38 protein-coding genes and 2 pseudogenes (1 of these 40 running past the window's edge) are annotated in these 57,671 nt (G+C 75.0%); 13 read left to right on the forward strand and 27 right to left on the reverse strand.

Annotation, left to right across the window (positions count from 1 at the left end; all coding sequences use genetic code 11):
* Both ACZ6Y7_RS35090 and ACZ6Y7_RS35095 read left to right on the forward strand, forming a co-directional pair.
* Positions 1–8,940, forward strand: an 8,940-nt coding sequence (locus tag ACZ6Y7_RS35090) for an SDR family NAD(P)-dependent oxidoreductase (protein ID WP_465762007.1), incomplete at its 5' end; no start/stop codon positions are given.
* Positions 8,941–9,006: 66 nt separating this feature from the next.
* Positions 9,007–12,279: a non-ribosomal peptide synthetase gene (locus ACZ6Y7_RS35095; RefSeq protein ID WP_465762008.1), complete on the forward strand. Its 3,273-nt coding sequence runs from the start codon at positions 9,007–9,009 to the stop codon at positions 12,277–12,279.
* Positions 12,280–12,352: 73 nt separating this feature from the next.
* Here the strand turns inward: ACZ6Y7_RS35095 and ACZ6Y7_RS35100 are convergent, their stop codons facing one another.
* The 3 genes from ACZ6Y7_RS35100 to ACZ6Y7_RS35110 form a co-directional block, all read right to left on the reverse strand.
* A complete protein-coding gene (locus tag ACZ6Y7_RS35100) occupies positions 12,353–13,015 on the reverse strand; it encodes a response regulator transcription factor (protein ID WP_380328884.1) in 663 nt (220 codons plus the stop codon).
* Positions 13,000–14,325: a sensor histidine kinase gene (locus ACZ6Y7_RS35105; RefSeq protein ID WP_465762009.1), complete on the reverse strand. Its 1,326-nt coding sequence runs from the start codon at positions 14,323–14,325 to the stop codon at positions 13,000–13,002. The genes ACZ6Y7_RS35100 and ACZ6Y7_RS35105 overlap by 16 nt, the downstream gene beginning before the upstream one ends.
* Positions 14,326–14,499: 174 nt before the next feature.
* Positions 14,500–14,946 (reverse strand): hypothetical protein, encoded by a 447-nt coding sequence (locus tag ACZ6Y7_RS35110; protein WP_465762010.1) that lies wholly within the window; start codon positions 14,944–14,946, stop codon positions 14,500–14,502.
* A 345-nt stretch (positions 14,947–15,291) separates the two neighbouring features.
* Between ACZ6Y7_RS35110 and ACZ6Y7_RS35115 the strand changes: the two genes are divergently transcribed.
* Positions 15,292–15,510, forward strand: coding sequence for a DUF5988 family protein (locus ACZ6Y7_RS35115; protein WP_465762011.1), 219 nt, complete (start codon positions 15,292–15,294; stop codon positions 15,508–15,510).
* Between the two features lie 418 nt (positions 15,511–15,928).
* Here ACZ6Y7_RS35115 and ACZ6Y7_RS35120 read toward each other — a convergent pair.
* The 14 genes and pseudogenes from ACZ6Y7_RS35120 to ACZ6Y7_RS35185 all read right to left on the reverse strand — a co-directional run.
* Positions 15,929–16,339: pseudogene (locus ACZ6Y7_RS35120) on the reverse strand (GPW/gp25 family protein); the annotation flags it as partial.
* Positions 16,336–16,647: a PAAR domain-containing protein gene (locus tag ACZ6Y7_RS35125; RefSeq protein ID WP_402225541.1), complete on the reverse strand. Its 312-nt coding sequence runs from the start codon at positions 16,645–16,647 to the stop codon at positions 16,336–16,338. The pseudogene ACZ6Y7_RS35120 and the gene ACZ6Y7_RS35125, both read right to left, overlap by 4 nt.
* Positions 16,648–16,815: 168 nt before the next feature.
* Positions 16,816–18,594: a VgrG-related protein gene (locus ACZ6Y7_RS35130; protein ID WP_465762012.1), complete on the reverse strand. Its 1,779-nt coding sequence runs from the start codon at positions 18,592–18,594 to the stop codon at positions 16,816–16,818.
* Positions 18,591–19,313 carry a CIS tube protein gene (locus ACZ6Y7_RS35135; RefSeq protein ID WP_465762013.1) on the reverse strand — a complete coding sequence of 241 codons (723 nt, stop codon included), beginning with the start codon at positions 19,311–19,313 and terminating at the stop codon, positions 18,591–18,593. Before ACZ6Y7_RS35135 ends, ACZ6Y7_RS35130 begins: the two co-directional genes overlap by 4 nt.
* Before the next feature lie 116 nt (positions 19,314–19,429).
* Entirely contained in the window at positions 19,430–19,855 is a 426-nt protein-coding gene (locus ACZ6Y7_RS35140; protein WP_465762014.1) for a phage tail protein, read from the reverse strand.
* A 125-nt stretch (positions 19,856–19,980) separates the two neighbouring features.
* Positions 19,981–20,373, reverse strand: coding sequence for a hypothetical protein (locus tag ACZ6Y7_RS35145; protein WP_465762015.1), 393 nt, complete (start codon positions 20,371–20,373; stop codon positions 19,981–19,983).
* 3,350 nt (positions 20,374–23,723) lie between these two features.
* Positions 23,724–23,882, reverse strand: a complete 159-nt coding sequence (locus tag ACZ6Y7_RS35150; protein ID WP_360509020.1) for a DUF6760 family protein — start codon at positions 23,880–23,882, stop codon at positions 23,724–23,726.
* Positions 23,879–24,376, reverse strand: coding sequence for a hypothetical protein (locus ACZ6Y7_RS35155; RefSeq protein WP_465762016.1), 498 nt, complete (start codon positions 24,374–24,376; stop codon positions 23,879–23,881). The genes ACZ6Y7_RS35150 and ACZ6Y7_RS35155 overlap by 4 nt, the downstream gene beginning before the upstream one ends.
* Positions 24,373–24,813: a phage tail protein gene (locus ACZ6Y7_RS35160; RefSeq protein ID WP_350524442.1), complete on the reverse strand. Its 441-nt coding sequence runs from the start codon at positions 24,811–24,813 to the stop codon at positions 24,373–24,375. Before ACZ6Y7_RS35160 ends, ACZ6Y7_RS35155 begins: the two co-directional genes overlap by 4 nt.
* A 55-nt stretch (positions 24,814–24,868) precedes the next feature.
* On the reverse strand, positions 24,869–26,416 hold the full coding sequence (locus ACZ6Y7_RS35165) for a phage tail sheath family protein (RefSeq protein ID WP_465762017.1): 1,548 nt from the start codon (positions 26,414–26,416) through the stop codon (positions 24,869–24,871).
* Positions 26,417–26,642: 226 nt separating this feature from the next.
* On the reverse strand, positions 26,643–28,973 hold the full coding sequence (locus ACZ6Y7_RS35170) for an ATP-binding protein (protein ID WP_465762018.1): 2,331 nt from the start codon (positions 28,971–28,973) through the stop codon (positions 26,643–26,645).
* Positions 28,970–29,764: a Pvc16 family protein gene (locus tag ACZ6Y7_RS35175; protein ID WP_465762019.1), complete on the reverse strand. Its 795-nt coding sequence runs from the start codon at positions 29,762–29,764 to the stop codon at positions 28,970–28,972. Before ACZ6Y7_RS35175 ends, ACZ6Y7_RS35170 begins: the two co-directional genes overlap by 4 nt.
* Entirely contained in the window at positions 29,761–33,027 is a 3,267-nt protein-coding gene (locus tag ACZ6Y7_RS35180; RefSeq protein WP_465762042.1) for a hypothetical protein, read from the reverse strand. Before ACZ6Y7_RS35180 ends, ACZ6Y7_RS35175 begins: the two co-directional genes overlap by 4 nt.
* Before the next feature lie 237 nt (positions 33,028–33,264).
* On the reverse strand, positions 33,265–34,005 hold the full coding sequence (locus ACZ6Y7_RS35185) for a helix-turn-helix transcriptional regulator (protein ID WP_465762020.1): 741 nt from the start codon (positions 34,003–34,005) through the stop codon (positions 33,265–33,267).
* 216 nt (positions 34,006–34,221) lie between these two features.
* On the opposite strand from ACZ6Y7_RS35185, the gene ACZ6Y7_RS35190 reads away from it, so the two are divergent.
* The 4 genes from ACZ6Y7_RS35190 to ACZ6Y7_RS35205 all read left to right on the forward strand — a co-directional run bounded on the left by ACZ6Y7_RS35190 (position 34,222) and on the right by ACZ6Y7_RS35205 (position 39,658).
* Entirely contained in the window at positions 34,222–35,670 is a 1,449-nt protein-coding gene (locus ACZ6Y7_RS35190) for a COG1470 family protein (RefSeq protein ID WP_465762021.1), read from the forward strand.
* Between the two features lie 717 nt (positions 35,671–36,387).
* Positions 36,388–36,942: a TetR/AcrR family transcriptional regulator gene (locus ACZ6Y7_RS35195; protein WP_465762022.1), complete on the forward strand. Its 555-nt coding sequence runs from the start codon at positions 36,388–36,390 to the stop codon at positions 36,940–36,942.
* Between the two features lie 326 nt (positions 36,943–37,268).
* Complete coding sequence (locus ACZ6Y7_RS35200) at positions 37,269–38,306, forward strand: agmatine deiminase family protein (RefSeq protein ID WP_465762023.1); 1,038 nt, start codon at positions 37,269–37,271, stop codon at positions 38,304–38,306.
* A 188-nt stretch (positions 38,307–38,494) separates the two neighbouring features.
* Positions 38,495–39,658 carry an agmatine deiminase family protein gene (locus ACZ6Y7_RS35205; protein WP_465762024.1) on the forward strand — a complete coding sequence of 388 codons (1,164 nt, stop codon included), beginning with the start codon at positions 38,495–38,497 and terminating at the stop codon, positions 39,656–39,658.
* A gap of 60 nt (positions 39,659–39,718) precedes the next feature.
* Here the strand turns inward: ACZ6Y7_RS35205 and ACZ6Y7_RS35210 are convergent, their stop codons facing one another.
* A complete protein-coding gene (locus ACZ6Y7_RS35210) occupies positions 39,719–40,894 on the reverse strand; it encodes an agmatine deiminase family protein (protein WP_465762025.1) in 1,176 nt (391 codons plus the stop codon).
* 154 nt (positions 40,895–41,048) lie between these two features.
* Here ACZ6Y7_RS35210 and ACZ6Y7_RS35215 point away from each other — a divergent pair, with 154 nt between their 5' ends.
* A complete protein-coding gene (locus tag ACZ6Y7_RS35215) occupies positions 41,049–41,687 on the forward strand; it encodes a TetR/AcrR family transcriptional regulator (RefSeq protein WP_465762026.1) in 639 nt (212 codons plus the stop codon).
* Between the two features lie 69 nt (positions 41,688–41,756).
* Here the strand turns inward: ACZ6Y7_RS35215 and ACZ6Y7_RS35220 are convergent, their stop codons facing one another.
* The 8 genes from ACZ6Y7_RS35220 to ACZ6Y7_RS35255 all read right to left on the reverse strand — a co-directional run bounded on the left by ACZ6Y7_RS35220 (position 41,757) and on the right by ACZ6Y7_RS35255 (position 51,014).
* Complete coding sequence (locus ACZ6Y7_RS35220) at positions 41,757–42,944, reverse strand: agmatine deiminase family protein (protein WP_465762027.1); 1,188 nt, start codon at positions 42,942–42,944, stop codon at positions 41,757–41,759.
* Between the two features lie 261 nt (positions 42,945–43,205).
* Complete coding sequence (locus tag ACZ6Y7_RS35225) at positions 43,206–44,048, reverse strand: ABC transporter ATP-binding protein (RefSeq protein ID WP_465762028.1); 843 nt, start codon at positions 44,046–44,048, stop codon at positions 43,206–43,208.
* A complete protein-coding gene (locus tag ACZ6Y7_RS35230; protein ID WP_465762029.1) occupies positions 44,041–45,021 on the reverse strand; it encodes an ABC transporter ATP-binding protein in 981 nt (326 codons plus the stop codon). Before ACZ6Y7_RS35230 ends, ACZ6Y7_RS35225 begins: the two co-directional genes overlap by 8 nt.
* 29 nt (positions 45,022–45,050) lie before the next feature.
* The gene (locus ACZ6Y7_RS35235; protein WP_465762030.1) at positions 45,051–45,905 is read right to left on the reverse strand and encodes an ABC transporter permease; all 855 of its coding nucleotides are present in this window, start codon (positions 45,903–45,905) and stop codon (positions 45,051–45,053) included.
* The gene (locus ACZ6Y7_RS35240) at positions 45,902–46,861 is read right to left on the reverse strand and encodes an ABC transporter permease (RefSeq protein WP_465762031.1); all 960 of its coding nucleotides are present in this window, start codon (positions 46,859–46,861) and stop codon (positions 45,902–45,904) included. The genes ACZ6Y7_RS35235 and ACZ6Y7_RS35240 overlap by 4 nt, the downstream gene beginning before the upstream one ends.
* Positions 46,858–48,504, reverse strand: a complete 1,647-nt coding sequence (locus ACZ6Y7_RS35245; RefSeq protein WP_465762032.1) for an ABC transporter substrate-binding protein — start codon at positions 48,502–48,504, stop codon at positions 46,858–46,860. The genes ACZ6Y7_RS35240 and ACZ6Y7_RS35245 overlap by 4 nt, the downstream gene beginning before the upstream one ends.
* A 31-nt stretch (positions 48,505–48,535) precedes the next feature.
* Positions 48,536–49,540 carry an agmatine deiminase family protein gene (locus tag ACZ6Y7_RS35250; RefSeq protein WP_465762033.1) on the reverse strand — a complete coding sequence of 335 codons (1,005 nt, stop codon included), beginning with the start codon at positions 49,538–49,540 and terminating at the stop codon, positions 48,536–48,538.
* 253 nt (positions 49,541–49,793) lie between these two features.
* Positions 49,794–51,014, reverse strand: a complete 1,221-nt coding sequence (locus ACZ6Y7_RS35255; protein WP_465762034.1) for an agmatine deiminase family protein — start codon at positions 51,012–51,014, stop codon at positions 49,794–49,796.
* A gap of 156 nt (positions 51,015–51,170) precedes the next feature.
* Here ACZ6Y7_RS35255 and ACZ6Y7_RS35260 point away from each other — a divergent pair.
* Positions 51,171–51,737: pseudogene (locus tag ACZ6Y7_RS35260) on the forward strand (TetR/AcrR family transcriptional regulator); the annotation flags it as partial.
* 198 nt (positions 51,738–51,935) lie between these two features.
* Positions 51,936–53,714 carry a serine/threonine-protein kinase gene (locus tag ACZ6Y7_RS35265; RefSeq protein ID WP_465762035.1) on the forward strand — a complete coding sequence of 593 codons (1,779 nt, stop codon included), beginning with the start codon at positions 51,936–51,938 and terminating at the stop codon, positions 53,712–53,714.
* 124 nt (positions 53,715–53,838) lie between these two features.
* Here ACZ6Y7_RS35265 and tatA read toward each other — a convergent pair whose 3' ends face one another.
* The gene (tatA, locus tag ACZ6Y7_RS35270; protein WP_465762036.1) at positions 53,839–54,117 is read right to left on the reverse strand and encodes a Sec-independent protein translocase subunit TatA; all 279 of its coding nucleotides are present in this window, start codon (positions 54,115–54,117) and stop codon (positions 53,839–53,841) included.
* 240 nt (positions 54,118–54,357) lie between these two features.
* On the opposite strand from tatA, the gene ACZ6Y7_RS35275 reads away from it, so the two are divergent.
* The 3 genes from ACZ6Y7_RS35275 to ACZ6Y7_RS35285 all read left to right on the forward strand — a co-directional run.
* On the forward strand, positions 54,358–55,545 hold the full coding sequence (locus tag ACZ6Y7_RS35275; RefSeq protein ID WP_465762037.1) for an agmatine deiminase family protein: 1,188 nt from the start codon (positions 54,358–54,360) through the stop codon (positions 55,543–55,545).
* Positions 55,546–55,669: 124 nt separating this feature from the next.
* Entirely contained in the window at positions 55,670–56,410 is a 741-nt protein-coding gene (gene ureA, locus ACZ6Y7_RS35280) for an urease subunit gamma (RefSeq protein ID WP_465762038.1), read from the forward strand.
* Positions 56,407–57,671: the 5' portion of an urease subunit alpha gene (locus ACZ6Y7_RS35285; protein ID WP_465762039.1), read on the forward strand. It continues 460 nt past the right edge of the window; only the first 1,265 of its 1,725 coding nucleotides appear in the window; the start codon lies at positions 56,407–56,409; its stop codon lies beyond the right edge, outside the window. Before ureA ends, ACZ6Y7_RS35285 begins: the two co-directional genes overlap by 4 nt.

Raw genomic sequence — 57,671 nt, forward strand, 5'->3', positions numbered from 1 at the left:
ATCGGTGAGCTGGCGGCCGCGCATGTGGCCGGTGTGTGGTCGCTGGACGACGCGTGTGCGGTGGTGGCCGCGCGGGGCCGTTTGATGCAGCGACTTCCCTCCGGTGGTGCGATGGTGGCGGTCGAGGCCGCGGAGGAGCGGGTCCTGGAGGCGATCGCGGGCCGCACGGGTGTCGGGATCGCCGCGGTGAACGGTGTGAACGCGGTCGTGGTGTCCGGGGTCGAGGACGACGTGCTCGCCGTGGCGGAGGAGTTGGCGAGGGCGGGGGCGCGGACCAAGCGTCTGCAGGTCTCGCACGCCTTCCACTCGCCGTTGATGGAGCCGATGCTGGCGGAGTTCGCCCGCGTCGTCGGCGCGGTCGACTACCAGCAGCCCCGCCTCCCCCTCGTGTCGGCGCTGACCGGCCGGGTGGTGACGGACGAGGTCACCGACCCGGCCTACTGGGTGAAGCACGTCCGCGAGGCCGTCCGGTTCAGCGACGCGGCGAACGCCCTGCGCGCCGCCGGTGTCAGGACGTTCATCGAGATCGGCCCGGACGGCGTCCTGTCCGGCATGGGCCCGCAGACCCGCACCGACACCCACGGCGACGCCGCCGACGAGGTCTGGATCCCCCTCCTGCGCCGGGGGCGTGACGAGCCCCGCGCCCTGCTCACCGCTCTCGCCAAGGCCTACGTCCGCGGCGTGCCGGTCGAGTGGGGCGAGCTCTACGCGGGCACCGGTGCCCAGCGCGTCGACCTGCCCACGTACGCCTTCCAGCGGCAGCGCTACTGGCTGCCGGCCGGATCCGTCGCGGTGGACGCGGCGGGGCTGGGCCAGTCCCCGGCGCGGCACCCGCTGCTGGGCGCGGCGGTGACGCTTCCGGCCAGCGGCGGCCTCGTCCTGACCGGGCGGCTGTCGCTGGCCCGGCAGCCGTGGCTGGCCGATCATGTGGTGGCCGGTCGGGTGGTGGTGCCTGGAGCCGCGCTGGTCGACATGGTGGTGCGCGCGGCCGACGAGGCCGGCTGCGGCCGGATCGAGGAACTGCTGATCGAGTCACCGCTGGTGCTCCCCTCCCAGGGCGGCGTCCGGGTGCAGGTGACGGTGGACGAGGCCGACGAGGCCGGTCACCGCGCGGTGGCGGTCTACGCGCAGACCGAGGACGCGACGCTCGCGGAGGAGTGGACCCGTCACGCGGCGGGCTCGTTGGCCCCGGCCGAGGTGACGGCCGACGGCGCGCTGACCGAGTGGCCGCCGGCCGGCGCCGAGGCCGTCGATCTGGACGGGTTCTACCCGGGCCTGGCCGCCGGCGGTCTCGCCTACGGTCCGGTGTTCCAGGGGCTCCGCGCGGCCTGGCGGCGTGGCGGGGAGCTGTTCGCCGAGGTGGCGCTGCCGGACGGCGTGAGCGCGTCCGGGTTCGGGTTGCACCCGGCCCTGCTGGACAGCGCGCTGCACGTGGCGGGCCTGAGGGCCGACGGCGGCGACGTCTTGACGCTGCCGTTCGCGTGGAGCGACGTGACGGTGCACGCGTCGGGCGCAGTGGCGGCGCGGGTGCGGGTGGCGCCGGCGGCCTCGGGCGAGGGCGTGTCGGTGACGCTGGCCGACGCCGCGGGCGAGTCGGTGGCGTCCGTGGGGTCGTTGGTGCTGCGGGCCGCGTCGGCCGAGGACCTCGCGGGCGGCGCGGGCTCCGCGGCCGGGTCGATGTTCGGGGTGGAGTGGGTCCCCGCCGCCGCGGTGGCGGCCCCCGGAGGGTCGAACGGCCGGTGGGCCGTCCTCGGGGAGGAGCTGCCCGGCGCGGAGTCGTACGCCGATCTGGCCGCGCTACTGGCGGCCCTCGGCGCGGGTGAGGCCGTTCCCGAGGTCGTGGTGGCGCGGGCTGTGCCCACGCCGGACCCCGACGATGTCCCGGGTGCGGCGCGTGGCGCCGCCGTCGGCGCGCTGGAGCTGGTGCAGGAGTGGCTGGCCGCGGACGCGCTGTCGGCGTCGCGGCTGGTGGTCATGACCGAGCGCGCGGTGGACGCGGGCCCGGAGGCGCTGGTGGAGATCGCGGCCGCTCCGGTCTGGGGTCTCGTCCGAGCGGTCCAGGCGGAGAATCCCGGCCGGGTGCTGCTGGCGGACCTGCCGGACCTCTCCGCCGACATCGTGGAGTGGCTGCGGGCAGGCGTGGCGTCCGGCGAGCCGCAGTTCGCGGTGCGGGCGGGCCGGCTGCGCGTGCCGCGACTCGTGCGGGTGCCGTCCGCGCCCGTCCCGGCCGGCACCGTGGAAGGCCGTGCGGGCACGGTGCTGGTGACCGGCGCGTCGGGTGCGCTGGGCGGACTGGTCGCCCGGCATCTCGCGGCGACCGGACGGGCCGGGCGGCTGCTGCTGGTCTCGCGTCGCGGCATCGACACCGTCGGGATGCCGGAACTCGTGGCCGAGCTGAAGGAGTTGGGCGCCGACGTCAGTGTGGCCGCCTGTGACGTGGCCGACCGTGACGAGCTGGCCGGGGTCCTGGACGGCGTGTCGCTGACGGGCGTCGTCCACGTGGCGGGAGTCCTGGACGACGGGGTCGTCGCCGCGCTGACCCCGGAGCGGCTGGCGGCGGTCATGCGTCCGAAGGTCGACGCGGCGTGGCACCTGCACGAGCTGACACGCGGTCATGACCTGGACACCTTCGTGCTCTTCTCGTCGATCGCCGGTGTGGTCGGCAACGCGGGCCAGGCCAACTACGCGGCGGGCAACACCTTCCTGGACGCGCTGGCCGTCCACCGGCGCTACCTCGGACTGCCCGCCGTGTCGCTGGCGTGGGGGCCGTGGGAGCACGGCATGGCCGGCGAACTCACGGACGCCGACCGTCGGCGGATGGCCCGCCTGGGCGTGCGTCCGCTGTCGGACGCGCGCGGGCTCGCAGTCCTGGACGCGGCCGCCGGCCGGCCCGAGGCGCTGCTCGTGGCGGCCGAGCTGGACCTGCCCGCGCTCCGCCGCTCCGGCGACGTCCCGCCGCTGCTGTCGGGCCTGGCCCGGGCGGCGCGGGACGGCTCGCACATCCGCCGCACGGTCGGTCAGCCCACCGCCGGAGACCAGAACGCGCTGGCCGCGCGGCTGGCCGCCCTGAGCCCGGACGAACAACGGGAGACTGTGCGGGAGTTGGTCCTGTCGCAGGCGGCCCTGGTGCTGGGCATGTCCGGACCGGGCAGCCTCGACGCGGACCGGTCCTTCCGCGACGTCGGCTTCGACTCGCTCACCGCCGTCGAACTGCGCAACCGCCTCGGCGACGCCACGGGCCTGCGCCTGCCGGCCACGGCGGTCTTCGACTACCCGACCCCGGCGGCGTTGGCCGGGTTCGTCCTGGCCGAGCTGGTCGGTGAGGGCGGTCCCGCCTCGGCGGGTTCCGCGCTCCGGACGCGCGGTCGCGCACCGGTGGATGACGACCCCCTGGTGATCGTCGGGATGGCGTGCCGGTTCCCGGGTGGCGTGTCGTCGCCCACCGAGTTCTGGGAGCTGCTCGCGTCGGGTGCGGACGCCATCGGAGAGTTCCCCGCCGACCGCGGCTGGGCGACGGACGTCTACGACCCGGACCCGGAGGCCGCCGGCAAGAGCGTGTCGCGGGAAGGTGGATTCCTTTACGACGCCGCGGACTTCGACGCGGAGTTCTTCGGGATCAGTCCGCGGGAGGCCGTGGCGATGGATCCGCAGCAGCGGCTGCTGCTGGAGGCGTCGTGGGAGGCGTTGGAGGACGCGGGAATCGATCCGACGGGGTTGCGGGGCAGCGCGACCGGTGTGTTCGCGGGGCTCTTCTACCACGACTACCTGCCGTCGCACTTCGTGCCGGAGGAGGTCGAGGGGTACCTCGGCACGGGTGGGACGGGGTCGGTCGCCTCGGGGCGGGTGGCGTACGCGCTGGGTCTGGAGGGGCCGGCGGTGACGGTGGACACGGCGTGTTCGTCGTCGCTGGTGGCGCTGCACCTGGCGTGCCAGTCGCTGCGCTCGGGCGAGAGCTCGCTCGCGCTGGCCGGCGGCGTGACGGTGATGTCGACGCCGGGTACCTTCATCGACTTCTCGCGGCAGCGCGGCCTGGCCCCGGACGGTCGCTGCAAGGCGTATGCGGAGTCGGCGGACGGCACCGGCTGGGGCGAGGGCGTCGGCGTCCTGGTGCTGGAGCGCCTGTCCGACGCACGGCGCAACGGCCACAAGGTGCTCGCGGTGGTGGCCGGTTCGGCGGTCAACCAGGACGGTGCGTCGAACGGTCTGACGGCGCCGAACGGTCCGTCGCAGCAGCGGGTGATCCGGGCGGCGCTGGCCAGCGCGGGCCTGTCGGCGAGCGACGTGGACGTGGTGGAGGGGCACGGGACGGGGACCCGGCTGGGGGACCCGATCGAGGCCCAGGCGCTGCTGGCAACCTACGGGCAGGACCGGCCGGCTGACCGGCCGCTGCTGCTCGGGTCGGTGAAGTCCAACATCGGCCACGCCCAGGCCGCCGCCGGTGCCGCGGGCGTCATCAAGATGGTCGCCGCGATGCGGCACGGGATCGTGCCCGCGACGCTCCACGCGGACCAGCCGTCCTCGCACATCGACTGGGAATCGGGTGCGGTCCGGCTGGTGACCGAGGCGCAGCCCTGGCCCGACGCCGAACACCCGCGGCGCGCGGGGGTGTCGTCCTTCGGGTTCTCCGGGACCAACGCGCACGTCATCATCGAGCAGGCGCCCGATCAGGGCGCCGTCGACTCGCCCGCCGGCGGTGTTGTGCTCCCGGTCGTGCCGTGGGTGGTGTCGGGACGCACGGCCGAAGGTCTCGCCGCGCAGGCGGGACAGCTGACGGCCTTCGTCCAGCAGCAAGACGTCGACCTGGCGAGCGTGGGTTGGTCGCTGGCGACGTCGCGGGCGGCGCTGGAGCACCGGGCAGTGGTATTGGGTGCGGACCGCAACGAACTGGTCTCCGGACTAAAGGAGTTGGCCGGGGGGCGCGAGGCTCTGGGTGTGATCTCCGGCGCCGTGGGTGGGGTCGGCAAGGTCGGTTTCGTGTTCACCGGGCAGGGTGCGCAGCGGATCGGGATGGGTCAGGGGCTGTACGCGGCGTTCCCGGTGTTCGCCGAGGCCTTCGACGCGGTGTGTGCCGGTCTGGCCGAGCATCTGGACGGCTCGTTGGCCGCGGTGATTCGTGGTGAGGGCGAGGGTCGGATCGACGAGACGGGGTGGGCGCAGCCGGCATTGTTCGCGATCGAGGTCGCGTTGTTCCGGCTTCTGGAATCGTGGGGTGTGTCGCCGCAGGTGGTGGCGGGGCACTCGATCGGTGAGCTCGCGGCCGCGCACGTGGCCGGTGTGTGGTCGCTGGACGACGCGTGCGCGGTGGTGGCCGCGCGGGGCCGTTTGATGCAGCAACTCCCCTCCGGCGGTGCGATGGTGGCGGTCGAGGCCGCGGAGGAGCGCGTCCTGGAGGCGATCGCGGGCCGCGCGGGTGTCGGGATCGCCGCGGTGAACGGCGTGAACGCGGTCGTGGTGTCCGGGGTCGAGGACGACGTGCTCGCGGTGGCGGAGGAGTTGGCGCGGGCGGGGGCGCGGACCAAGCGTCTGCAGGTCTCGCACGCCTTCCACTCGCCGTTGATGGAACCGATGCTGGCGGAGTTCGCCCGCGTCGTCGCCTCCGTCGACTACCAGCAGCCCAGGCTGGCGATGGTCTCCGCCCTGACCGGCGAGCCGGTCACCGACGAGGTCACCGACCCGGCCTACTGGGTGAAGCACGTCCGCGAGGCCGTCCGCTTCTGCGACGCGGCGAACGCCCTGCGCGCCGCCGGTGTCAGGACGTTCATCGAGATCGGCCCGGACGGCGTCCTGTCCGGCATGGGCCCGCAGACCCGCACCGACACCCACGGCGACGCCGCCGACGAGGTCTGGCTCCCCCTCCTGCGCCGGGGGCGTGACGAGCCCCGTGCCCTGCTCACCGCTCTCGCCAAGGCCTATGTCCGCGGCGTGCCGGTCGAGTGGGGCGAGCTCTACGCGGGCACCGGCGCCCAGCGGGTCGACCTGCCCACGTACGCCTTCCAGCGGCAGCGGTACTGGCTGACCGCGGTCGGCGGAAGCCGCGCCGAGGACCTCGGCCTCGGCACCCCCGCCCACCCTCTCCTGGGGGCGGCCGTCGAACTGCCGGCGACCGGCGGCATCGTCCTGACGGGGCACCTGGCGCTGTCCGCGCAGCCGTGGCTGGCCCAGTCCCTCGTGACCGGTCGCGTGGTGGTGCCCACGGCGGCGCTGGTCGACATCGCGGTGCGGGCCGGTGACGAGGCCGGCTGCGGCCGGATCGGGGAACTGACCGTCGAGATGCCGTTGGTGCTTCCGGAGCGCGGCGGCGTGCGCATCCAGGTGACCGTCGGGGAGGCCGATCCCGCCGGGCTGCGGGAGGTCACGGTGTTCGCGCGGGCGGCCGAGGGGGAGTGGGTGCGGCATGCGTCCGGCACCCTGGCCCCGGACGCCGAGGAGACTGCCGGTGGCGACGCCCTCGCGGACACGGCGGCGTGGAGCGTGCAGTGGCCGCCCACCGGAGCCGAGGCGGTCGACGTGGACGCGCTGTACGAGCGGCTGGCGGCCGCCGGGCACGGGTACGGGCCGGTGTTCAGGGCGGTCCGGACGGCGTGGCGGCGTGGCGACGAGGTGTTCGCGGAGGTGGCGCTGGCCGAGGGGACCGACGTGTCCGGGTTCGGGGTGCACCCCGTCCTGCTGGACGCCGCGGTGCAGCTCGTCGGCCTGGAACAGCTGGAGCCGACGGCCGGGCAGGGCCTCTTCCTGCCCTTCGCGTGGAGCGACGTGGTCGTTCACGCCTCGGGCGCGATGGTGGCGCGCGTGCGGGTGGCCCCGGCGGTCTCCGGCGAGGGCGTGTCGGTGACCCTGGCCGACCAGGCCGGACAGCCGGTCGCCTCGGCCGGTTCCGTGGTGCTCGGGCCGCTGGCCGTCGGCACCCTGGACCAGGCCGCCGGGGTGGCCCGTGACGGGCTCTTCCGGGTGGACTGGGTGCCGGTCGGCGCCGCGACGGAGGCGTCCGGGGAGCCGGGCCGTCCGTGGGCGGTGCTCGGCGGCGACGGTGGTCTGGCCGTGCCCGGTGCCGTGGCGTACGCGGACGTGCCGGACCTGGTGGCCGCGGTGGAGGCGGGTGCACCGGTGCCGGGTGCCGTGCTCGTCTGCTGCACCCCCGACCCCACCCCCCTCCCCGCGAACGTGCCGGCGGCGGCGCGGGCCGCCGTGCTGCGCGTGCTGGAGGCGGTCCGGGACTGCCTGTCGGCCGGCGCCCTCGACGGGTCGAAGCTGGTGGTGGTGACCGAGTGCGGTGTGGACGCGGGTGGGGGCGCGGGCGTGCGCCTGGAGAGCGCGGGCGTGGTCGGACTGGTGCGTGCGGCCGCCGGTGAGCATCCGGAGCGGATCGTGCTGGCGGACGTCGCGGTGCTCGCGGACTCCGGGGCTCTGGTCGCGGCCGGAGCGGCGCTGGGGGAGCGCGAGTTCGCGGTGCGCGACGGGGAGGTGCGGGTGCCGCGACTGGCGCGTGCGGCCGACGCGAACGACCCCGGCCCGAACGAGCGCGACGCAACCGACCGCGACGTAACCGACCGCGATGCAACCGACCGCGACGCAACGGATCCCGACGCAACCGACCCCGGCCTGAACGACCCCGACGCGCCGCCCGCCGCCCGCCGTCCCGCCACCGTCCTGGTGACCGGCGCCTCCGGTGCGCTCGGCGGGCTGGTCGCCCGGCACCTGGCGGTGACCGGGCAGGCGGAACGGCTCCTGCTCGCCTCCCGCCGCGGGGTGGCCGCCGCCGGCATGCCCGCGCTGGCCGCCGAGTTGGCGGGCGCCGGGACGGACGTGCGGGTCGTGGCGTGCGACGCCGCCGACCGCGCGCAGCTGGCGAGCGTCCTGGACGGCGTGCCGCTCACCGGGGTCGTCCACACGGCGGGCGTCCTGGACGACGGTGTCCTCGGCTCGCTCACCGCCGACCGGGTCGAGCAGGTCATGCGGCCGAAGACCGACGCCGCCTGGCACCTGCACGAGCTGACCCGCGACCTGGACCTGGACACCTTCACCCTCTTCTCGTCGGTGGCCGGCGTCTGGGGCACCCCGGGCCAGGCCAACTACGCGGCGGGCAACACCTTCCTGGACGCCCTGGCCGCCCACCGGCGCCACCTCGGTCTGCCGGCCGTGTCGCTGGCGTGGGGGCCCTGGGAGCAGGGCATGGCCGGCGAGCTCACCGAGGCCGACCGCCGGCGGATGGCCCGTCAGGGGCTGAAGCCGCTGTCCGCGTCCGAGGGGCTCGCCCTGCTCGACTCGGCGGCCCGGGCCACCGACCCGCTGCTGGTGACGGCGCGCCTGGACCTGCCCGCGCTGCGCCGTCCCGGGAGCGTCGTTCCCGCCCTGATGACCGGGCTCGTCCGCCCCGGCCGGCGCACGGTGGGACGCTCCGCCCCGGAGGCCGGGAAGAACCTGCTGAACCAGCTGGTCGCGCTCCCGCCCGAGCAGCTGGAGGAGGCCGTCCTGAACCTGGTCCTGACCCAGGCGGCCCTGGTGCTCAACCGGCCCGGCTCCGAGTCCATCGAGGCCGCGCGGTACTTCCGCCAGCTCGGGTTCGACTCGCTGACCGCGCTGGAGTTCCGCAACCGGATCACCGGTGCCCTCGGGCTGCGACTCCCGGCCGCGGTGGTCTTCGACTACCCCACGCCCGTGGAGCTCGCCCGCTACCTCCGGGACCGGATCGCCGAGCAGGAGATCGACTACGAGCCGGTGCTGAACGAACTCGACCGGCTCAAGTCCCTGCTGACCGCGATCGCCCGGCGGGGCGGTCAGAAGGCGAAGATCACGAGCCGTCTCGAACACCTCCTGGAGGAGTTCCGCGGCGCGGACCCGGACGGCGCCTCCTCCGACGAGGACGGCCCCTCCGACGAGGACATCATCGGGGCGACGGACGACGAGATCTTCGACCTGATCGACAAAGAGCTGGGGATCTGAGCGGTCGGGCACCGGCGGGAAGACCGGCGGGCCCCAACGGACCTGGAATGGCAGAGGAGTGACGTGATGATTTCCGCGGAGGGGCGCAAGCCTGCGGATCCGGGGGACGACGCGGGAGTCTCCCCCCGGGAAGAAGCGCTGTGGCTGTTCGAGTCGCTGGTGCCGGGCACTCCCGTGAACAACCTGTCCGCGGCGTTCACCGTCGCCGGGCGGGTGGACCCGCTGCGGCTCAACGCGGCGCTGGCCGTGGTGCTGCGCCGCCACGAGGCGCTGCGCACCGTCTACACCAGCGACGGCACCCGGCTGGCCAGGCGGGTGGTCGGCCCGGACGAGTTCCGGGTGGACCTGGTGCAGGTCGCGCTGGCGGGCGAACCGAGCGAGGCCGACCTCGCGTCGGTGACCGCCGCGCCGTTCGCCCTGGACGGCGGGCCGATGCTGCGAGCGGTGCTCTTCCGCGCCCCGGACACGGACGTCCTCTGCGTGACGGCCCACCAGTTGGTCTTCGACGAGGCGTCCGTCCCGCTGTTGCTGACGGACCTGGCGGCCGCGTACGAGAGCACGGCCGGCGCTCCCACGGCCGACGCTCCCACGGCCGACAGGGACACGGCCGGCTGGGCCGGGCCCGTCCCGAGCCGGGAGAGCCTCGCCTTCTGGCGCGAGGAGCTGGCCGGCGCGACCACCGACACCATGGAGCTGTCCTGCACCGAGCCCGAGCCGGACCGGCCGACGCTGGCGGCGGCGGAGGTCGTGCGCACCCTGCCGGCCCGTACGGTGGCCGGGGTGCGCGGCCTCGCCGCGGAGCTCGGCGTCCCGGAGTCGGCGGTCCTGCTGGCCGCCTACTACGTGCTGCTGGAGGCGTGCGGCGCGGGGCCCGACCTGCTGGTGGGCCTCCCGGTCGACGTCCGGCCGGAGCACGCCGCCCGCGCGATCGGGTACCACGTCACCCATGTGCCGCTGCGGCTTCGGCTGGACCGGGCGGAGAGCGTCCGCGACCTGGTGCGCCGCAGCGGGGAGCGGCTGCGTGCGGGCGTGGCGCACGCCGACGTGGCCGTGGACGCGCAGGCGGACCTGCTCCCGGCGGCGCCGTCCGGCCGGCGCTCGCTGCCCTTCCGCCACGTGTTCGAGCACCGGACCGGGAGCGGTCCCGCCGCGTTCGCCCTCGACGGCCTGGCGGCCAGGCCGTTCGCCGCGGGGAACGGCTTCGGCAAGTTCGACTTCGACCTGCGCGCCACGTCGACCGAGGACGCGATCGCGCTGCGGGCCGTCTACCGGACCGAGCTCTTCGAACCGGCCCACGCCGAGCTGTTGTTGGAGCGCTTCGCGGCGGTGCTGTCCTCGTTCACGGACGACGCGGACCGGGCGGTGGCCGAGGTCGAGTGGTGGTGCGAGCGGGACCACGAGATCGTCGGGGCGGCGAACGACACCACCCGGCCGGTCGAGCCCGCCTCGGTGCTCGAAGCCGTCCACGCGCAGGTGCTGCGCTCGCCCGGGGCCGTGGCCGTCGTCGAGGGCGACCGCTCGGTCGGGTACCGGCGGTTGTGGAGCGCGGCGCACGTCGTGAGCACCCGTCTCCGGGAGGCCGGCGTCCGGACCGGGGACGTGGTGGCGGTGGCCCTTCCGCGCGGGCCGGAGCTGGTCGCGGCGGTCCTCGGAACATGGCTGGCGGGCGCGGCGTACCTGCCCGTCGACACGGCCCACCCCGAGGAGCGGATCCGCTACCAGCTGTCCGACTCGGCCGCGCGGGTCCTCGTCACGACCGCGGACGCGGCCGGCGGCCTGGCACAGGCCGCCGAGGACGGCCTGGTCCTGCTGACCGCGCCGGCCGTCGAGGACGCGCCGGAGCCCGGGCCGGGCACGGAACCGGGCACGGAAGCGGGTGCGGAAGCGGGTGCGGAACGGGCAGCGGCCGACGCCGGGCCCGTCGCCGTGGACCCGAAGGCCTGCGCGTACCTGATGTACACCTCGGGCTCGACCGGCCGGCCCAAGGGGACGCTGATCGACCACGCGGCCCTGGCCAACGTCGTCGCGCACTTCGCCGAGCAGTTCGGTGCCTCGGCCGGCGACACCACGCTGTGGACCACGACGTTCGCGTTCGACATCTCCGGCCTCGAACTGTTCGTGCCGCTGGTCTCCGGCGGCCGCCTGGTGGCCGCCCCCGACGCGGCCAGGAGCGACGGCCGGGTGCTGCGGGAGCTGATCGAGCGGCACGGGGCGCGGTTCGTCCAGGCGACGCCCACGACCTGGCGGCTCGTCATCGACCGGGTGGCGGACTGCCTGCGCGGTCGCGGCGTCATCGTGGGCGGTGAGCCGGTGCCGTTGTCGCTGGCCCGGCGGCTGGTGGCGGCCGGCTGCGTGCTGCACCACGCCTACGGGCCGACCGAGACGACCATCTGGTCGACGTCACGCGCCCTGGTGGACGAGCCGCAGGGCCGCTTCGACGTCGGCAGGCCGATCCGCAACACCAAGGTCCACGTCGTCGACCGGCACGGCCGCGACCTGCCGGTGGGTGTCCGCGGGGAGCTCTGCATCTCGGGCGTCGGCGTGGCGATCGGGTACCACGGCCGGCCGGACCTCAACGCGCAGCGCTTCGGCGAGCACCCCGTGTACGGGCGGTTCTACCGGACGGGCGACGTGGCGTGCTGGCGTGCGGACGGTCTGATCGACCTGTTCGGCCGGAGCGACCGCCAGGTCAAGCTCCGCGGCAACCGGATCGAACTCGGCGAGATCGAGGCGACGCTGCTGGCCCACCCCGAGGTCGGCGGCGCTGCGGTGATCATGGTCGGCGACCCGAGCGCGGACGCCGTGCTGATCGGCTGCCTGGAGCCGGCCGCCGGCCCGATCGACACCGCGAGCGTCTGGGCGCACGCCCGCGCGCGGCTGTCCCGATCGATGCTGCCCGGGGACCTCGTGACGGTCGACTCGATGCCGCTCAACGGCAGCGGGAAGGTCGACTACCCCGCGTTGCAGCGGATGGTGGAGGCCCGGCGCGCGGCCGCGGCCCGGCCGGGCCGCGGTCCCGTCCCGGGTGCTCCGGACCGCGCGGACCGCGCGGACGACCCGGACGGCCCGGACCTGGACGACCTGACGGCCCAGCTGACGGGGCTGTGGCGGAGCATCCTGCAGGACGAAGGGCTCGACGCCGACACCGACTTCTTCGCGTCCGGCGGGAACTCCATGCTCGCCGCCCTGGCGATGCAGGAGTTCCAGAACCTCAGCGGGGTGTCGATCAGCCTCGCCGAGGTGTTCGAGCGGCGCACCCCGCGGGAGCTGGCCGCCGCCGTCCGGAACGCGGCGCGGCGCGAGGAGACGCGACGGGAGGCGGCGGCAGCGGTCGGCTGACGGAGGCCGGGGCGGGCGCGCGAAACGGCCCTGCGGGGTGTCCCGCAGGGCCTGCGCCCCGGCCCGACCGCCGTTACTGCTCGCCCTGCCCGTCGGCGCCGAGGTAGGCGAGGACGGCCCGGACCCTGCGGTTGGTGTCGTCGTCGTTGGCGAGCCCGAGCTTGGCGAAGATCGTGGTCGTGTACTTGCTGATGGAGCCCTCGCTGAGGAAGAGCTGGTTCGCGATCGCCGTGTTGGAGAGCCCCTCGGCCATCAGCGCGAGGACGGAGCGCTCCCGTTCGGTGAGGGTGGCGAGGGGGTTGGCCCGCATGGGCCGGCCCAGCAGCTTGGCGACGACCGTGGGGTCGAGCGCGGTGCCGCCGTCGGCGACGCGGTGGACGGCGTCCATGAACTGGCCGGCGTCCAGGACACGGTCCTTCAGCTGGTAGCCGATGCCACCGTGCCCGTCCGCGAGGAGCTCGCGCGCGTACAGCTGTTCCACGTGCTGGGAGAGGATCAGCACCGGCAGCCCGGGGATCTCCCGGCGCGCGGAGAGCGCGGCCTGGAGTCCTTCGTCGGAGAACGTCGGCGGCAGCCGGACGTCGACGATCGCCGCGTCCGGCCGGAGGCCGACCAGTGCCTCCAGCGCGGCGGGCCCCGAGTCGACGGCCGCGACGACGGTGTGGCCGTACGCCTCGACGAGGCGCACCAGCCCGTCGCGGAGCAGGAAGAGGTCTTCGGCTACGACAATTCGCACGGCACCGCCACGGTGATACGAGTGGGTCCTCCGGCCGGGCTGTCGATCTCCAGGCGTCCGCCGAAGGCTGCCATGCGGCGCTCGATGCCGGTCAGTCCGGACCCTGTGGATGCGGCGGCTCCGCCGATTCCGTCGTCGCTCACGGTAGCAGTGAGCATCCGCGCCGCGTAGCTGAGTTCGACCTTGACCCGTTCGGCCCGGGAGTGCTTGGCCACGTTGGCCAGCAGTTCCGCGACGGAGAAGTAGACGGCCGACTCGACGGGGCGTTCGGGGCGCGCGGGCACCTGGCTGAAGACGTCGACCTCCACGGAGGAGTCGAGGGCGAGGGCCCGCAGGGCGTCGACCAGGCCGCGCTCGGCGAGGACGGGCGGGTTGATGCCGCGGACGAGCGAGCGCAGCTCGGCGAGCGCGGTGGCCGACGTGGCGCGGGCCTCGGCGAGGATCGCCTTCGCGGCCTCGGGGTTGCTGTCGACGAGCTGCTCGGCGGCGCCCATCGACATGCCCATCGCCACCAGCCGGGCCTGGGCCCCGTCGTGCAGGCCCCGCTCGATGCGTTCCAGTTCGGCGGCCTGGGTCTGGGTCAGGTCGGCGCGGATCGCCTCCAGTTCCTCCACCCGGCGCCCGAGCCGGGTGCTCGGGACCGGCCCGAGGAACCGGCGCGCCATGGGGCGGAGGATGCGCCAGGCGAAGGGGGCACCGGCCAGGCCGGCCACGATCACGGCGATGCCGTAGCCGGTGAGACCGGGCGTCAGGGCCATGTAGCCGCCGTAGCCGAGCGCGAGCAGCGGCAGGGCGGCGACCGGCAGCACGGTGACCGAGGCGACCAGGGCCCACATGCCGTCCCAGTGCAGCTGCGGGTCGTGGAACCGGGCGTGCATCTTGGCGCGCCGGCGGGCCTCCCGCTCGGACTTGTGGTACTCGTGGCCGTCCCACCAGAAGCCCGTGGCCATCCGGGTGACCGGCGGGACCGGGCGGTAGGTCACCTGGATGTCCAGGTCGAGCCAGTTCGCCGCGCACCGGCGCGCGGCCTTGGCGAGCGCCCGGCTGGTCAGCGGGTGCACGACCCACAGCGAGACGGCGACCCAGAGCACCACCACCAGGGTCTCCCCGAGGGTGGCCAGCGCGCGGACGGCCAGGGGGGCGGACAGTCCGTCGGACCAGGAGTAGGCCAGCGCGGAGCCCCCCACCGCGACGGGCACGGCGACCACGGGCATCACACAGGTGAGCCCGGTCAGCACCACGGACCGGTAGAGCCCGAGCCCGATCTCGGTGCCCCACCGCAGGGGATCGCCCCCTCGACGTCTCCTCATCGGCCAGTTCCTTTCGCAGCGGTGATCATTGTGTCAGCGGGGGGCCGGGTCCGGGACCCGGTTCGGGAACGGGCCGGGGGCTGGGCCCGGTTCGGGACCGGCCCGTTCTACGCCGGATGGCCGGATACCGCGGGCGGTCCGGCCATCTGAGGGGCGGAGCAGGTCCTCAGCACGTCACTTCTTGGCGGGGGCGGGGAAGGCGGCGCTCAGCGCGGAGCCGCGGGTGATGACGGCGACGCCGATCAGGGCGAGGGCGGACAGGCCCTGGATCACGGCGTACCACGCCGGGCAGAGGCCGGGGATCAGGTCCACGCCGATGATCGCGATCGGCATGATCGTGGAGAGGGTGCGCAGCCGGTCGAAGGCCTTGTAGGAGCCCTGGGCGGCGCGGACGGTGAACCGGTGGAGCAGGAAGGTGACCAGGAACAGGATGGCCCCCCGGATCCACATGAACGGGCTCGCCTCGTGGCCGGTGAACGCCATGACCGCGACGGTGCCGAGGACGATGGCGCCGACGGCCCCGAAGAGCGTGATGCACTTCTTCACCGTGTCGAATGCGTCCTGGGTGCGGGAGTCGCCGAGCTGCGCGGTCGCGGTGGTGATGTCGCCGGTGTTGGCCATGGTGGTCCTTCTCCTTCGTGTCGTTGTGCTACCGACAGTACGGATCGCCGGGCCGGCCCGACATGGGTCTGTCCGTACGGGTGGGTGGGGCTGGACCCACTCCTCGGCCGGCGCCCGGAAGTCGGTGTTCAGGGCGTTCAACTGCCGCACGCGGCAAGGCTGTTGGGAACGTTACGATCCTGTGCGAGACCAGGGCCGGGTGCGCTCCCCCGTAGCACCCGGCCCTTCCCTCTTTCGGCCGGGGCCGACCGCCCCCGGCGGGAGGGGAATCGCCGCGCGCGCCTCGTCGAGGAACAGAGACCAGAGAAGAACTGGAACCCCGACCCCAGAGAAGTGAGGGTGATCATGAACGACAACGGTGGACCCAACGTGTTCCTCACCGGCTCCGCGGCGCTCACCGGTGCGGCGCAGCTGCGCCACGTGGCGGACGTCGACGTGCCCAAGGTGAAGGTCCCGCTCGGCAACCGCCACGAACACTTCGAGGCCACCTCCGAGACCACTCTCGTCGACGACCGCGAGCTGCGGGTCTTCGTCTGGACCCACAGCACGTACGTGGCGGAGTGACGCGTCGGGGACCTTGAGCGACCCGCACGCCGAAGCCGTGCACCGTCCGCCCGGACGGTGCACGGCTTCGCGCGTGTCACCGGCGGCCGTCCGTACCGCGGCCGATGTGTCACAGGGCGATGGAGCGCGTGCCCGCCGTGCTCGCGCCGTCGCCCGACTCGACCCGGACGATCCCGTGAGCACCGGGACGCCGGAGTTCCCGGCCGAAGCGCGGCAGCTCCCGCAGTCGACGGCTGTGCGACCGGCCGTGACCGGCTGACGCGCAGCACCGGAGCGGGGACACGCGAAACCGCCCCCCAGGGCCCCCCCCCCTCTGGGAAACCAAACAAAAAAACCAGGAACACACACAAACGCCCGCGGGGGGGGGGGGGCCGGTGGGGGGGGGAACGAGGGGGGGGGGGTCGTCTGCTCCGCCCCCCCCCTCCCCCGCGTCCGGGAACTCCGGGATGGTGTAGAAGGGGAAGACCAGGTTGCGGCGGTCGTTGGTGGCGCGCACCGTGTAGTGGACGTCGATGTAGAGCGTGCCCTCGTCGACGCTGTCGAAGGCGATCACCACGTCGTCGACCTCGATCCGGGGCTCCCAGCGTTCCAGCGCGATGCGCACCTCGCGCGCGATCCGCCCGGCGGTGGTGCTGTCGCCCGGGGCGAAGACGTACTCGTGGATGCCGCAGCCGAACTCCGGTCGCATCGGCCGTTCGCCGGGGGCGGTGCCGAGGATGAGCCGGATGGCCTCCGCGATCTCGCGCTCCCGGTCGACCATGCCGATGCCGCCGGTGGCGTTCACCCGTAGCGGGAACGCCCAGCCCCGTCCGATGAAGCCGCTGGTCATACCGCCCCTCCGATCAGCACGTCGAACGCGCCGGCGATGATGGTGGCGCCGCAGGTCGTCTTGTCGCCCATGCGGGCCGCGGGCAGGCCGCCGATCAGCGTCACTCCCCCCGTCACCGTGCCGAGTTCGGGCTCGACGAGGTTGGCGGGGCCCATCTCCACGTGCGGGACGCAGGCGTGGACCGTGCCGACCACCGCGGCGGGGCGGCCGCCGATCAGCACGGTCGCCACCCTGGCGGCGCCCGGCGGCGGGGTGGTGAGGGCGCCGCCGTGATCGGTCATGTCGCCGGTCCGGGCTGCGGGGGGCATGTACGGTCTCCGTTTCCGATGTGCTGATGCGCCGATGTGTCGTTGCGCCGTTGCGCCGTTGCGCCGATGTGCTGATGTGCTGATGCGCCGATGGTGCGAAGGGTGCCGATGCGGTCGCGGGGCGGTCCCTGTGCCGCCCCGCAACCCTCGGCAACGTCTGATGTCCCGTCAATTGATGTGCACGAAGGCCCCCTTGAGGACGGCCTGCGCGCCGCCGTCCACGGTGACCGCCGTGGTGCCCCGGACGGTGACCGAGCCGCCGCGGATGTCCACCGTCCCGGTGCCGGCGTCCAGGGTGATGCCGGAGGCGGTGAGCCGCACCATGCTGCCGGGCCCGGCGCCGGGGCCGTGGACGTTCAGCACGATCTCCCCGCGCTGCTGGTCCAGCCGGACCTCCAGCTTCTTGTCCCCGCTCGCCAGACGGACGCCGGAGGCACCGCCCGGCACGTCCAGCAGCTCCAGCCGGTGGCCGGAACGGGACACCAGGGAGCGGCGGTTGACCTTGCCGGCGGCCCGGTCGACCAGGGGCACGTCGTGCGGCGAGGGCTGGTCCACGCCGTTGTAGAGCCCGCCGAGGACGTACGGGCTGTCCAGGTCGCCCTGCTCGAAGCCGACCAGCACCTCGTCGTTGACCTCGGGGCTGAACACCCCGCCGCCGCCCTGGCCGCCCCACTGCACGGTGCGCACCCAGTCGGAGACGTAGGTGTCGTCCAGCCAGGGGAACTTCAGCTTCACCCAGCCGCGCTGGCCGCCGCCGGGCTCCCGGACGTCGGTGACCACGGCGACGGCCAGGCCCGGCATCCGCGGCCCGCGCGGCGGCGCGTTTCCGCCGGTGACCAGCCCGGCAAGCGACCGGTCGGGCGAGGCGCTGACCACCACGGTGGTGCGGTAGCCGCGGAACGGTTCGAGGAGGTGGCGGGCGCCGGTGACGGTGTAGCGGCCGGAGAACGCGGCACCGACGTTCCCGAGGGCGACGGCGGTGCCCGCCCGCAGCCGGGGGTTGCCCTCCACGACCGCCTCCAGCTCGCCGAAGCCGGCCGCCGTGGTGGCGGCCAGCGAGCGGGCCGCGGCGGCTGTCTCCGCCTGGGTGCGGTACGGGGTGTCGGCGACGGTCAGCTTGGCGCGGCCGGGGAAGGCGGCGGCCGCCGTCGAGGGGCTCATCCCCGGGAGCACCGTCCGGGAGGTCACCGAGGGCTCGGTGGCGACCAGGGCGCTCTTGGTGGTGACGTTCCAGCCGCGCGCCTCGACCGTGTCCGCGCCGGCGGCACCGGTCAGCACCCCGCGCAGCTCCAGCAGGTTGCGGCCGTACTCCAGCACCATCGGGTTCTGCGGCGCCGGGGTGGAGGGGGCCGGTGCGCCGGACGCGGGCGTGGGGCTGACGAACTCCAGCCTGCCGTCGTCGTCCACCCGCACCTGCGCACCGCTCTCCTGCGCCAGGAACTGCAGGAAGTCCCAGTCCGGGACGTTCGCCTGGGACAGCTGCTGGTGGACCACCGGGAAGGAGTCGACCCGGCCGCAGGTCAGGCCCGCGCCGGCGGCGACCTGGCGGACGATGTCGGCCGTCGACATGTTCCGGAAGGCCTTCACCCGGCGCCCGCGCATCAGCCGGTGGGTGACCGCCGACGCCCGGACCACGGTGTACGAGCCGGTGGTGTCCACCTCCAGCTCCAGCGCGGTCACCTCGCCGGTGAACAGCCTCACCCGGGTGTTGCCCTGCACGGTCACCACGGAGACCCGCAGCGTGGTCCCGATGGTGATCCCGGTCGCGGAGAGGAAGGTGTGGTCCGCGTCCCGGAAGCTCAGCACGGCGGTGTCGGGCAGGCCGACGCTCTCCTCGATGTCGCAGGAGACGAGCTGGGCCGCCCAGACCGGCGGCAACGGGCCCGGCGCCTCCACCACCGGATCCGCGGCGAAGGGCCGGCCGCCCCGGGCCTCGGGAGTCGTCATCGCCGCCCGCCCCGGGTGAGTTCGTCGATCCCCGGCACGATCAGCTCCTCGCCCGGCACCAGGGCCATCGGGTCGTCGATGTCGTTGGCCTCCGCGATGGTGCGCCAGGCCGTCGCGTCCCCGTACGCGCGCCAGGCGAGCAGCGGCAGGCTGTCGCCCGCGATCACCCGGTGGGTGCTGCGGGCCTCCGGCGAACCCGAGGTCGGGTTCTGGCCCGCCGGATCCACGCTCGCCTCGTCGATGGAGAGCGAGCAGACGGCCCGCAACGGATTGCCGTTCACGTCGAAGAGCGTGTAGGTGACCGACAGGCCGGTCAGCACCCCGTTGAACGAGGTCGTCTTCAGGGTGCCCCAGTCCAGTCGGATCCACGGACTGGCCGGCGTCTTGCGCGCCAGACTGCTCGGGGTGGGCACGCAGGCCGTCATCAGCTTCTCCACCGCCCGCTCCACCGAGCTGTCGTGGGTCGCGGTCGAGTCCAGGAACACGTCGAGGGAGAGCGAGCGCGGGCCGCTGCCGACGAACTCGGGCAGCGCGGACTGGCCGGCCATCCGGGACGGCGTGCGCCGCCACTCGGTGGTCTTGCGCAGCACCAGGGTCGCCGGGTTGAACTGCAGCTGGAGCTGCGCGAGCGCGCCGCCGGGCTGGGCGCCGACCGTGGACGGCGGCTCCATGATGGTCAGTTGGGCCCGGGTGACGCTCGCGGGGACGGCCGAGGGCATCCTGGTGCTCCTTCCGGTGGGTGGGGGGGCGGCGGGGGACTTCAGGGGGACTTCCGGGGGACTTCCCGCGGGCTCCGGGGGACTTCCGGGGCGGCGGCCCGCGGTCGGCCCCGGGATCAGGACGGGCGCAGGCCCGCGTGGGCGATCTCCAGGGTCTCCATCGCCGGCTGGGAGCTGGAGGGGTCGAAGGACGGCCCCTCCCACCGCACCGGGACGATCCCGAGCACCTGCCAACCGACGATCCGGCTCAAGTCCGGCCGCAGCGCCACGATCTCCCCGTCCTTCGGCTCCACCTTCCGGACGATCTCGCTCAGCCAGCGGGCGATCTTCGTGGTGTCCGCGGTGACCGCCCGGGTCAGCGTGATGTTCGTCCAGGTGATCCGGCCCGGCAGCTGCCAGGCGAAGCCGTTGTTGCCGCCCTCCGCGTACTGCTCGATCTCGACCTGGGCGCCGAGGCCGGAGCAGGTGGTGAACTCGCCCAGGTCGTTGCCGCCGATGGTCAGGCTGAAGAACACACTCGTCGCGAAGATGTTGTCGGTCATCGGTTCCGCATCCTGATTCCCTCGTCGTGCCTGGTGCCTGGTGCCTGGTGCCTGGTGCTCGGTGCTCGGTGCTCGGTGTTCGGTGTTCGGTGTTCGGTTTCCGGTCGGGTCGCCGCGCTCGGCGCTCAGCGCCGCCCGTCGTACGGCCGCCCGCTGCGCTCCCTCCCCCGGCGCAGCTCGGTGCGCAGCAGCCGCCCGACAGGTTCGACCAGGCGGCGGGCCAACTCGTCCAGGTCGCCGAGCCCGTGGCCGCCGGTCTCGGCCGGCGGTCCGCCGGTGTGCGACGGGGAGGCGCTCCGGGAGGGCGAGGCGGCCGAAGTGGTGGACGCGGTCGTGCCGGACGATCCGGGCGAGCCGGTCGCCGGCGCGGCCTGCACGGTGGTGGGCGTACGGGCCGGCACCGCCGTCAACGGCACCCCGGTCAGGCCCGTCTGCTCCGCGAACCGCTGCAGCACCTGCGCCGTACCGGGCGACGGCGGCGGGGCTCCGGCGGGTCGTACGGCGGGAGGAACGCTCACGGCCTGCGACACGACCGGTGAGGACGGCGGCAGGGGCGACAGCTGTACCGGGGGCCGCGGTGCCGGGGACTGGTGCGCGGCCCGGGTGTGGGCGGGCAGCCGCTGGAGCGTCGGCGCCGTCACGGGAGCGAGCCGGACCACGGGCGGGCGGGCGGCGGCCACCGCCGCGGGCCGCGCAGCCTGCGCAGTACCGGCACCCGCACCCGCACCGGCACTCCCGCCGGCACCCGCACCGCGGCCGGGCTCAGGGCGCCCGGCGGAGACCGGGGAGACGGCCCGCTGCACGACCGGGGCACTCGCGCTCGGCACGGCCGACGCCGGGGTGGGGCCGAGCGGCAGCGGACCGCCCGGCGTTGACGGACGAGGCGGCGCCGGCTTCGGCCCCCTGCGCACCCGTTGCAGCACGCCCGCGACACCGGTCACCGCGTCCGTGGCGACGCTCGTGCCCGTGGCGACGCCCCTGCCCGTGCCCGTGCTCGTGCCCGTGGCGGCGCTCGTGCCCGTGCCCGTGCGCGGGCCGGACGGCCGACCCGGCAGCGCTGCGGCGGCGGGTGGCTCCGAACTCCCCTGCGGCGACGGCTGACCGGCCGCCGGTGGAGCGTCCCTGCGTACCGGGTCGCGGCGCCGCCGCGCCCGTTGCAGCACGCCTCCGAGGCCCCGCGCCCCAGCCGCACCGGACACCGCACCGGACCCTGCGGCGGCCGTCGGCACCGGCGCCGGGCCCTGCCCGACCGCCGCCCGGTCGCCCCCGCCATCCGCCGCGCGAAGTCCGCGCGCAGCGTGGGGCGTGGAGGCCCCGGACGACCGGACCGGCTCCGCGGTGGAGCCCGCCGCGCGAGGACGGTCCGGGCTCGGCGACGCTCCGGCCCGCCCGGCAGCCGTACCGCTGGTCCCCGTAGCCGGTACGTGCCGCGCCCGCACCGCCCGCTGGACGGCCGGGGCCTGTTCCCCGGCGGGTTCGCCGTCCGCACCGGACCGCAGCGCCCTGGGCCAGACCGCCGGGACCACGGGTGGCGCGGGCGGCGCCGCGCCCGCGCCGGGGCGAGTGCCCGGCCCGGTCGCGGGCGAGGCCTGCGGGGCGGCGGCGAGGGTGTACCTCACCGGGCGCTCACCGATCAGCCCGCGCCTGGGGCCGGTGCGCGTCGCGGCACGCTGGACGCCCCAGCCGCCGGCCACCGGCCGCGCGGGAACCGTCGGAGCGGGGCCGGCACCGCCTCCCTGGGGAGTGCTGTGCGGGCCGGGGGCGCCGGCGGGACGAGTCCGGGCCGCGGGGACGAGGGGCTGCGGCGGGACGACCGGCGGGTGGTCCGAGGCGGGGCCGGGCTTGGAGCCGGTGGCGGGGCGAGGCGCGTCGGCCTGCGTCGGACCACCCGCCGCCGGTCCGTTCCCGGTGCGCTCCGCGGGCGCCGGGCGTTCGCCACCGGGCGGTGTGCGTCGCTCGGCCGAGCGCCCGTCACCGCCGGTCTCGGGCCGGACGGACGGCTCCGACGGGCTGCCGCCGGTCCGCCGGGCCACGCGCTGCACACGCGGTCCCCCCTCGGCCGGGGGCGGTGCGGCAGCAGGCCCGCTCCGACCTGCCGAACGCCCCTCCCCACCGGACTCGGACCGGCTCGACGGCCCCTGCGGAGCCTCACCGGGCCGCTGGACGGCGCGCTGCACGGGCAGCCCTTCGCCGACCGCCGGCAGGGCAGCCGGCGTGGCCCGGCCCGCCGAACTCCCGGTGCTCCCGCTCCCGCTCCCGCTGCCCGCCGTCGGGCCGGTGGTCCGGCGGACCGGCGCGCGCCCGCCGAGCAGCGGGGCGGTGCGGCCCGGTGCCGTCGCGGTCGGCGGCAGCGCGTCGAGGGGCGCGCCCAGGCCCACCCGGTCGCGGGTGGTGGGAGCCGGCTTGGGACCCGGGTCCGGCCGTCCCTGGCCGAGTCGTTCGGGGACCGGGGCCGACGACGGGTTCGCTGCAGACCGGTTCGCGGAAGACGGGTTCGCGGAAGGCAGGTTCGCGGGAGTCGAGCGGGTGCCGGCTCCGGAGGGCGTGCGCTGGACGGGTGCACCGTCGGCGGGCCCACGACCGGAGCGGGCAGGTGCGGGGTGCTCCGGCCCGCCCGCCCCCGTGGCGGGGCCCGCGCCCGCCGGGACGACCGGCAGGGCGGGCCCGGCCGGGGCGGTGCCCGGTCCCCGGGGGCCCGGGGAGGTCACGGGCACGGCACCGGCGGGCAGCGCGGTCAGGGGTGCGCCGAGGACCGGGCGGGCGGCGGGCGAGGCAGGCTGCCTCCGGCCTCCGGCCTCCGGCGCGACGGCCTCCGGTGCGGCGGCACGCTGGATGACGCCTTCGCCGGCCGGGCCGCTCCGCGTCGGCTGGGCGGTCCGCGCCGGGCCCGCCGCCGTTTCGGTCGCATCGGTCGGATCCGCGCCACGGCCCGTCGGCTCGGCGGCGCCGCCCTGCACCCGGCCAGGGACCGTGGCAGGGGCGGGGACCCGGACTGCGGCCACCGGGCGCGTGGCAAGGGTGCGGGGACGGCGTGCCACGGTCAGCGGTCGGCCGACGGATCGGGGCTGCACCGGAGGCACCGGACGCGCCGAGGGATCGCCCGTCTCGCTCCGACGCGGGGTCTCGCTCCGCTGCGGGGACGCGGCGTCCGTCGCGGGCGTCGGCCGGCCGCCGTCGCCCCCGTCCGGAGCGCCGACGGTCGACCGCTCGGCCCCGACCGAGGAGGCCGGGCGTGTCGCCCGGCCCGCCACGCCGGACGCCCCGGCCGCGCGCGGCGCCGAGCGGACGGGCAGACGGCGGATCGCGGCGGCGCGCTGGACCGGTCGCGCTCGCCCGAACTCCTCCGGCCCGGCGTCCGGTTCGGCCTCCGCCGCTGCCGGGGCCGCCGGAGCGGCCCGCAGGACGAGGTCGTCCCCGCCCGGGCGGCCGACGGACGGGCCGACCGGCCGCGCCACCGCCCGCAGGATGCCCGCCGGGGCGGAGGGCAGGACGGCGTGGCCGAGCGGGCCGCTCAGCGAGGGGTCCTGCCAGGAGGCGAGCCGGGACCGGAACCGCAGGCCGTCGCTGACGCCGGGCGCCCTCCCGGCCAGGGTCGGGGTGAGCGGCCGTACGGCGCGCCACCCCCCGTCGCCGGGCGCCGGACGACGCCGGGCGGCCTCACCGGCCCCCGCCGCACCCGCAGCCCCCGCCGCCCCCGCAAGCCCCGGTGCACCTGCAGCCCCCGCCGTACCCGCAGCACTCCCCGGGCCCGGCCCGGCGTCCGCCGCACCGCCGGAGGCGTGGCCGGCCCCGGCGTCACCGGCGTCCGGACGGGCGCCGGCCCCGTCCGTCCGTCGGCGGCCGATCCAGTCCCGCAGCCCCACCCCGCTCACCCGCCTTCGCTGACACGGGTGTTGATCCGCGCGATCTCGCGCACCCACTGCCCGCGCTCGCGGTGGGTCAGGTCGAGGATGTCCTCCCGCTGCCAGTGGAAGTGGTAGGCGATGTACGCGATCTCCTCGTACAGCCGAGCAGGCGCGTACGTCACGATTCCCCCAGGCGCCCACCGGCGAGGTCGACCTCGAAGGCGCCGTCGCAGTGCGGGCAGGTCACCGCGGCGCGCGTGTGGCCTTCGCTGTTGATCCGCTGGTAGAGGTCCTGGAGGAACGCCACGTCGGTGGCGTACATCCGCTCGACGACCCCGGCGTGCACGTCGCTGATGTCGCCCAGCCTGGTGATCACGTGGCTGAGCAGCACCACGCTGAGGTAGGCCGGGTTCTCCTTGACCCGCAGGTCGATCTGCGGCATCAGTTCGTCGCGGGCGGTGGCCAGCCGCATGGTGCCGTGCCGGTGCACGGTGCCCTCGTCGTCGACGTAGCCGAGCGGCAGCTCGAACTCGAACTCGGTGTGCGGTGCCCGCCGTTGGGGCCCGGACGGACCGGGGTACCCGGGCGGCCCGGCGGGCTGCTGTGCCGGCGGCGCGGTGGTCTGCGCGGCCGGGGCCCGTTCGAGGAGTTCCTCCAGGCCGATCTTCCGCCTCACTCTACGCTGATCTCCTCGAACACGATGGTCACGGTCTCCGACGCGGCACTGGACTCGCCGGCGGTGAGCGTGGGGCCCTCCCAGCGGCTCGCCCAGGCGTTGGTCAGCTGGATGCGCCGCAGGGTGGCGCCGGTGGTGTCCTTGACCTCGATGGTGAGGTTCTGCCGTGCGGTGTTGATCGCCCCGTTGTTGAGGGTCTCCTTGATCCAGTTCGAGAACGCGCTGCTCTTGTCGAGGCCGCGGGTGATCGTCACCTCGCCCGGCATCCGCGCGCCGGGCTGCTTGCGGACGATCAGTTTTCCTTCCTGGGTCACCTGCTTGTACTCGACGACCTCCTGGTCGACCGTCAGGTTGCTGATCTCCTTGACGGACTCGACGTTGTAGCCGCCGAGTTGGACGCCGAAGATGTGTGTGGAGAGCGGATCGCCTTCAGCCATGGCTAGTTGTCACCTTCCGATGGGGTGCCGACCGGGTACCGGGTGCGGGTGCCGGTCACTCGTTGACGAGGCTCGTGCTGTCGGAGAACTGGGACAGCCGGAACACCACGAACTCCGCCGGCTTCACCGGCGAGACCCCGATCTCGCAGATCACCTGGCCGAGGTCGATGGACTCCGGCGGGTTGTTCTCACGGTCGCACTTGACGTAGAAGGCCTCGGCCGCGGTCTGTCCGAACAGCGCCCCGCGCCGCCACTCCTCGGTGAGGAACGCGGTGATGTTCCGGCGGATGCTGGACCACAGCCGGTCGTCGTTGGGCTCGAAGACCACCCACTGGGTCCCCAGGAGGATGGACTCCTCCAGGTAGTTGAAGAGCCGGCGCACGTTCAGGTAGCGCCAGGCCGGGTCGGAGGAGAGGGTGCGCGCGCCCCAGATCCGGATGCCGCGCCCGGGGAAGGCCCGGACGCAGTTGACGCCGATCGGGTTCAGCAGGTCCTGTTCGCCCTTGCTGAGCCGGATCTCCAGGTCCACCGCGCCCCGGATGACCTCGTTGGCCGGCGCCTTGTGCACGCCGCGCTCGGCGTCGCTGCGCGCCCACACCCCGGAGACGTGCCCGCTCGGCGGGACCATGACGTTGCGCCCGGTCGCCGGGTCGAAGACCTTGATCCACGGGTAGTACAGGGCGGCGTAGCGGGAGTCGAAGCCCGCCTCGTCGTTGCGCCAGGTGCGCATCTGCTGGGCGTTGAGGCCGGGCGGCGGGTCCAGGACGGCGATCCGGTCGCCCATCTGCTCGCAGTGCGACATCACGGCCAGCTGGACGGTCCGCAGGCCCTCGCCGTCGATGTCGCCGCGCTGGTACGCGCTCATCAGGTCGGGCACCGCGACCATGGTGATCTCGTCGATCGCCTCCAGGCCGGAGAAGCCGGTGCGGTCGGCGGCGTCGCCGACGTACTCGGCGGGGTCGAGCCGGCCGGCGGCGGCCGCGACCGGTCCGGTGGCGGGCGCGGGGGCGGCGGCGAGGGCGTGGGCGCGGCGCTCGGGACGGCTCGGCGCGGTGCCGGGCTGCTCGGCGACGGCGACCAGCTTGGACTCCCGCAGCTGGGTGACGAGGTAGCCCTTGGTGCTCTTGCGGGTCGAGACGTCGTAGGTCTCCACGACCTCGGCGCCCCGGCGCACCAGCAGCCGGAAGCGGTCCTCGGGGACGTTCTCCCCCTCCGCGTCGGCGATCTCGACGGAGACCTCGCCGCCCGCGCCGGGCAGCGCGGAGAAGAGGAAGCCCGCGATCGCCACGGGCGCGGGCGCGCTCACGGCGGGGGCGGTGGCGCCGGGCGCCTGCCGGGCCGGGTCACCGACCCGCACCACGTAGGCGGAGCCGCCGCCGTTGGCGAAGAAGCCGTACACCGCGTGCGCCAGGTAGGTGCCCTCGGTGAACCCGCCGAACCGCTGGACGTACTGGTCCCAGTTGGTCACCAGCGTGGGCTCGTGGAAGGGACCGGTCTCGGCGAAGCCGACGAACGCGGCGACGGCCGTGCCGACGCCCTCGATCGGCCGGGCACCGGACTGGACCTCCTCCACGTACACACCCGGGGTGAGGTACGACGGCATTCGCGCTCCTTCGGTCGCCGGTCAGTCGCCCCCGAGTCTGCTGCGCGGGCTCCGGCCGGGGGAGGTCCGCGGGTCCCGGACCGGGGGCAAGAACGACTTCCCCCTGCGGGCAACCGCGCCGGTCGCCGGCGGTGCCGGGCGGGCGGCCGCGCCGTACGGCCGGTCCGGCGCGGCCGTAAGGCTTGTCCCGCGCGGGAGTACGGCCAGGCCCCGTCCGGCCGTCCGGTCAGTCCCGCCCGACGACGCCCAGCCACGGCCCGAACTCGCTCTCCAGCACCAGCCGGCCGAGCTTGCGGTACTCCCCGATCACGGCGGCGACCAGCTGCGCCATGCCCAGCGGGGTGCCCGCGCCGGCCGCGAGGTAGGCCGCGGAGACCGCGCAGGCCCGGATGGAGCCGCCGGTGAGTTCGAAGTTCCGGGCGCAGAAGTCCAGGTCGAGGTCGTCGCCCCGAGGCAGCCGCGGCCCCAGGCAGCGGTCCCACAGCACCCGCCGCTGTGCCTCGTCCGGCAGCGGGAACTCCGCGATGACGTCCAGTCGGCGGGTGAACGCCTCGTCGAGGTTGGCGCGCAGGTTGGACGTCAGCACGGCGATGCCCTCGAAGGACTCCATCCGCTGGAGCAGGTAGGCCGTCTCCACGTTGGCGTGGCGGTCCTGGGCGTCCTTGACCTGGGAGCGCTTGCCGAACAGCGCGTCCGCCTCGTCGAACAGCAACACGCCGTTGACCTGCGCGGCCTCGGTGAAGATGCGTTCCAGGTTCTTCTCGGTCTCGCCGATGTACTTGTCCACCACCGTGGACAGGTCCACCACGTACAGCTCCATGCCGAGCTCCGCGGCGACGACCTCGGCCGACATCGTCTTCCCGGTGCCCGACTCCCCCGCGAACAGCGCGATCACCCCGTTGCCGCGGCCGCCGCCCGGGCGCATCCGCCACTGGCCGAGCACCCGGTCGCGGTGCCGGGCCCGCAGCACGAGTTCGCGCAGCCGGCCCGCGGTGAGGTCGGGCAGCACCAGGTCGGCCCAGCCGACGGCGGGCTCGATCCGGCGCGCCAGCCGGGCCAGTCCGGCCGCGTTCTGCGCCCGCACGGCGGACCGCAGGTCCGCGGCGCGCACCGGGCGCCGCTCGGCGGCCGCCGTCCGGAGGGCCACCGAGGCGGCCCGTTCCAGCTTCTCCTGGTCCACCCGGTAGGCGGCCACCGCCTCGGCCAACTCCTCGCTCAGCGGCGCCGGTTCACGGCCGTCCGACGGCCGGGCGAGGGCCCGGGCCCACCGCTCGGACCGGCCGCGGGCGTCCGGTGGCGGGACGGTGACCACCACCGGGCTCTCCCGCGCCCAGTGCGGGTCCCACACCTGCGGGCCGTGCACGACCAGCGGGACGGACGCCAGGGCCGCGCACAGCTCGCGCAGCAGCGCGGCGCGCTCGGGCCGTTCGGGTTCCAGCCGGTCCAGCGGGCCGAGCAGCACGCCGCCGCCGGTCAGCCGGGCCTCGCGGGCGAGCGCCCGGACCAGGCCCGGCGTGGGGCGGGCGGCGAGCGCGGCGGCGTCGACGACCAGGGGCGGGGGCCCGTCGGCGGCGAGGGCGGCGACGGCCGGCGGGCCGGCGTACCCCTCCCGGTCCAGCAGGTGCACCAGTCCGCCGTTCGCCGCGGCCGCGCGCACCCGCCGGACGAAGTCCTCGGCGCCTCCGGTGTCCGGCGCTGCGGTGTCCGGCGCTTCCGTGCCGTGTGCTCCCGCGCTGTGCGCTCCCGTGCCGTACGCTCCGCCACCGGGCGCGGCGCGGTGCGCCAGGCCGTCGAGCGCGCCGTCCGGCTCGTCGTCGCCGAGCAGATGGGCCGTCACCCGGTCCGGCACCCGCAGGGTGCGGGAGAGCAGCGGGCGCTCCGGTTCGGCGACCTCCAGCAGGCCACCGGCGATCAGCGGGGCCCGTACGGCGAACCGGAAGCGGCCGGCGCCGGCGCCGGACAGTCCGCACAGTTCCAGGGCCAGCCCGACGGTCGGCCGGCGGCGGGTCAGGTCGTCGTTGAGGTAGCCGTAGAGCTGCTCGAAGCGGGTGTCGAGATCGGGGGCGAGGGCCACCAGCAGGAGGTCGAGGTCCACCGGGAGCAGCCCGAAGGCCTCGCTGAGCCGTGCCAGCCGTGAGCCGGGCGGCGGCGGGGCGGGGGCGTCCGCCCCGCCGTCGCGGTCGGCGCCGCGGTCACCGTCGCGGTCGGCGCCGCGGTCGCCGTCGCCTGGGTCCGCGGGGGCCCGGCAGACGGCGGAGGAGGTCGCGAGGATCCGCTCCACCGCCTCCGGGCTGAGGTACTGGCCGCGGTACGGGTCGTCCGGGTCGGGGTCGTCGGCCCGGCGCTCCCGCACCGCGGCCCGGACCCGCTGCTCGACCCGGTGCAGCCGCTCCCACAGGTGGTCGAGGCCGGCCGGCGCCCCGTCGGCGCGCGTGTCCGGCGTGTCCGGCGTGTCCGGCGCGGCAGGGGTGTCGGGGACGGCGGGGGTGTCGGGGACGGCAGGGGTGTCGGGGGCGGCGGGTGCGGCCACGGGGACCGGTCCGAGGTCGAGGCTCATCGCGCCCCGCCCCGGTGCCGGCGGCCCGGCGGCAGCGCGCGGTCCCTGGGCGCGGCGAAGCCGTCCGGGCCCGGGTCCGCGGCGCCGCGGTAGCGCAGCCGACGGCCCGGAACGTCCCCGGCGGCCGGAGCGTCCGGCCCGTCCGAACCGTCCGAACCGTCCGCGGTGGCGCCCACGGCCTGCCCGGACTCCCGGGACTCCCCGGCGCCCCCGGCCTGCCGGGAGGTGTCCTCGACCCGCGCTACCAGGCCCTCGGTGACCGGCGGCCCCACGGCGGTGCGCCCGCCCGGCAGCGGGGCGAGCACCCGCAGGTCGAGGGAGGGCCGCAGCTCCCCGCCGAGCGCGGACCAGACGTCCGACACCGACGGCAGACCGGTTTCGCGCCCGGAGATGTCGAGCCCGACGGTCAGTCCCTGCCGTTCCAGCGTCCCGGTGAGCAGCCGGGCGGGCAGCGCGTCCACGGCGGTCAGGCACTGCAACACCTCGGCCAGCAGACGGTGTTCGTCCTGCGGCCGGTTGGTCCAGACGGTGACCAGGTAGGCCAGCTCGAACCAGCGCGGGGCGGCGCGCAGGCCGGTCACCAGGCCGTCCGCGTCGTACTCCGAGACGGCGCCGGCCTGCCGACGGCTCGTCTCCTCGCGGATCCCGTACAGGAAGACGCTGACCGTCGGTGCGGTGCGCCGGGAGGCGAAGTCCTTGGTGGGCGCGTCGAAGACCACCTCGACCCCGCGGTCCGGCAGGCCGGCCTCGCCGAGCAGCAGCCGCAGCGCCTCGTCGACCTCGTGGATCACCGGCGCTCCACCTCCCCCGGCGGGCCGATGCTGCCCTCGACCACCAGGAAGGGGGTGGTCACCGGGGAGAACCCGGGGCCGTCGGCGGTGATGGTGCGCGGGCCGGTCTCGTCCTTGGGGAGGATGAGCAGCTGGCCGGCGAAGGTCCCGTCGGCCTTCGGGTAGGTGGGCGCGGCCGCGGCGGTGATGCCTGGCTGCCAGGTGAAGCGGACCGGTACGCCGGGCGGGAAGTCCACGCCGCGCACGGAGGTCACGAAGCCGGGCTTGCCGATCGGCGGCACCGCGACGATCCGGGGCTGCACGACGCGCAGCGGGGTGGTGGTCCGGTGCGGTCCGGGGGTGGCGTCGGTGCCGGTGGTGGTCAGGACCGCGGTGACGGTGGTGTCCAGCACCGCCACGGGGGACAGCACCACCCGGACGACCTGGCTGCCGCCCGGGGACAGGTCGGCCAGGGCGCAGGCGTCGGCCCGGCAGCCGGGGGGCAGGGCCTCGGTGGGCACGCCCGGGGGCAGGCCGAGGGCCAGCCGCAGCCCGGTGGCGAGGGCCCGGCCGGTGTTGCGCACGGTGTAGCTGACGGTCACGTGGCCGCCGACGTAGCCGGGGGCGGGCTGGGCGTCGACCGCCACGGTCGGGCCGGCCTGCGGCGGCGGTGGCGGGGCGGGCGCCGGGGGCACCGGGGGCGGCGGGGGTGCCGGCGCGGGCGTGGTGGTCGGGGTCGGGGCGGGCGTCGGGGTCGGAGTCGGGGACGGGGTGGGCGAGGCGGAGGGGGACGGGGTGGGAGACGGGGTCGGGGTGGGCGGGTCCTGGACCGGCAGCGCGGTGAGGGCGGAGTCGTCCCCGGGGTTGGGATCGGCCACCGCTCCGGTGACGGTCCAGCCGAACTGCTGGGTGCCGGTGCGGGTGCCGATCAGCCGGGCGGTCACGGTGACCACCGCGCCCGGGGCCAGGGTGCCGAGGTCGCAGCGCAGCGCCGCGGCGTCGCAGGTACCGACCGGGGTGGTGAGGGCGCCGAGCCGGGCGCCGGTCGGCACCGAGACGGTGAGGACGGTGCCGGGCGAGGGCGCGGGGCCCTTGTCGGTGACGGTGAGCGTCACGTCGGTGCCGCCGCCGACGGGGACGGCCGGGGTCCGGTCGGGGGCGTGCAGGGCCAGGTCGACGGACTGCTGGACGGCCGGCTCCTTCTGGCGTCCGGGCAGCCGCCGGTCGAGCGGGGTGAGCGTGCCGGCCGCGAAGTCGTAGAGGGCCAGGCTCTCCGGCGAGTTCGGCGGCAGCGCCCGGCGGGAGCTGAGCACCAGCTGCGCGCTGTTCGCCGTCCAGGCGACGTCGCGGGGCTGGAACGGCCCGGCGTCGGTGGTGTCGGGCAGCGGGCGGGTGCAGGCGTCCTTCTGCCCGCGCAGGGCGGCGGGCAGGACCACCGTGCAGTCCTCGCCGGTCGGCGAGGTGACCACGATCCCGTCCTGGTGGTTGTTGCCGCCGTTGCCGGCCTTGCGGTTGAAGGCGATGCGCCGGCCGTCGGGCGAGAACGCGGGGCTGTCGTCGATGACGGCGCAGTTGCCCGGGCAGATGGTCCGGCTGAGGTCGGTCTGCCGCGTGAGGTCGTCCGCGCGCGCCGTCCACAGGTGCAGGTTTCCCGCGTTGCCGTCGACCACGGCGGTGCGGGAGAAGACGATCAGCTTCCCGTCGGGGGACCAGAAGGGCTGGCCGTCCGAGGCTCCCGCCTGGCCGGCCGGGGGCTGGACGGTGCCGACGATCGCCCCGGTGGACATCTGGGCGATCAGGATCCGGCCCGGGCGGCCCGGGTCCTGCCCGGCGGCGGGGGTGCTGCGGCTGAACACCAGCAGCCGGCCGTCGGGTGAGACGGAGGGGTCGGTGTCCCGGTCGAGCGGGCCGCGCCCGGCGAGGTCCATCGGGTGCGGGTCGGCGCCGTCGGCGTCGGCCAGCCAGATCCGCTGGATCCGCCCGGCCGGCGCGTCCTCGTAGCGGGTGACCACGATCCGGCGGCCGTCGGGCGTGTAGGTCTGCCGCTCGAACCACGGGTCGTAGCCGGGGCGGGGGTGGAAGAGCGGGTCGGCGCCGGGGTCGGGGTCGGTGTTGGTGCCGGCGGCCGGGTCCTCCCTGAGCACGCTGATGCCGAGGTCGCGCGGGTCGGCGCCGTCGGGGCGGACGTCCTGGACGTCGGCGATGTTCGCGGCGGCGGCGCTGGTCTGCTCGACCACCGGGCCGCCCGCGGCCTGGGTGCCGAGCCAGGTCGGCGTGGCGATCGACCGGTCGGTGCGGTACAGCAGTTGGGGGTCGGTGCAGGAGCAGGTCGGCGCCCGGTACAGGTTGACGAGGGGCGGCTGCGCCGGGTCTGGCTGCGGCGGGTCGGTGCCGAGCCGGTCGGCGCTCAGGAAGAGCACTCCGGTGCCGTCGGCCAGCCAGGAGGCCGAGCCGGTCCGCCACGTGGAGCCGGTGCCGGGGAAGAAGGCCTTGTCACCGCCGGTGGGCGAGGTGAGCATCAGGGTCCGGCCCTGGCCGCCCTGGTCCCAGGTGTAGACGATCTGGTTCCGGTGCTCGTCGTCGTTCACCGGGTTCCAGGCCGGGTCGACGGCGTCGCCGCTGGTCACGTTGGTGACCTTGACCGGTGCGCCGCCCTCGTACGGCCGCAGGTAGATCTGCCGGTGCGCCGGGTCGCCGGTGCAGGAGTAGGCGATCCACTTGCCGTCGGGCGAGACCGTCGGGTGCGTCTCGTCGGCCGCGCCGTCGGTGAGCTTGCGCAGCCCGGAGCCGTCCCGGTCGACCACCCACAGCACGTGCTGGGTCCGGCCGCCGGTGCCGGGCTCCAGGGACTCGAACACCACGCCCTTGCCGTCCGGGGCCAGCGCGGGGTGGGCGGTGTCCATGCCGGTGGTGAGCCGGCGCACCGCGCCCGTCGCGTCGCGCAGGTAGACCTGGGGCAGCGGGCCGTCGCGCAGGCTGGTGAAGACCAGGTCGCCGCCGCGGGCGGAGGGGTCCTGGTCGAAGTGGATCGGGCCGGGCCCGAACAGCGGGTCGCTGGTCGCCGCGCCGGTGACCCGGCCGAGGCCGCGGTGGTCGGTGCCGGCGTAGACGATCCGGCCGGCCGCCGGGTCGGCGGCGGCGCCGGCGGCCGGGGTCGCGGGGGCGCCCTGCCCGCCGGGGGCGGCGGTGCCCAGGGTCACCACGGCCGTCGCCAGCGCGAGCAGGACCGCGACGGCGGCCCGGGCCGGCCGCCGGATGGAGCGGGGGGTGGCGGTGGCGCCGATCACGCTCGACCTCACTAGGTGGCAGGGGCGGTCTCCCCGCAGTCTCCCCGGCCCGGGCACCCGGGACCAGAGCCCGGGTGCCCGAGGCGGGGGTAACGAGCGGTGTCCCGCAAGGGCAACCCGGCGCAGCCGGACCGCCCCCGGAGCACGCGCGGACCGGCTTCCCGGACCGGCCCCGGAGCACCCCGCACCGACCGCGGCCCGACCCCGGACCGACCGGCCGGGCTGGGGCGGCGCTCAGATCAGCCCGCGCCGCATGGCGTACCCCACCGCGTGGGCCCGGTTGCGCAGGCCCAGCCGCGTGATGATCTCGTGCAGCACGTTCTTGACGGTGCGCTCGGAGTAGGAGGTCTTGGCGGCGATCTCACTGGTGTCGAAGCCCTCGGCGACCAGCCGGAGCATCTCGGTCTCCCGGGCGGTCAGCGTCGACAGGGTCATCCCCCGCCCGTCGAGCATGGTGCGCTGGAGCGCCCCGATCCGGTCGAGCAGTTCGCCGAGCAGGTCCCCGGGCATCACGCCCTCGCCGTTGGCCAGTGCGGTGATGAGGTGCACCAGCCGGTCCTGGTCCGCCTCCGAGCGGCGCAGTACGGCGGCGACCCCGTACTCCACGATCGTCTGCAGCCCGCCGGCCTCGAACTGCCCCACCACCAGGCCTATCCGGCCCGAGGTGGCGAGCCGCAGCCGACGCAGGTGCTCGGCCACGGTCTCGGTCAGGGCGTCGACCACCAGCAGCGAGACCTCCGCTTCGGCCGCCTCGCTCTCGCTGAGCAGCTCCACCTCGGGCCGTTGGCGCAGTTGCTGGACCACGCCGGTCTGCAGGATGAGGTCCTCCGCGTACACCGCCACGCGCACCTGGGCCTGCCTCCCGCGCTGGGCGGGGACGACGAAGCCGGAGCGCCGGGCGCCGGCGGACGGCGGGGTCTGCCCGGCCCGACGGGGTGTGACGGCTTCCTCACGGGTGGTATCCGTCGACGTCATCGAACTCTTCCTCTCTCCGAAGCGGTAGGTGTGTTGACGGCCCGTCCGCCGAGGGCCGGGGCCGGCTGTCGGCCCGGGTGGTGCGCACGCCCGGAGCGCGGGGTGAGCCGCGACGGCACCAGGCAGGGTCCGTCCGTCCGCGCGGGCAAGCGGTGTGCCCACGGCTTGCCCGCGCGGCCCTCTCCCCGGAGCGGCCTCCGGCCCTACCGTCACGCCATGACCACATCCGCCGAACTCGGCCTGCCCGCGCTGACGGTGGCGCCCGGTGGCGTGGCCACCACGACCCTGACGGTACGCAACGACCTCGACATCGTTGAGGCGTACACGCTGGAGGTGGTCGGTGACTGCGCCCCGTGGACGACGGTCGAGCCGGCCAGGATCTCGCTCTTCCCGGGGACGTCCGAGACGGTGACGGTGCGCCTGGCCCCGCCGCGCTCGAGTGCCGCCCGGGCCGGTGAATTCCCGCTCGGCGTCCGGGTGCTGCCGACCGAGCGGGCCGATCTGGTGACCGTCCCGGAGGCCACGGTCACCGTCACGCCGTTCCACGAGCTGCAGGCCGCACTGGCCCCGCGGCGGCGCCGCGGCTGGCTGCGCGGACGCTACCGGACCTCGGTGCGCAACCTCGGGAACGCCCCCGGCACCGTCGCCCTCGCCCCCGGGCAGGCCGGCGAGGACCTGCGGTTCCGGATCACCCCGGAGCGGCTGCGCCTCGAACCCGGCGAGTCCGCCGAGCTGCGGGTGCAGGCCCGCGCGCGCAAGCTGATCTGGTTCGGCAAGCCGGCGTCCTGGCCGTTCGAGGTCGCGGTCGGCCCGCTGCAGGGCACGGACGGCAAGGGTCCGGGCAGCCCGGACGGCGCGGCGGGCCGGGGCGCGGAGGCCGCCGGTCCGGCCGGGCGGAGCGGGGGCGCGGACGGCGGGGGCGCGGACGGCGCGGCCGGGAGCACTCCGACCGCTCCCCTGACGGCCGCCCAACGGCCCGTCCTGGAAGCCGAGTTCCTTCAACTGCCGATCCTCCCCAAGTGGCTGCTCGCACTGCTGGCGGCGCTGATCGCGCTGTTGCTGGCCTGGTTCGCGCTGGTCCGCCCGGCGGTGCGCAGCTCCGCGAAGCAGGCCGCCGAGAAGGTCGTCGCCCAGCAGAGCGCCACCCCGGCTGCGCCCTCCGCCGCTCCCGGGGCCGGCGGGTCGGCGACCCCCGCCGGCGGGAACGCCGGCTCCGGCGGCCAGGCCAAGCCGGGCACCGGCCAGGCGAGTCCGGGCACCGGCGGCCGCGGCGCCGGCGGCCTGGCGGTACCGGGGACGGGACAGCAGAGCTCCGCCACGATCGACGTGCAGACCGCGGGCGGCGCGTCCGCCGTGGGCAGCTACCAGGTGCCGCACGGCAAGGTCTTCGACATCACGGACCTCGTGGTGGCCAACTTCCAGGGCGACCAAGGACTAGTGACCATCACGGCCGGGAACCAGACGATCACCACGATCGCGTTGGAGACCTTCCGCAACCAGGACTACCACTGGGTGACGCCGATCCAGGTCGGCGAGGACCAGCCGGTGACGGCGAGCGTGAGCTGTGAGACGCCGGGCACTCCGGCCTCCGGCAAGCAGGCGGCCACCTGCCACGAACTCCTCAACATCAGCGGCGCGTTGAGCGACATCAGGCAGGGGAACTGAATCGGCGTACAGGGCGGGCCAACCCTTTCCGGACAGCCGGGGAGGGTGGGCCGCCCCCGAGTGCCACAACGATGCGGACGGGCCCCTTCCGGCCCGTCCGTTTTCGATCCCCCACCGGTATCTCCTCCTACGGCCCGTGACCATGTCAACACCGGCCGCACACCCTGGCCGGTTCACAACCTCCGCCCCGAGGCCGGAGGACCGCCCCGGCGCGGGCCTCCTGCCCTCCCGGGCAACCGGACGGGGCCCGCCGGGGCAAGCAGCCCTGCCCCCCGCGGCGGCCGGGTCTGCCCCGGCGCACCACCGGCAGGCCGCCGGTCCGGCCATGCCGTTGCCCTTTCCAACCATCCGCGCCGCCCGCCCCGCACCCCGGCCGCGCCGGCCGCGCGCCCCCGCCGCCCGCGCCCCCGATCCCGTCCGGCGGGACCGTACGAATCCGGCCAAGCACGGCAGACCGTGCACGACCGACGGCGAGTACGTCCCGGCGCCCGATCCGGGCGCGCCGACCCTCCGCACACCTCCACCGGCTCGGGATCGACCGGCCGGGGCGTGGCTCCTCGGCCGGAGCGGGCCGCCGGCCGGTCCGCCCGCGACGTCCGCGGTGATCCGGAGCCGCTCCCCGCCCGTCTCACCTGACGGGACTTTCAGCATGCGGAGCGATCTTGGCGCGTACCCCCGGTAGAGTGGTGGATCGTGGCCAGTCGTAAAACGTCGATCATGGAAGCAGCGGCGCGGGTGATCGCGCGACGCGGAGTGCGCGGGCTGCGGGTGGAGGAACTCGCCGCAGAGGCGGGCGTCTCCACCGCGCTGATCTACTACCACTTCAAGGACCGTACGGGGATCCTCCGGCAGACCCTGGAGTTCATCAACGACCGGGCGGAGCGGTACACGACCGAGCGCGACGCGGACGCACCGCCGCTGACGGCCCGCGAGGAGTTGGAGCAGACGCTGCTGCTGGAACTCCAGGACACCGTCGAGGTGCGGGAGAACAGCACCGCCTGGGGCGAACTGCGGGCGAGCGCGGTGTTCGACGAGACCCTGCGCGAGGACCTGGCGCGGGCCACCCGGATCTGGGTGCAGGAGATCGCCGAACTGCTCGGCACCGTGCAGCCGATGTCGTCGGCGGTCGCGCTGGCCGGCGCGGCGGAGCGGCTGACCGCGCTGCTGGAGGGCCTGAGCACGCGGTGGCTGAGCGGCAGCCTGCCGTTGGCGCACGCCCGCACGCTGATGGTCGAGGCGATCGACACCGAGGTCTCCCGGCTCGGCGCCTGATCCCGCGCCGCCCGCGAGCCCCCGGTCCGCCCCCGGTCCGCCTCTGAGCCGCTTCCGGTCGCTCCTGATCCGCTCCCGATCCGTACGGAACGCCCTGGACGCCCGGAACCGTCGGAACCGTCGTGCCGCGCCCCGCGTCCGTCAAGGATGCGTCAACGCCACGCCCGTCGGTTTGACTGATTTTTCAGTCAGTGCGAGCCTGAACCCGCAGGCAGGGCGCTGCCGCCGGCCCGCCCCGCCGTGCGGTGGGGCGCCGCGACGCCAAGAGTGGAGTCGTCGGCCGCGCGCACCCCGCCCGTGCACCGTCGCACGATCTGGAGACCCTCATGACCCACTACCGCGATGACCGTTCCGCCGAGGCCTACCCCTGGGTGCCGGCGGACGACGCCCCGCACGCCCGGACCTGGATGTCCTGGCCCTCCCGCCGGGGCGTGTGGGGACTGCGCCTGGGCGGCGTCCAGGAGGACATCGCCCTGATCGCGCGCACCATCGCCGAGTTCGAGCCGGTGGTGATGTGCGCCCCCGACGACTGGACGGCGGACAAGGCCCGGTCCCGGTGCGGCTCCGCCGTCGAGGTGATCAGCGACATCCCCACCGACGACCTGTGGATGCGCGACACCGCGCCGGTGTTCCGCCGGGACGGGTACGGCGGGCTGGACGCCATGGTCCTCAACTTCAACGGCTGGGGCAACAAGCAGGTGCACCACGACGACGCCCGGGTCGCCGAGCTGGTCGCCGCCCGCCGGGGCCTGCGCCACACCTATGCGGACTTCGTCGGCGAGGGCGGGGCGATCGAGACGGACGGCGACGGCACGGTGATGGCCACCGAGAGCAGCCTGGTCAACAAGAACCGCAACCGCGGCATGAGCAGGGACGAGATCGAGGAGGCCGTCCTGGAGGCCTACGGCGCCGACACGATGATCTGGCTGCCGGGCATCAAGGGCCAGGACATCACCGACGACCACGTGGACGTCACCTCCCGCTTCGTCCGCCCCGGCGTGGTGATGGTGCAGCTGCCGCCCGCCGACCGCAACGACGTCTGGGCCCGCGACGCCCGCGAGCAGTTCGCCATCCTGTCCGCCGCCACCGACGCCCGCGGCCGCCGCCTCCAGGTCATCCCGGTGCACGGCCCGGACACCGTCCGCTCCCGCAGCTCGAAGTTCGTCGACTCCTACCTCAACTTCCACGTCGTCAACGGCGGTGTCGTCACCGCCCAGTTCGGCGACCCGTACAAGGACGCCGCCGCCAAGGAGGCGCTCGCCGCGGCCTTCCCCGGCCGCGAGGTGGTGCAGATCGACGTCGACCGGCTGATGGCCGGGGGCGGCGGCATCCACTGCTCGACCATGCACGAGCCCCTGCCGTAGCCACGGCCGGACCCACGAACACAGCCACAGCCGCAGCCACACCCACGGCCGCACCTGCACCCGCAGCCACGGCCGCTGTCGATGTCGCTGTCGCTGTCGCTGTCGCTGTCGCGACGAGAGCCGTCACGACGGCCACGGATTCCCCCTGCCACGCCCCCACCCACCCCCTCCCCCCGCTGGAGTTCCGCATGCCCAACGACCTGTCCCGCCGCAGCCTGATGCGCTCCCTCGCCGGCGTCGGCCTCGGTGTCGGCGCGCTCACCCTCGGCCTCACCGCCTGCGACCCCAACGGCATCGAGGACCCCGAGGGCGCCGTGCCGCCCCAGCGGCCCGGAGGCACCCCCGGGGTGCGCCGCTTCGGCGCCGAGTGGGACAAGCACCTGCGCACGGTGATGTCCTGGCCCGCCTCCGAGAACGTCTGGGGCGAGCAGCTCCCGGACGTCCGCCGGGACGTGGCCGGGCTGGCGCAGGCCATCGCGGCCCGCGAGCCGGTGGTGCTGATGGCCCGCCCGGAGCAGAAGGACGCGGCGCAGAAGGCCTGCGGCTCGGCCGTCGAGGTGGTGCCGATCGCCGTCGACGACCTGTGGGCCCGGGACACCCTGCCGGTGTTCGTGGAGGAGGGCGGCACGATCAAGGGCGTCGACTTCAACTTCAACGGCTGGGGCGGGAAGCAGCAGCGCGGCAACGACTCCAAGGTCGCCCGCACGGTGCTGGCGAAGTACGGCGTCGAGCGGATCGAGACCCGGCTGGTCGCCGAGGGCGGCTCGTTCGAGACCGACGGCCAGGGCACGCTGATGGTCACGGAGAGCTCCGTCGTCAACGACAACCGCAACCCGGGCATGAGCCGGGACCAGGTCGAGGCCGAGCTGAAGAAGGTGCTCGGCGTGACCAAGGTGATCTGGCTGGCCGGCGTCAAGGGCAAGGACATCACCGACGCCCACGTCGACTGCCTGGCCCGCTTCGTCGCGCCGGGCGTGGTCCTGCTCGACCAGGCCTTCCCCGGCACCCCGCCGGACGTCTGGTCCCGTTCCGCCGACCAGGCCCGCTCCGTTCTGAAGGACGCCACCGACGCGACGGGCAGGAAGCTCCAGGTGGTGGAGCTCCAGCAGCCGGACCCGGACAGGATCACCGGGCGCGGTGACGCCTTCGTCTCCTCGTACATGAACTTCTACATCGGCACGAAGGGCGTCTACCTGCCGAAGTTCGGCGACGCCCGGGCGGACGGGCGGGCGCAGCAGATCATGAAGCAGTACTTCCCGGGCCGGGAGATCGTGCCCGTCAAGATCGACGCGATCGCCGCCGGTGGCGGCGGCATCCACTGCGCCACCCACGACATCCCGGCCCTCGGCTGACCGTCCCTTCGCCCGGCCCCCGGCCGGGACGCCCGGGGGGTGTCCCGGCCGGGGGCCGCCTCAGGCGGCGGGCTGCTGCTGGGTGACGCAGTGGATGCCGCCGCCGCCCGCGCCGAGGTAGTCGATGTCGAGCTGTTCCACGGTGCGGCCGGGGAACAGCCGGGCGAGGGTGGCCTTGGCCGCGGCGTCGGCCCGGGTGTCGCCGAACTGCGCGGAGATCACCGCGCCGTTGCACAGGTAGTAGTTGGCGTAGGAGCCGACGAAGTTCGGGTCGGTCGAGCGGATGAGGTTGTAGTCGGGCCCCTGGATCCGGCTGACCGTGAAGGGGGTGCCCTGGGCGCTGGTGGAGGTGGTCAGGGTCTTGTACTGCTGCCGTGCGTCGTTCGACCAGACGTCGGTGTCGCTCGCCAGGGGCACCTGGACGGCGGCCGCGCCGGCGCCGAGGAAGCGGGAGGTGGCGTCCACGTGGTCGTCGGTGATGTCCTGGCCGGCGATCCCGGGGAACCAGATCACCTTGCCGGCCCCGTACGCGGCGCACATGGCACCCTCGATCGCGGCCTGCGACATGCCGGGGTTGCGGTTGTCGTTGATGATGCTGCTCCGGGTGGCCATCAGTGTCCCGGCGCCGTCGGTCTCGACGGCGCCGCCCTCGGCGACCAGGCCGGCGGCGGTGAACGGCAGGCCGAGGTGGGCGGCGAGCCGGCCGGCGACCAGGGCGTCGTTGCCGTGCGGGTTCTGGTGGTTGCCCCAGCCGTTGAAGTTGAGGCCGATGGTGTCCAGGCCGCCCGCGCCGTCGGTGCGGAAGACCGGTCCGGTGTCGCGCATCCAGCAGTCGTCGACCGGGATGTCCCCGATGACGGTGACGGTCGAGCCGCACATCGACCGGGCCTTGGCCACGGCGGCGGGGTTGGCGCACACCGTCACCGGCTCGTACTTGGCGATGGTCCTCGCGATGAGGGCGATGTTCGCCTGGACGCCGCCGAGCTTGCCGCGCCAGATGGTGGTGCTGTCCGGCCAGGCCATCCAGGTCCGGGTGTGCGGGACGGTGTCCGGCGGCACCCGGTAGCCGGTGGCGGCGGCCGGGCCGGGGGTGGTGCGGCGCCGGGCCGCCAGCGCGGGCGCGCCGGTCGCGGCGGTGAGCGCGGCACCGGCGGCGGTGAGCCCGGCGACCGTCAGGAACCGGCGCCGGCCGAGTCGTGCGTCGAGCTCCGCGTGGGGTCTGGAGCTGTCCTCCATCACTGCCTCCCTGTCAACAGCCGCTGCTCGTGCAGCAGTTGACCGAAAAGGTAAAACTGGCCAAGCGCTCGGTCAATACTTTGCGCAGCCCGGAGCGCAAGGATCACCACCGATCCGCTCCGGCCGCCCCCACCCGGTGGCTACAGTGACGGCCATGGCGACACAGGCGACAGGCACGGCCGCCCGAGCGGCCTCCGGAGCGGGCGGCACCGGCCGGCCCCGCGCGTCCGCCAAGGGCGAGCAGACCCGGGCCCGGCTGGTCGCCGCGGCCCGCACCCTGCTCGCGGGCGACGGCGCCGGGCGGTTCACCACCCGTAACGTGGCCGCGCTGTGCGGGGTCTCGCACGGGATGTGCCACTACCACTTCGCGGACCGCACGGACCTGATCGTCGCGGTGGTGGAGGACATCCGGCCCGAGTGGATCACGCCGCTGGAACAGGCGGTGGCCGGCCCGGGCGGCTTCGCCGAGCGCGCCGAACGCGTGCTGGCCCTGCTGACCCGCCCGGAGAGCCCCGACCTGGCCCGGCTGCACGCCGCCCTGCACTGGCTCGCCCTCAACGACGAACGCGTCCGCGCCGGCCTGGAGGCCGAGTACGCGCGCTGGCGGTCCTCCTTCGTGGGCCTGTTCCGCTGCCTGGCCGAGGAGCGCGGCGACGGCACCGACCCCGTCCCGCTCGGCGAGGCCTTCGCCGCCGCCGTGGACGGCCTCGCCGCCATCGGCTCGCTCGACGGCACGGTGGACTCCGGGCGGGTGCTGCGGACCCTGCTGGACTCGCTGGCCTCGGCCGGCTGACGGACCACGGGTCCCGTCAGGGCGCGGCCCCGGCCGGCAGCGGGCGGTTGCCGCGCCACCGGGCCGTGCTCACGCCGGGGTGGTGCCGGACGCGACGGGCTGCTGCTGGGTGGCGCAGTGGATGCCCCCGCCGCCCGCGGCGATGTGGTTGATGGAGACCTGGCTGACCTTGCGACCGGGGTGCAGGTCACCGATGATGCCGGCCGCCTGGTCGTCGGTGGCCCGCACCCCGAAGCGCGGGACGATGACGCCGCCGTTGCAGACGTAGTAGTTGAGGTAGGTGGCGAGGAAGTTCTTGCCGGCTCCCGGGATCTGCTCGACGTCGGGCTCGGGCAGGTCCACCACCGTGAGCGTGCGCCCCTTGGCGTCGGTCGTGGAGCCGAGCACCTGGAGGGCCTGCTGGGAAGCGGTGGTCCAGACGTCCGGCGGGGTGTCGGGGGTGGGGCGGTGCAGCACGACGGTGCCGGGCTCGGCGAAGCGGACCAGGGCGTCGACGTGGCAGTCGGTGATGTCCTGCCCGGCGACGCCCTTGAACCAGATCACCTTCTCGACGCCGAGCAGGTCCTTGAAGCTCGCCTCGATCCGGTCGCGGGACATGCCGGGGTTGCGGTTGGCGTTGACCCAGGAGCTCTCGGTGGCCATCAGGGTGCCCTCGCCGTCCACCTCGATGCCGCCGCCCTCGCCGGTGATCGGCGCCTGGACGCGGGTGATCCCGTCGTGCGCCAGGAGGTTGCGGGCGACCTGGCTGTCGTTGGCGTGGGTCTGCTTGTCGCCCCAGCCGTTGAAGTTGAAGTCGATCCCGGCGAGCCCCTGCGGGCCGGTGACGAAGGTCGGGCCGGTGTCCCGGGCCCACAGGTCGTCGACCATCAGCTCCAGCACCTCGACCGAGGAGCCGCAGGCCTGCCGGGCCTGGTCGGCCTGGTCGGGACGGGCCAGCAGCACCACCGGCTCGAAGCCGGCGATCGCCTGGGCCAGTGCCGCGATGTCCTGCCGGACACCCGGCAGTTGGTCGCCCCAGACCTCCTCCAGCGCCGGCCAGGCCATGAAGGTCCGGCTGTGCGGACGGGACTCCGCCGGCATCGCCCGCCCGGCGGCGGTCGCGCTGCCGGTCGGGGCCGCGGCCGTACCGCTCGGGCCCGGCTGCTCCCCCGCTCCGCTGTCGGCCGAGTCGGAGGAGCAGCCGCCGGCCAGGGCGAGGGCGGCGAGGGCGGCCCCGGACTGCAGCAGCGAACGGCGGGACGGCCGGGGGTGAGCCATGGGGCCTCGTTCCGGTAGGTGTCGGTGTCGGTGTCGGCTCCGCAGGCTACTGACCGGCGGGTCAGGATCCGGCGCGGCGCGCCTCCGCCGTTCGGGGGAATCCGCTCCGGGCCCCCGCCGGTGCTGCTCGGTCGCCCCGGGGCCGGCAGGTCCCACCGCCTGCCGGACCCAGGGCCGTCTCACCGCCGGAGTCCCACCGCCTGCCGGACCCAGGGCCGTCTCACCGCCGGAGTCCCACCGCCTGCCGGACCCGGGGCCGTCTCACCGCCGGAGTCCCACCGCGGGGGTCACCCCGCCGGAGCCGTCTCCCAGGGCGCGGCGCGCGGCGGCGATCCGGTCGGGATCCCAGCCGGGCCGGGGGACGGACTCCAGCAGCAGCCGGGTGTAGGCGTGCTGCGGGGAGTCCAGGACCTGGGCGGTGGGGCCGGATTCGACGATCCGTCCGTGGCGCATCACGACGACCTCGTCGGTGACGCAGCGCACGACGCCCAGGTCATGGGTGATGAACAGGTAGCCCACGCCGGTCTGTTCGCGGATGTCGGCGAGCAGGTTGAGGACCTGTGCCTGCACCGAGACGTCCAGGGCGGCGACCGCCTCGTCCAGCACCAGGACGGCCGGCCGGACGGCCAGCGCCCGGGCGATGGCGACGCGTTGGCGCTGTCCGCCGGAAAGCTGCCGGGGCAGGGCGTCGGCCGCCCTGGTGCCGAGGCCGACCTGGTCGAGGAGTTCCCTGATCCGGGCCGGGTGGTCGGTGCCGGGGAAGTGCAGCCGCAGGGTCTCCCGCAGGACGGCTTCCACGCTGGTGCGCGGGTCGAGCGAGAGGTACGGGTCCTGGAAGACCATCTGCACCTCGCGGGCGCGGGCCAGTCGTTCGGCCCTGCCCCGGGGCGGCCCGCTCCGGGCCCGGCCGCAGACCAGCACCCGGCCCGCATCGGCCTGTTCGAGGCCGACGACGATCCGGGCGGTGGTGGTCTTGCCGGAGCCGGACTCGCCGACGACGCCGAGCGATCCGCCGGCGGGGAGGGTGAAGGAGACGTCCTCCACCGCCCGTACGGCGCCGAAGGTCCGGCACAGCCCGGCGACCTCCAGGACGGTTTCAGGCATCGCCGGGGCTCCCTTCGAGCGGGTGGTGGCAGGCGACCGGGTGCGCCTGCGGGGTCTGCTCGCGGCACAGCCCGGTCGCGTACCGGCACCGGGCGGCGAACGCGCAGCCGGTCAGCTCCCGCCGCAGGTCCGGTGGTTGGCCGTCGATGGCGGCGAGCCGGCCGGGCCGGGCGTCCAGCCCGGGGGTGGCGGCCAGCAGGGCCGCCGTGTAGGGGTGGCGGGGCCGTTCGAAGAGCGCTTCGGCGGTGCCGCTCTCGACGATCCGTCCGGCGTACATCACGTGGACGCGGTCGCTGATGGCGGCGGCCAGGCCGAGGTCGTGGGTGACGAACAGCAGGCCGGTGCCGAAGCGTCGGCGCAGCCGGCCGAGCAGCGCGATGACCTCGGCCTGGCTGGTGACGTCGAGCGCGGTGGTGGGCTCGTCGGCGAGCAGCAGCACCGGGTCTCCCATCAGCGCGGCGGCGATCATCACCCGCTGGAGCATGCCGCCGGACAGCCGGCCGGGGTACTGGCGCAGCAGGTCCGGGCCGAGGCCGACGGCGTCCAGGAGTTCGACCGCGCGCCGCTCGGCGTCGGCCGGGCCCAGCAGGCCGCCGAGGCGCACGCCCTCGGTGAGGAAGTCGCCGACGCGGCGCAGCGGGTTGATGGCGGCGCGGGGGTCCTGGAAGATCATCGCGGCCCGGCCGGTGCGCAGGGCGCGCAGCCGGGCGGGGTCCATGGCGAGGACGTCGTCCCCGTCGACCAGGACGCTGCCCCCGGTGGTGGCGCCGGGCGGCAGCAGGCCGAGGGCGCTGCGCGAGGTGAGGCTCTTGCCGGAGCCGGACTCGCCGACCAGGGCGACGGTCTCGCCGGCCCCCACGGTGAGGTCGACCCCGTCGAGGACGGGCCGGGCGGTGCCGGGCAGGCGGAGCCGCAGGCCCCGGATGTCGAGGGCGTTCACACGCTGCTCCGGTTCGTGGCTGCTCCGGATCACGGGGTGGTCCCCGGGTCCGCGGTCGCGCTTCACGGGGTCCTCCGGGCGACGCGGTCGGCCCAGCGCTCGCCGACGACGTTGAAGGCGACGACGGTGAGCACGATCAGGACGCAGGGCAGGATCGCGGAGAGCGGGTAGCCGTGCTGGATCGCGGTCTGGCCGTCGAAGACCATCCGCCCCCAGTCGGGGGTGAGCGCGGGGACGCCGAGGCCGAGGAAGGACAGGCCGGCGAGGTCCATCAGGGCGTATCCGAAGTTGATGGTGGACTGGGCGAGGACGATCGGGGCGATGTTGGGCAGGACGTGCCGCAGGCAGATCTGCCCGGCGGAGTGCCCCTGGACCCGGTACGCGGAGACGTACGGGCGTTCGCGTTCGGCGAGCACCAGGGAGCGGGTCAGCCGCGAGACGTACGGCAGGTAGGCGATCGCGAGGGCGGTGACGGGGGCGAGCAGGCCCTCCCCGTACACCGAGACGATCAGGATGGCGAGCAGCATGCCGGGGAAGGCGAAGACCAGTTCGGTGCTGCGGGAGAGGACGGAGTCGAGCCAGCCGCCGCGCCAGCCGGCGGCGAGGCCGATCAGGACGCCCGCGACGGTGGAGAAGGCGACCACGCCGAGCGGGCCGAGCAGGGAGGTGCGGGCGCCGAGCAGCAGCCGGGCGAGGGTGTCGCGGCCGGCCGTGTCGACGCCGAGCAGGTGGTCGGCGGACGGCCCGGCGAGGGCGTTGCCGAGGTCGACGGCGTTCGGGTCGGCCGGGGCGAGCCAGGGCGCGAGCAGCGCGGCGAGCACTACCAGGGCGACGAAGCCCCGGCAGGCCAGGTGCAGCGGGGCGCGGGTGCCGGTCAGGCGGGAGAGGCCGGGCCGGCGGGTGAGGACGGTGCTCATGCCGCCGCCTTCCCGGAGCCCAGGGCGATCCGGGGGTCGACCAGCGGGTGGAGCAGGTCGACGACCAGGTTCACGGTCATGAACAGGGCGACGATGAGCAGCGAGATGGCCTGGACGGTCGGGAAGTCCTTGGTGGTGGTGGACAGTTCGAGGAGCTGGCCGATGCCGCCGATGCTGAACGCCGACTCCACCAGGATGGTGCAGACCAGCAGGGTGGAGACGATCAGGCCGCCGGTGGTCAGCACCGTGCCCAGCGAGTTGCGGAACACGTGCCGGCGGATCACCTCCCGCTCCGGCACGCCGCGGCTGCGGGCGACGGTGACGTGCTCGCCCTCCAGGGCGTCCAGCATCGCCGAGCGGGTGACCCGGGCGAGCATCCCGATCAGGTACAGCGCGAGGGCGATCGCCGGCAGGGTGAGGTGCCACAGCAGGTCGAAGGGGCCGTCGCCGGTGCCGCTGGTGGGGAACCAGCCCAGCTTGACGGCGAACAGGCCCTGCAGCAGGACGGCCGCGACGAAGGAGGGGGTGCCGACCGCGACGGTGGTGGACAGCAGGATCGCCGAGTCGGTCGCGCCGCCGCGCACCGCGCCGATCCAGCCGAGCGCCAGGCCGACGAGGACGACCACCAGCAGCGCCATGGCCACCAGCGTCAGGGTGGCGGGCAGCCGGTCGGCGAGCAGGGCGGAGACGTCGGTGCGGTAGGTGAGGGAGCGGCCGAAGTCGCCCTGCAGCACCTGGCCGAGCCAGCGGAAGTACCGCACCAGGAACGGGTCGTCGAGGTGGTACTGCTCGTTGATCGCCTGCAGGGCGGCCGGCGAGGCCGACCGGCCCGACAGGAGGAAGCTCGCCGGGCTGCCCGGCGCGAGGTACATCGCCCCGAAGACCACGAAGGACGCGCCGAGCAGGGTGGCGGCCATCTCCGCGAGTCGCCGGGCGGCGAATCTCAGGAAGTTCACCGGGCGGCCCCCACGTCGGCGGCCCACGGGTAGTACAGGTACGAGATCGTGGTCGGGGCACCGGTGATGCGCTTGTTGAGGAAGACGGCGGTGGGCCACTCGGCGACCGGGATCCACAGCAGCTGCCGGGAGGCGGTCTGCTGGAGCTCGGCCTCGATCGCGGCGCGCTTGGCCGGGTCGTACTCGGCGGTGGCCCGGTCGACGAGGTCGTCGTAGGCCTTGTCGCTGTAGCCGGCGAAGTTCTGGTAGGCGCCGGTCCTGAAGTTGACGAGCAGGTCGAGCGGGTCGGTGATGGAGTCGTAGTACGTCTCCGGGAACATGTCGATGCCTTCGCGCGCCTTGGGGTCGGTGAACAGCGCGGTGAAGGCGTTCGGGGCGATCGTCTTCAGCCGGATGTCCAGCCCGATCCTCGTCCCGGCGGCCTGGACGGCGGTGGCGAGCAGGGAGACGTCCTGGCCGATGGTGCTGGTGGCCATGACGAGCGTCCTGCCGCTCGCGCCGGCCTCCTGGACCAGGGCCTTGGCCCTGTCGATGTCCTGCGCCGTCTGGGTGAGGCCCTCGAAGGCGGTCCTGCGGACGTCCTCGGGGGCGCTCGCCCAGGCGGCCCTGGTGGTGAGGGAGCCGGTGACGGTGCCGGCGTTGGCGAGGCCGGTGCGGGCGAAGCCGGAGCGGTCCAGGGCCAGCGAGAGGGCCTGCCGCACCCGCAGGTCGCCGAGCGGGCCCTGCAGAGTGGTGACGTTGACGTTGACGGTGCTCAGGCCCTCGCCGAAGTAGAGCGTGCCGGGGCCGTCCTTCCTCAGCCGGTCGTAGCTCTCGGTGGGGATCAGGTAGCCGCCGTCGACGTCGCCGGTGAGCATCGCGTTGGTGCGGGCGGAGGAGTCGGTGAGGAAGCGGAAGACGACCTTCTTCGACTTGGCCCTGGTGCCCCAGTAGTCGTCGAAGCGCTGCAGTTCGAGCGACTGGCCCTTGGCCCAGGCGCCGAGCTTGAAGGGGCCCGTGCAGTCGAGGCCGCCGCCGGTGCCGTAGTCCTTGCCGGCGGCCTCCACCCCGGCCTTGGCGGCGACGACACCGGCCGCCGTCGCCATGTACTGCGGGAACTGGGAGTCCGGCTGCTTGAGCCTGACGGTGACCTGCAGCGGGCCGGTCCTGGCGACGGAGTCGACGTTCTGGAACACCTGGTTCCAGGCCGCCGCGTTGTCCGGGTTCATCTGCCGGCCGAGGCTGTACACGACGTCGTCGGCGGTCATCACCGTGCCGTCGTGGAAGTGCACGCCGGAGCGCAGGTCGTAGACCCAGGTGGTGGGGTCGGGGTTGGCGGCCTTCTCGGCCAGTCCGGGTGCCAGGGTGAGCTGGGGGGTCCAGCGCATCAGGCTCTCGCAGACGTTCGACAGGACGGTGTTCTGCGGGTAGTCGAAGGCCTGGAGGTAGTCGAGGGTGGGCGGCTCGGCGTAGGTGGCCCAGGTGAAGGAGTCCAACTCGCCCTTGGCGGGCGGGGTGTCGGCGGACAGCGTGACCGCCGACCGATCGGCGCCGGTGTGCGGCGGGCCGGAGCAGGCGGCGACCAGGGCGGCGGCCGAGAGCAGGGCGGTGGCGAGGACGAGCCGCCGGGGCGTGCGGCGTCTCGCGGGCGTGGTGGGAGTCATGCGGGGTGTTCTCCGTTCGCTGGCGTGGGGGTCAGGCGCGGGCGGCCGGGATCTGCTGGGTGATGCAGTGGACGCCGCCGCCGCCGTAGGCGATCACCCGGGCCCGGACGCCGACGACCTTGCGGTCCGGGCAGGCGGCGGCGAGCACCGCCAGCGCGCCCTCGTCCTCGGGGTCGTCGGCGACCGGCACGACCACCCCGCCGTTGGCCAGGTAGAAGTTCAGGTACCCCACCTCGACCTCGCGGCCGTCCACCTCGACGAAGGCGGCCTGCGGCAGGTCGACGATCTCGAAGGGCCGGCCCTGGGCGTCGGTGGAGTGCTCCAGCACGGCGCGGTTGGCCCGCATCCGCACGTAGTCCGGGTGCTCGGGGTCGGCCGGGAGCTGCACCACGACCTTGCCGGGGGCGACGAAGGCGCAGACGCCGTCCACGTGGCCGTCGGTCTCGGTGTCCAGCGCGCCGCCGTACGGCAGCCAGATCACCTTGGTGACGCCGAGGCGCGCCTTCAGCTCCTCCTCGATCTCCTCCCGGGTCATCCCCGGGTTGCGGTTGGGGTGCAGCAGGCACTGCTCGGTGGTGATCAGCGTGCCCTCGCCGTCGACGGTGATCGCGCCGCCCTCCAGGATCATCTCGGAGCGGATCGCCGGGGTGCCGAGGTGCTCCAGCAGCAGGCCGCTGATCCGGTCGTCGGCGTCCCAGGGGTGGTGCTTGCCGCCCCAGGCGTTGAAGCGGAAGTCGACGCCGGCCCGGCGGCCCTCCGGGTCGAGGACGAAGATCGGCGCGGAGTCGCGGAACCACGAGTCGTCGGTGGGGAGTTCGATCACGCTGACCCCGCCGCCGCAGCGGGCGCCCGCCTCCTCGCCGTGGCCGGGCGGCGCCACCATGGTGACCGGCTCGAACGCGGCGATGGCGCGGGCGACGGCCGCGTACTCGCGCTGCGCCTCGTCCAGGGTGTCGCCCCACAGGTCGGGGCGGACGGGCCAGGCCATCAGGCAGCCGTCGTGCGCGGTCCACTCGGCGGGCATGCGGTACGTCACGGGAAACCTCTTCTGCTCGGGGCCCGACCGGGCCGGTGCGCTCGGGGCCTGACGCTCGGGCGTGCGGGGTGAGTCGCTCGGGGTGAGTCGCTCGGGGCGGGTCGCTCGGGGCGGTCGCTCGGGCGCTCGGGGCGCCGGGGGCGTTCGGCCGTCGGCGCACCGGCCCGGTCGGGAAGGAGGGTGAGGGAGGGTGGTGGAGCGGCAGCCCTGGCGGCCCGCCTCCGTGGGGATCCGGACGGGACGCCAGGGGGTCTCAGAACGCCGGCGGGACGGCCGGCTGGGACTGGATGGCGCAGTGGATGCCGCCACCGCCGGAGGCGATGGCATCGATGTTCAGCTGGACGACGTCGCGGCCGGGAAACTCGGCCCGGAGGATCGCGGAGGCCAGCCCGTCGGCGTACGCGTCGCCGAACTGGGGCACGAAGACCGCGCCGTTGGCGACGTAGAAGTTGGTGTAGCTGGAGAGGAAGTCGTTGCCGCGGCCGCGGATCCGCGCCCGGTCGGGCCCGGGCAGCTCCACCACGGTCAGCGGGCGGCCCTGCGCGTCGGTGGCGCTCAGCAGGACCTGCTTGGCCTGCGCGTAGACGTCGATCCAGACCTGGGCGGTGCCGGGGCCCGGCTGGTCGAGGATGACCCGCCCGGGTGCGGTGAAGCGCGCCAGGCAGTCGATGTGGTCGTCGGTGATGTCCTGGCCCGCCAGACCGGCCAGCCAGATCACCTTGTCCATCCCGAGCGTCGTCTTCAGCGCCTGCTCGACCTGGTCCTGCGACATCCCCGGGTTGCGGTTCGGGTTCACCAGCGAGCTGACGGTGGCCAGCAGCGTGCCCTGGCCGTCCGTCTCCAGGGCGCCGCCCTCGCCGACGAAGGGAGCCCGGACGCGGTCGACGCCGTACCGGGCGAGGAGCGCGGCCGCGACCGCGGCGTCCTCGGTGTAGCGCTGGTAGTAGGGGGTGCCGGCCTTGCCCCAGCCGTTGAAGTTGGTGTCGACGCCGGCGATGGCTCCGGGCCCGACCAGGAAGGTCGGACCGAAGTCCCGGATCCACAGGTCGTCGTTGGAGATCTCGACCACGGTGATCGGGTAGGAGGCGCCGGCGCCGCAGGAGTAGCGGGCGTCGGCCGCCTGTCCGGGGCGCGCGAGCACGACCACCGGCTCGTAGCGGGAGATCTCGTACGCGATGGTGGCGACGTCGTCCCGCACCGCGGACAGTTGGGTCCGCCAGATCGAGGACAGGGCCGGCCAGGCCATGAAGGTGCGGTCGTGCCGGTCGCTCTCGGCGGGCATCCGCAGCCGCGCGGTGGCGCCGACGGCGGGGGCGGCGGTGTTCTCCGCGGTGCTCTCGGACGTGTTCCCGGGCGTGTTCCCGGCGGTCGCGGCCCGGGCGGCGGCCGGGACGGCGGCGCCCAGGGCGATCAGGGGGACGGCGGCGGCGCCCAGCCGGAGCAGAGCGCGTCGTGAGGGCGTGGGGGTGTGCATGGCGCTCCCTGGATGAGGTGGGAGGTGGGGGTTGCCCCGCATCCTTCACCGTACTGAAAATTCAGTCAAGCTTTCGGGGCAAGACTCCTCGAAACCTCTGAAACGATCATCAGGACGCTGGCTTGACCGGCCACGAAGCACCTAGAGTGGGCGCCCATGTCGGATCGCCGGACGGAAATACTCAAGGCCGCCACCCGCGTGATCGCCCGCCGGGGCGTCCGCGGACTGCGCGTGGGGGAACTGGCCGCCGAGGCCGGGGTGTCCACCTCGCTGATCTACTACCACTTCACCGACCGGGCCGGCCTGCTGCGCCGGACCCTCGACTTCATCAGCGACCGCGCCGACCACTACACGGCCGAGCCGGACCCGGCGCCCCGGACCGAGGACCCCCGAGCCGATCTCGAACAGGTGCTGCTCCTGGAGCTCCAGGACACCGAGGACGTACGGGAGAACAGCACTGCCTGGGGCGAGTTGAGGGCCACCGCGGTCTTCGACCCGGAGCTGCGCGCGGACCTGGCGCGGACCACCCACACCTGGGTGCACGACATCGCCGAACTGCTCGCCCGGGCCGATCCGGGCGGCACCGCCCCGGCGCACGCGGCCGCCGCAGAGCGGCTGACCGCCCTCGTCGAGGGCCTGAGCGTGCGCTGGCTCAGCGGTTCCCTGCCGGCCGAGCACGCCCGCCGGCTGCTGCGCGGGGCGATCGCGGCCGAGCTGGACCGCGCCGAACCGGACCGCGCCGAGCTGGACCGCGCCGAACCGGACCGCGCCGAACCGGACCGCGCCGAACCGGGCGGCCGCACGAGCGGGGGTGGATTCGGCCGATCCTGATGGAACCTCTAAACTCTGCCGCACCATCCGCGCCGCCCCCGCCGTCCGGGCCGGCGCCGCACCCTCCCTGTCCGTCGAGAGGCAGCCCGCATGTCCGCTGACCGATCCCCCTTCGCCCTCCGGCCGGTCTTCCAGGAGCTCACCCCGGACGACCCGCGCGAGGTCGGCGGCCACCGGCTGTACGCGCGGCTCGGCGCCGGCGGCATGGGCCGGGTCTACCTCTCGTACACCCCGGGCGGGCGCCCGGTCGCGCTCAAGGTGGTGCGGCCCGAGCTGGCCGAGGACCCGGAGTTCCGGGCCCGCTTCGCCCAGGAGGTGGCCAGCGCCCGGCGCATCCACGGGCTGTTCACCGCCCAGGTCGTCGACGCGGGCGTGGACGCCGCCACCCCGTGGCTGGCCACCACCTACGTACCGGGCCCGTCCCTGCAGCAGGTGGTACGGGCCTTCGGCCCGCTCCCCGAGCGGACCGTCCTGCTGCTGATGGCCGGCATCGCCGAGGCGCTGCAGGCGATCCACGCCAGCGGCGTGGTGCACCGCGACCTCAAACCGGGGAACGTGCTGATCGCCTCCGACGGCCCGCGGGTGATCGACTTCGGCATCGCCCGGGCCGCCGACGCCGCCGCGCTCACCGGCACCGGCCTGCGCATCGGCTCGCCCTCCTACATGGCGCCCGAGCAGGCCACCGGCCGCCCCGCGACCCCGGCCACCGACGTCTACGCCCTGGGCGCCCTCGCCGTCCACGTGGCCGGCGGCGCCCCGCCCTTCGGGGACGGACCGGACCCGGCCACGCTCTACCGGACCGTCCACGAGGCCCCCGACCTCGACCGGGTTCCGCCGGGCCTGCACCCGCTGCTGCTGGCTTGCCTCGCCAAGCGGCCCGAGGACCGCCCGACCACCGCCGAGGTGATCGCCGCCGCCCGCGACCACCCGGCCGTCGGCGGGCACCTGCGGTTCGGTGAGGACTGGCTTCCGCACCCGCTGACCAGCCAGATCACCCGGCACACCGCGCTGCCGCAGGTGCCCGCCGAGGCCGCCGGGAGCGGCGGCGGGAGCAGCACCAGCGGCGGTGGTGACGGTCAGGCGGCCGAGCCCGGCTGGGCCTCGGCCCGGACGGCCCTCGCCCCCGCCGCACCGGCGCCCACCGTCCTCGCTCCCGTCCCCGCGCCCGCACCCCCGGCTGTCCCCGCCGCCGTGCCGACCACCGCCCGGACGGCCCCGCGCGACGGCGCCCGGCGGGCCGACGGCCGTCGCCGCTCCCTCGGGCGGACGGTGCTGACCGCCGCCGTCGCCCTGGCCGTCGGCGCCGCGGCGGCGGCCTTCCTGCTCGACGACGAGGAGCCGGCGGACGCCGCGACCGCCGACGCCCCGGTGTCCGCCGCCGCCGTGCCGGGCGGCCCGACCGCCCCGGCCGGACCGCCGACGCCCGCCCGCTCGACCCCGGGCTCGTCGGCCTCCGCCACGCCGCCCGCCGCGACACCGCCCGGACCGGCCGCCGAGTACACCCCCGTCTACCGCGCCGTCGAGCTGACCTCGGCGGACTCCGGCTACGAGTTCGACCTCACCACCGGCACGGTGGCCCCGACCGACAGCGCCGCCTGGTACGTCGCCCGCGGCGAGGACGAGTTCCTCGTCCCGGACACCGCCGACACCTTCATCGGCCGGGACGCCGGGCTGGGCGTCGCCGAGTGCGTCAAGGGGCTGGGCGGTCGCCCGGCCGGGCGGATCCCGTTCGCCTCCGTCGGAGCGCACGGCGCCTTCTGCGTCCGGTCTGCGGACGGCCGGGACCTGGCCGTCGTCCGGGTGCTGTCGACGGCGGGCGCGGACGGGCCGGTCCGGGTGTCCGTGGACCGCTACCGCCGCAACGGCTGAGAGCCGTCGTTCCCGGCACCAGGTGCGGGGAACGACGGCTCTCACGGGCTCCGGCGGTCGGACCGGCCGCCTCACCGGGTCGGCCGGCTTCACGGGCCCCACCGCTTCGCGGGTTCGGCCGGCTTCACAGGCCCCAGCGCTTCGCGGGTTCGGCCGGCCCGACGGCGGCCATCGCCCCGCCGGGCGCGGCCGGCCCGCCGGGCTCACCCGCCGTCCCCGCCTGCTCGCCCTGGCCGGCGGCGGGCGCGTCCGCCTTCCGCATCGCGGCCGTCTCGGCCTTCAGGATGCGCATCGACCTACCCAGTCCGCGCGCCATCTCGGGCAACTGCTCGGAGCCGAACAGCAGCACCAGCACGGCCACCATCACCAGCAGGTGCCAGGGCTCCAGACCATTGCGCAGCATCGCCGCCTCACCCGGCCTTTCGTCGTCATGACCGGGGCCGTCCGCTCGGCGGCCCGGGTCGTCTCGGGGTGGTGTGGGTGGGTTCACCGTAGAGCTTGACTGATTTTTCAGTCAATGCGACAGTTCAGTTCCGGCGCTCTCGGGGCCCCTGCCCGCCGCCGACCGGCGCCGCGCGCCCCGATCGCGGCTCCCCGCTCCGCGCGCCGGACCGAACCGCCCTCAGCCCCACCGGAGTTCACTGTGCCCCACGCCCTCCCCGCCCGCCGGACGGTGCTGCGTTCCCTGGCCGGCGCCGGCCTGCTCGCCCTCGGCGCGACCGCCTGCGCGGCCAACGGCGGCGACGACCCGGCCGACCCCGGCTCCCCGGCGCCGGGCGGGCCGGCCGGCGACGCCCCCGCCCCGGCACCCGGCGGCACCCCCGTGCGCGGCCGGCGGCTCGGCGGCGAGTGGGAGAAGCACGAGCGGACCTTCATGGCCTGGCCCGCCTCCGAGCACGTCTGGGGCGAGCAACTCGGGGGCGTCCGCCGGGACATCGCCGCGGTGGCCCGGGCGATCGGGGAGCGCGAGCCGCTGGTCATGCTGGTGCGCCCCGGCCAGGAGGCCTCGGCGCGCAACGCCTGCGGCTCGGACGTCGAACTGCTCTCCGTCCCGGTGAACGACCTCTGGGCCCGCGACACCGTGCCGGTCTTCGTGGAGGAGAACGGCACGGTCAAGGGCGTCGACTTCAACTTCAGCGGCTGGGGCGGCAAGCAGGAGCACGGCGACGACGCCCGGATCGCCCGCACCGTCCTGGAGAAGTACGGGATCGAGCGGATCGAGACCCCGATCACCGCCGAGGGCGGCTCCTTCGAGACCGACGGCCAGGGCACCCTGCTGGTCACCGAGAGCTCCGTCGTCAACGACAACCGCAACCCGGGCCGCACCCGCGACGAGATCGAGGCGGAACTCAAGCGGGTGCTGGGCCTCACCAAGGTGATCTGGCTCGCGGGCGTCAAGGGCAAGGACATCACCGACGCCCACGTCGACTGCCTGGCCCGCTTCGCCGCCCCCGGCGTGGTCCTCCTGGACCGGGCCTTCCCCGGCACCCCGCCCGATGTCTGGTCCCGCTCGGCCGACCAGGCCCGCGCCGTCCTCGCCGAGGCCACCGATGCGGCCGGCAAGCGGCTCAAGGTCATCGAGATCGGTCAGCCGGACCCGGACCGGATCACCGGCCGCGGCGACGCCTTCGTTTCCTCGTACATGAACTTCTCCATCGGCAACAAGGCCGTCTACCTGCCCAAGTTCGGCGACGACCGGGCCGACGGGCACGCGCAGGAGGTCTTCCGGGAGCAGTTCCCGGGCCGCGAGATCGTCCCCCTGCAGATCGACACCATCGCCTCCGGCGGCGGGGGCATCCACTGCTCCACCCACGACCAGCCGGCCGGCTGAGCGGGCACGACCGCACCCGCCGCGCCGCAGCACACCGCGTCGCCGCACCACGCCGCGTCGCCACCGCCGCCCGCGCCCCGCCGACCGCACCGCACCGCACCGCACCGAGGGAGAAGGGACCCCCGTGCAGCTGACCCCCACCGAACGCGACCGGCTGCTGATCTTCACCGCAGCCGAGCTCGCCCGCGCCCGCCGCGCCCGCGGCCTGCGGCTCAACGTCCCCGAGGCGATCGCGGTCATCTCGGACACCGTCTGCGAGGCCGCCCGCGACGGCCTCCGGCTCACCGAGGCCGTCGCCCGCGGCCGGGCCGCCCTCACGCCCGACGACGTGCTGCCCGGGGTGCCGGACCTGGTCACCGAGATCCACGTGGAGGCGGTCTTCGAGGACGGCACCCGACTCGCCGTCATCGCCGCCCCGTTCGGGGGTGGTGGCCTCGGCCCGGCCGCACCCGGCGCCGTCCTCCTCGACCGCCCCGCCGAACCCGGGCGGGCGGTGGTGCGCGCGGTGACCGTGCGCAACACCGCCGACGTCCCGGTCTCGGTCACCTCGCACTTCCACTTCTTCGAGGCCAACCCGCGCCTGGCCTTCGACCGCGCCGCCGCGTACGGGATGCACCTGGCCGTGCCGGCCGGCTCCTCGGTGCGCTTCGACCCGGGCGCCACCGTCGAGGTCGGCCTGGTGCCGATCGGCGGCGAGCGGGTCGCGATCGGCTTCGCGGGGCTCGTGGACGGCCCCCTGGACGCGCCCCGGGTGCGGCGCGAGGCGCTGCGCCGGGCGGCCGAGCAGGGCTACCTCGGGGCTCCGGCCGACCAGGGCGGCCGGCCGGGGGCGGCCGCCGACGAACGACGGGAGAACCAGCCGTGAGCAGCAGCACCGGGGCGTCCGGCTTCGAGGCCGCCGAGTACACGGCCGTCCACGGCCCGCGCGCCGGGGACCGGGTCCGGCTCGGCGACAGCGGACTGGTCGTCCGCGTCGAGTCCGACTCGCAGCAGCCGGGGGACGAGTTCCTGGTCGGCTTCGGCAAGACCGCCCGCGACGGCCTGCACCTGAAGGCCGCGGCCGTCCGTGACACCTGCGACCTGGTGATCAGCAACGTGCTGGTGATCGACGCGGTGCAGGGCATCCGCAAGACCTCGATCGGCATCCGGGAGGGCCGGATCGCCTCGATCGGCCGGGCCGGCAACCGGGACACCCTGGACGGCGTGGAGGTCGTGGTCGGCACCGGGACGGCGATCGTCTCCGGCGAGGGGCTGATCGCCACCGCCGGCGCCATCGACACCCATGTGCACCTGATGTCCCCGCGGATCATGGAGGCCTCGCTGGCCTCCGGCGTCACCACGATCATCGGGCAGGAGTTCGGCCCGGCCTGGGGCGTCGGCGTCAACTCGCCCTGGGCCCTGCGGCACGCGTTCAACGCCTTCGACGCCTGGCCCGTCAACATCGGCTTCCTGGGCCGCGGTTCGTCCTCCCACCCGGCCCCGCTGGTGGAGGCGCTGGCCGAGGGCGGCGCCTGCGGCTTCAAGGTGCACGAGGACATGGGCGCGCACACCCGCGCGCTGGACACCGCACTGTCCGTGGCCGAGGTCCATGACGTCCAAGTGGCCCTGCACACCGACGGGTTGAACGAGTGCCTGTCCGTCGAGGACACCCTGAGGGTGCTGGAGGGCCGGACCATCCACGCCTTCCACATCGAGGGCTGCGGCGGCGGACACGTCCCCGACGTGCTGAAGATGGCGGGCGTGCCGAACGTCATCGGCTCCTCCACCAATCCCACCCTGCCGTTCGGCCGGGACGCGGTCGCCGAGCACTACGGCATGATCGTCTCCGTCCACGGCCTCAAGACCGACCTGCCCGGCGACGCCGCGATGGCCCGCGACCGCATCCGGGCCGGCACCATGGGCGCGGAGGACGTGCTGCACGACCTCGGCGCGATCGGCATCACCTCCTCCGACGCCCAGGGCATGGGCCGGGCCGGCGAGACCGTGCGCCGCACCTTCGCCATGGCCGGCAAGATGAAGGCCGAACGGGGCCCGATGGAGGGCGACGGCCCGGACGACGACAACCAGCGGGTGCTGCGCTACATCGCCAAGCTGACCGTCAACCCGGCCATCGCGCACGGCCTCAT

This window comes from Kitasatospora sp. NPDC053308 (assembly GCF_055585785.1).

What these genes read in the sequence shown, in the direction of transcription:
- ACZ6Y7_RS35140 (WP_465762014.1), bottom strand. Translation starts at nt 19,855, where the DNA reads ATGACCGACAACATCTTCGCGACGAGTGTGTTCTTCAGCCTGACCATC.
- ACZ6Y7_RS35245 (WP_465762032.1), bottom strand. Translation starts at nt 48,504, where the DNA reads ATGACTCCCACCACGCCCGCGAGACGCCGCACGCCCCGGCGGCTCGTC.
- ACZ6Y7_RS35225 (WP_465762028.1), bottom strand. Translation starts at nt 44,048, where the DNA reads ATGCCTGAAACCGTCCTGGAGGTCGCCGGGCTGTGCCGGACCTTCGGC.
- ACZ6Y7_RS35110 (WP_465762010.1), bottom strand. Translation starts at nt 14,946, where the DNA reads ATGGCCAACACCGGCGACATCACCACCGCGACCGCGCAGCTCGGCGAC.
- ACZ6Y7_RS35135 (WP_465762013.1), bottom strand. Translation starts at nt 19,313, where the DNA reads ATGCCCTCGGCCGTCCCCGCGAGCGTCACCCGGGCCCAACTGACCATC.
- ACZ6Y7_RS35165 (WP_465762017.1), bottom strand. Translation starts at nt 26,416, where the DNA reads ATGCCGTCGTACCTCACCCCGGGTGTGTACGTGGAGGAGGTCCAGTCC.
- ACZ6Y7_RS35220 (WP_465762027.1), bottom strand. Translation starts at nt 42,944, where the DNA reads ATGGCTCACCCCCGGCCGTCCCGCCGTTCGCTGCTGCAGTCCGGGGCC.
- ACZ6Y7_RS35235 (WP_465762030.1), bottom strand. Translation starts at nt 45,905, where the DNA reads ATGAGCACCGTCCTCACCCGCCGGCCCGGCCTCTCCCGCCTGACCGGC.
- ACZ6Y7_RS35200 (WP_465762023.1), top strand. Translation starts at nt 37,269, where the DNA reads ATGACCCACTACCGCGATGACCGTTCCGCCGAGGCCTACCCCTGGGTG.
- ACZ6Y7_RS35185 (WP_465762020.1), bottom strand. Translation starts at nt 34,005, where the DNA reads ATGACGTCGACGGATACCACCCGTGAGGAAGCCGTCACACCCCGTCGG.
- ACZ6Y7_RS35105 (WP_465762009.1), bottom strand. Translation starts at nt 14,325, where the DNA reads ATGAGGAGACGTCGAGGGGGCGATCCCCTGCGGTGGGGCACCGAGATC.
- ACZ6Y7_RS35125 (WP_402225541.1), bottom strand. Translation starts at nt 16,647, where the DNA reads ATGCCCCCCGCAGCCCGGACCGGCGACATGACCGATCACGGCGGCGCC.
- ACZ6Y7_RS35095 (WP_465762008.1), top strand. Translation starts at nt 9,007, where the DNA reads ATGATTTCCGCGGAGGGGCGCAAGCCTGCGGATCCGGGGGACGACGCG.
- ACZ6Y7_RS35210 (WP_465762025.1), bottom strand. Translation starts at nt 40,894, where the DNA reads ATGGAGGACAGCTCCAGACCCCACGCGGAGCTCGACGCACGACTCGGC.
- ACZ6Y7_RS35265 (WP_465762035.1), top strand. Translation starts at nt 51,936, where the DNA reads ATGTCCGCTGACCGATCCCCCTTCGCCCTCCGGCCGGTCTTCCAGGAG.
- tatA (WP_465762036.1), bottom strand. Translation starts at nt 54,117, where the DNA reads ATGCTGCGCAATGGTCTGGAGCCCTGGCACCTGCTGGTGATGGTGGCC.
- ACZ6Y7_RS35130 (WP_465762012.1), bottom strand. Translation starts at nt 18,594, where the DNA reads ATGACGACTCCCGAGGCCCGGGGCGGCCGGCCCTTCGCCGCGGATCCG.
- ACZ6Y7_RS35255 (WP_465762034.1), bottom strand. Translation starts at nt 51,014, where the DNA reads ATGCACACCCCCACGCCCTCACGACGCGCTCTGCTCCGGCTGGGCGCC.
- ACZ6Y7_RS35215 (WP_465762026.1), top strand. Translation starts at nt 41,049, where the DNA reads ATGGCGACACAGGCGACAGGCACGGCCGCCCGAGCGGCCTCCGGAGCG.
- ACZ6Y7_RS35160 (WP_350524442.1), bottom strand. Translation starts at nt 24,813, where the DNA reads ATGGCTGAAGGCGATCCGCTCTCCACACACATCTTCGGCGTCCAACTC.
- ACZ6Y7_RS35205 (WP_465762024.1), top strand. Translation starts at nt 38,495, where the DNA reads ATGCCCAACGACCTGTCCCGCCGCAGCCTGATGCGCTCCCTCGCCGGC.
- ACZ6Y7_RS35195 (WP_465762022.1), top strand. Translation starts at nt 36,388, where the DNA reads ATGGAAGCAGCGGCGCGGGTGATCGCGCGACGCGGAGTGCGCGGGCTG.
- ACZ6Y7_RS35170 (WP_465762018.1), bottom strand. Translation starts at nt 28,973, where the DNA reads ATGAGCCTCGACCTCGGACCGGTCCCCGTGGCCGCACCCGCCGCCCCC.
- ACZ6Y7_RS35190 (WP_465762021.1), top strand. Translation starts at nt 34,222, where the DNA reads ATGACCACATCCGCCGAACTCGGCCTGCCCGCGCTGACGGTGGCGCCC.
- ACZ6Y7_RS35115 (WP_465762011.1), top strand. Translation starts at nt 15,292, where the DNA reads ATGAACGACAACGGTGGACCCAACGTGTTCCTCACCGGCTCCGCGGCG.